Source organism: Pseudomonas sp. PDM03 (assembly GCF_014852385.1).
Taxonomy (GTDB): domain Bacteria; phylum Pseudomonadota; class Gammaproteobacteria; order Pseudomonadales; family Pseudomonadaceae; genus Aquipseudomonas; species Aquipseudomonas migulae.
On the sequence record NZ_JACVBM010000016.1, the window covers coordinates 56,787 to 112,728 of the forward strand.

A 55,942-nucleotide genomic window follows, 5' to 3' on the forward strand; every position below is an offset into this window, starting at 1 on the left:
CACTAACCCGGTGGTGTTCTGCGTGATGAACGGCGGCCTGATCTTCGCCGGCAAGCTGCTCACCCATCTGCAATTCCCGCTGGAAGCGTCCTACCTGCACGCCACCCGTTATCGCAACGAAACCAGCGGCGGCGACCTGTTCTGGAAAGCCAAGCCTGAAGTGTCGTTTATCGACCGTGACGTGCTGATCATCGACGACATCCTCGACGAAGGTCACACCCTGGGCGCGATCATCGACTTCTGCAAACACGCCGGCGCGCGCAAAGTGCACACCGCCGTGCTGATCGACAAGGACCACGACCGCAAGGCTCGTCCGGACCTGAAAGCCGATTTCGTCGGTTTGCCGTGCATCGACCGCTACATCTTCGGTTACGGCATGGACTACAAAGGCTACTGGCGTAACGCCAACGGGATTTTTGCCGTTAAAGGGATGTAAGCACATGGCCGCGCCGAGCTTTCTTGATCAAACCCTGTTCACTGAGTTGGCCGAGAAAGCAGCGGCCAATCCGCGTGGACGCCAGCACCACAACTTTCATCAGATGGAAGACGCTTGCCATCGCATGGCGGTGGGCTTGCAGCCGGGCACGTACATCCCGCCTCATCGGCATCTTGGGGAGAACAAGGCTGAAACATTGCTGGTCCTCAAGGGACGGCTTGGCGTGTTGATCTTCGACGAGTCCGGCGCGGTGATGCGCAAGCAAGTGCTGCAGGCCGGTGGCGACTGCGTCGGCGTGGACCTGCCAACCGGCGTGTTCCATGGCCTGGTGGTGCTGGAAGCCGACAGCCTGATGTTTGAGTGCAAGGCTGGTCCTTATCGTCCTGTGGGCGAAGGTGAGCTGGCTGATTGGGCGCCGCGTGAAGGCGAGCCGGGCGTGGCCGAGTATCAGGCCTGGATGCGCGCACAGTTCGATTGATCCCTGGCCCTTGTAGGAGCGTGGCTTGCCCGCGAAGGCGGTGTGTCAGTCCCTTAGTTATTGACTGACACACCGCCTTCGCGGGCAAGCCTCGCTCCTACAGGGACGGTGTACAGCCATGATAGAGTGCCCGACCCCGCCTTTCGGAGCCCGTCATGAGCCTTTTGATCCGCAGCTGCGCCGCCCTGTTGCTGACCCTCAGCCTGCCGCTGGCCGCCGCGCCGGCGCTGATGCACGGGCAGTTTCTGCCGCCTGACGACCTGACGCTGCGTGATGCCGAACCGGAGCAGCAACAATTGCTGCAGGTCACCGAGTATTCGGTGGTGGTCGGCAGCCAACGGCAGTCCACCCAACAGCCAATCCCGGTAACGTCTCCGCTGTTGATCCGCCTCAAGGGCAAATCCTTGAACAAGGGTGCGACCATCAATCAGGTGCTGGTCAACTTCGATGGCGAAAGCAAAAGCCTGAAAAAGCCGATCTACGACGACAAGAGCAAAACCCTGACGCTGTTTTACCCGATGGCGCAATACCGCGTGGTGATTGACTTGCTGCGCAATGACACTGTGTATTGCCAGTTCCTCAGCTACGCCAACGGTCACGTCTGGGCCGACTTGCACACCGGGACCGTTCGTCCGCGTTGAGCCCGGCGGCCAGTGAGGGGTAAACTGCCCGCCCCGTGAAATGTCTGCGAGCTGGAGTCGGCAATGCGTAAAGATAAGAAACAAGTGATTGGTGACGAGATCGGCGACGAGCAGATCAAGTTGTTTCTCGATTTCGAACCGGTCGACGCCACTTCGCCGTCCCTGCACAAACTGATCAAGGCCTACCGTGGCCTGCGTATCGACGACTTCGAGCGTTTTCTGACGTTCTTCGTCGAGGCGGGATATGACGTGAATGGCAAGGATGAGCACGGCAATGACTTCGTCGCTGTGATCAAGGATCAGCGCAATGCCCCGGATTACATCGAATTGATCGAAAAAGCCCGCGGCTAACACAACATCGCTCTTGTAGGAGCCGGCTTGCTGGCGATGGCATCACCTCGGTCTGTCAGATGCACCGAGGTGATGCCATCGCCAGCAAGCCGGCTCCTACAGGGTCAGATTTGCCAAGGAACCGGCGTACAGCATCAGGTTCGTCGTGAAACAGGCATAAAAAAACGCCCCGCTCTCAATGAGAACGGGGCGTTTTTTATGGGGCCGAATCAAGCGAAGCTTGGTGTCTCGCTGCTTTCTTCAACCAGTTCCAGCGCGATGTTGTTCTGCGCGTTGATCTTGCGATACAGCGCAGCATCGGTTTCCAGAACCTTTTCCCGGGCCGGGAAGATTTCCGCCAGTTTGGCTGCCCACTCGCCGGACGCTTGGGCCGGGAAGCATTTTTCGATCAGTTCCAGCATGATCGAAACGGTCACCGACGCGCCTGGCGAAGCACCCAGCAGGGCAGCAAGGGAACCGTCCTTGGCCGCGACCAGTTCGGTACCGAACTGCAGAACGCCGCCCTTTTTCGGGTCTTTCTTGATGATCTGCACCCGTTGGCCGGCCACTTCCAGGCGCCAGTCTTCGGCTTTCGCTTCAGGGTAGAAGCGACGCAGGGAATCCAGACGCTGCTCCATCGACTGCATCACTTCGCTGACCAGGTACTTGGTCAGGTCCATGTTGTTTTTCGCCACGGCCAGCATCGGGCCGATGTTGCCGGCGCGAACCGACATCGGCAGGTCCATGAAGGAGCCGTGCTTGAGGAACTTGGTGGTGAAACCGGCGTAAGGTCCGAACAGCAGGGACTTCTTGCCATCGACCACGCGAGTGTCCAGGTGCGGCACCGACATCGGTGGCGAACCCACGGCGGCCTGGCTGTACACCTTGGCCTGGTGATGCTTGACCACTTCCGGGTTGTCGCAACGCAGCCACTGGCCGCTGATCGGGAAGCCGCCGAAGCCTTTGCTTTCTTCGATGCCCGAGGCCTGCAACAGCGGCAATGCCGCGCCGCCCGCGCCGAGGAACACGAATTTGGCGTCGACTTCGCGGGTATTGCCGCTGTTGACGTCCTTGATGCTGACGGTCCAGCCGCCGTTGTTGCGCTTCAGGCCGGTCACGCGCTTGCAGTACTTGACCTGGGCATCGGGTGCGCTGGTCAGGTGCTTGAGCAACTGGTTGGTCAGCGCGCCGAAGTTGACGTCGGTGCCATTGATCACACGGGTGGCGGCGAGGGTTTCGCCAGCGTCACGCCCCGGCATCATCAATGGCATCCAGTCGGCCATTTTTGCCTTGTCTTCGGTGTATTCCATGTCCGCGAAGGCGTGGTGCTTGCTCAGCACCTTGAAGCGTTCCTTGAGGAAGGACACGCCGCTGTCGCCCTGGACGAAGCTCAGGTGCGGCACCGGGCTGATGAAGGTCTTGCACGAGCCGAAGGTGCCTTTTTTGGTCAGGTAGGACCAGAACTGCTTCGACACTTCAAACTGAGTGTTGATGTGCACGGCTTTCTTGATGTCGACGGTGCCGTCGGCGGCCTGCGGCGTGTAATTGAGCTCACACAGCCCGGCGTGACCGGTACCGGCGTTGTTCCACGGGTTGGAACTCTCCGCGGCACCGGAATCCATCAGCTCGACGACTTCCAGCTTGATCGCGGGGTCGAGCTCTTTGAGCAGTACAGCGAGGGTGGCACTCATGATGCCGGCCCCAACCAGTACTACGTCGACTGCTTCGTTATGCGCCATTTAACGCGTCTCCAAAATCTGCAGCACCAAATTGTCGGCATGGCTGCCAGGCGTTCCGGGGCGTGTCAGTGATGCCCCAGGTACTCATGGCAGTGTCGCCATGTCCGAATCTTCGCAATTTATCGCAACTTCGACGGACGCTACCGGCCGGGTTTATGAGGTCAATGAACTCATTTCAACGCGCGACTGGCAATTCGACTTATGGTCGAGACATCCGTTTGTGCAACCAAATCCGTAGCGGACAGGCTTCAGGCTCCGGTGTTCGAGGAATACTCGGTCCTGTGTCGTTGGGCTGTTTCAGACGCTAATGGTGCATGTTCAGACGCAAAACTATTCATTTGCTCGCCACACTCTTGTGAAGTTGTGAAAACCCGTTTTTTTCACGCTCTTTTGAAGACGTGAACCTCAAAAAAGGGCTGTCCCAGCCTGGCACCGTGCCCGGATGGATCGCCGCCATGGAATACATGACAGGCAAAACGGGCAAACAGCTCAGTGACCGAGCGTAATGACAGCTCTGCAGATTCGCGAAAAGTGGGGTTTTTGCTCAAGGAACAGCAAGCGCGCCAGCTTCACTCGATCTGTGTGGGCGGCTCTCTGTGGGCGGTGCGGGGTGCCAATACCGAAGCATTGACGATTGCTGCGAGGCCCGATCAGGAGACGTCCTTATAATCGGGGGGAGATTGTATCTAAGAAACGCGGGGAAATGGACGTGTTTAATGACTTTTATTAGGCGTCTGGTCAGGTCGCCAGCAGTTGTTGAGCGCGAGCACGGGGTTGGCGCTGGTTGACACGGGCGCTGGCGGGCAGGGGATGGTGCAGCCAGTTGAGGCGGATTTCTTCGATTTCGACCCAGCCATCGCCCATCGGCTGGAGGCTGCACTGCTTGAATGCCTGGCAATGGCCATTGCGGTCGAGCAGGGCGAAGCAGCGATGCAACGGGCGCGGTGTGAACAGGGAGACGAGAAGGCGCATGGGAAATACCTCGTGGGATTTACCGCATACGTTGTCAGCAAGTCGTGACGCGCCGGTGAAAGGAGGGTGAACGATGTGTGACAGGAACCGCGGTCCACGGGGTTTGTCTGAGATTCTGGTATTCGTTGCATGACGCTAGTTACCCGCAGTGGCGCACCGCTATACTGCCGGCCTGTTTGTGCCTGATTCTGGAGAGAAGAGCATGTTGCAACGCCTGTTGTTCGGTTTGATCACTGTGACCAGTTTGACCCTGGTTGGCTGCGCCCACAGCCCGCAACAACTGAGTCCGGAGCCGAAGCTGACCACTCAGCTGGCACCGGTCGGCCATGGCCAGCCAGTCGTGGTGCGTGTGGTAGACGGTCGTCCGTCGCCAACCCTGGGCACCCGTGGCGGTCTGTATCCGGAGACCAGCGCGATCACGGTGCAGGGCGCGCAGATTCTGCCGAAGCTGCAGGCCCAGGCCGAAGCGGCCGTGCGCTTGCTCGGCTTTACCCCGACCACCAATGCGCCGAATGCTCCGCAACTGACCGTGACCCTGGCCGAGCTGAAGTATCAGTCGCCTAAAGAAGGCATGTACGTGACCGAGGCGACCATCGGCGCGACCTTCCGCTCTGACGTGCAGAACGCCAACCGCCGCTACAGCGGTCGTTACGGTGCATCCCTGGATCAGCGTTTCGGCATGGCGCCGAACCAGGAAACCAACACCAAGCTGGTCAGCGATGTGTTGAGCGATGCGTTGACGCGTCTGTTCAAGGACCCGACCGTGGGTCAGATTCTCGGCGAATAAATTTTCGCTGAAATCAAAAAAAAGCCCGGTGCCAGTGATGGCGCCGGGCTTTTTTGTGCCTGCGCCGCCACTTTGTAGGAGCGAGTGGTGCGGCAGTCCGACTTGCCCGCGAAGACGGTGTGTCAGGCGACATCAATGTTGAATGAGAGGCCGCCTTCGCGGGCAAGTCGGACTGCCGCACCACTCGCTCCTACAGGGGGGCGTTGGTGTCAGGCGGCTTGCGAGTAAAACTCCAGAACACTCACCCCTGTCAGCAAATCAGCCTCCGGCAGATCCGCATGTTGATGCCCCCCCAGCGCGCAATACACCAGCCAATGGCGATCCTGAACGTTGAAGGCAAGGCTGCCGACCAAGGTTTGTTGTTCGTCGCTTTGAGCAATGAGGTAGAGGCGATCCTGGTTTTCAGCGTGCAGCATGACGGTATCCATGTCGGTTTCGGTGGGCCGAGAGATTGGCGCATCCAGATGACGAAGCCGTGACGCAGGGCAGGAATCTGCCAAATGGTGAGTTATTTGTCGTATAGCGGCGGGCAGGAGGGACGGCTTTCGGTAGAATCCGCGCCGCGGCCGTCGATCTGGCTTCCGCCACACCTGTTTTGTCCGAGGTTCGTGATGTCGCTGCATTTGATGACGCTGTTTACTGCCCATCCCGCCAAATTGATCAACCTGCTCGCCTTGCTGCTGGCCTTTCCGGGCAGCTGGCTGTTGCACGCCACGCGTCGTCGCGAACAACGCGCGTTGGCCAGCCTCGAAGCGCAGAGCCAGAGCCGTCGCATCGATGAGCCGATGTTGATGCTGGATGGTGCGACCTTGCGCATGAACCGGTTTTTCTATCGCTTCGGTTTTGCCTGCCTGGGGTTGGCGCTGCTGGTGTCATGGATCAGCACGCGCGTCTGAACACACCGTAACCCCCTGTAGGAGTGAGCCTGCTCGCGATGGACGTCAACGATAACGCGTGCAGTCTGAATAAACGCGGTGTCTGAACGTTTTTCGCGAGCAGGCTCGCTCCTACAGAATGCGTGCCCAGGCCACTGCTAGAGCGCCAACCCGGCCTTCACACGGTACTGATTACGCACCGGCGTAGCGTATTGCAGCACCAGGAACGGACGATGTTCTTCCGGGCAAGCGCCCAGGCGCTGTTGCCATTCTTCCTGGGCTTTTGCCAGTTCGTCGGCAGCAAACACATCAGACGCTTTCGGCACCTGCAACTGCGGGTCGGCATCCTTCCATTGCGCGTAAGCCAGGTAGTGCACCGGGAACAAGCGGTAGCCGCCGAGAATCTGCTTGTCCATCTCGATCGCCAATTGCTTGGTGTCTTCGAACAGCTCGGTGATCGGCGCGGCGAAGTTCACGTGCACTCGCCCCTTGTATCCAGTGATTCCCTTGGCGATGCTCACGTCGTCCTCGCCAGGCGCCTTGGTGTAGGTGCCGGTGGTGGCGCGGATGTAGAGTTCGCGGGCCTTGGCCTGGTCGCACGGGTCGTATTCGTAGCTGATCGACACCGGGGTGACGTTCAACGAGCGGATGACTTCGCCGAATGGCTCGTCCTTGCGGCTCATGTGGAACATCTTGAGGATCGCCGACTCGGTGCGATCATCCCCGTCCTTGGCCCGACCTTCGGCCTGCGCGATCCAGATCGAGGCGCAATCGTTGCGGATCGAGTGGTTGATGTAGGCCGACAGCAGCTGGTACGCCGCCATTTTTTCCCGGCGACCGGTGATCGAACGGTGCACGATGAAGCTCTTGTTCAGGCGCATCAGGTCGCTGACGAAGGGCTTTTGCAGCAGGTTGTCGCCAATCGCGATGCGCGGCGTCGGCAGGCCTGCGTGGTACACGGCATAGTTGACGAAGGCCGGGTCCATCACGATGTCGCGGTGGTTGGCGATGAACAGGTAGGCGCTGCCGGATTTGAATTGCTCGACGCCGGTGTACGTGACACCGTCCGTGGCGCGCTCGATGGTGTGGTCGACGTAATACTCGACTTTGTCCTGCAGCGTGGCCACCGAATCGATGCCGGCGAACTCACGGCGCAGCCGATGAGCTATAAGAGGTTTGAGCATCCAGCCGAAGGCACCGGCAAAACGCGGGAAGCGGAAGTGGGTGAGGATATCTAGAAACGCCTTGTCGCCGAGCAAGCGTGCCAGCACCGCTGGGACTTCGCTGTCGTCGTAAGGTCGGATGGCATCGAATTCGCCCATCATGCTCTCTTGTTAGAAACGGCTAGGGTAAGTAAAGGTTTTGATCGAAAACCAACGGGGCACGGTCTGAAAAGTTAGCCAGACAAAAATAGCCCTGCAAATAGACCGGCGATTATACGCACAAGTCACTTGGGAGACCGCGATGCTGGAAGCTGCAGTGTATGAATGTCCGTATTGTGGTGAAGAGGTCGAGACGACTGTGGATTTGTCGGCGGGCGATCAGACCTATATCGAGGACTGTCAGGTGTGTTGTCGGCCGATAACGTTTGTGTTGCAGGTTCATGAAGAGGAATGGCATCTCGAAGTGTTCAGCGAGAACGAGTGAGGGCATCCATGCAGCGAATCTACGAACCGGAAAACCTGATGGAAGGCGAGTTGTTGCAAAGCATGTTGGCCAGCGAGGGCGTGGAGGCGCATCTGGTCGGCCGCGATTTGCTCGGCGGCACCGGCGAATTGCCGATCTTCGGCCTGCTGGGCTTGTCGGTGGATAACGACCAGGCTGAATACGCCCGGGAGTTGATCACCGCGTACAATGCCGCGCTGCCGATGCCCGGCGATGAACCTGAAAGCTTTCCCGGCACGCTGGTCTGTTAGGCTGACGTTCGTTTTATCAAGAGTCGTGTTGCCCCATGTGTGGACGTTATGCCCTGTTTCGCTGGAATCCCGCCTTCGCGGCCCTGCCTGGCTTCCCCGCCGATCAGCAGGCCCAGTGGAATATTTCCCCCAATGATTCGGTGTTGATGCTGCGTGCCGGCGCCGACGGCGAGCGTGAATTGGCCCGCGCCCGCTGGGGTTTGACGCCACCGTGGCTCACCGATCTGTCCCGCACGCCGGCCCATGCCCGCGCCGAAACCGTGGCCGAGCAACCGATGTTTCGCCAGGCCCTGCGCGAGCGCCGCTGCCTGTTGCCGGCCAACGGTTTTTACGAATGGCGCGGCACGACGCGCAAGCGCCCGTATTGGCTGACGCCGGGGGAGGGCTCGACGCTATTTTTCGCGGCGATCTGGGAGGCGTATCCGGTGCAGGAACAGGTGTGGCTGAGCACGGCCGTGATCACGCAACCGGCGGCGAGTCAGCGTCGGCCGTTGATCCTGGATGCGGCGGGGCAGGAGGCGTGGCTCGATCCCGAGACGCCGTTGCATGTGTTGCAGGGCTTACTGGCCAGTGAACCCGCGGCGTTGCGCGAGCGGGTGTTGGCGAATCTGGTGAATGATCCGAAGTTGAATGGGCCGGAGTGTTTGACCCCCGGCTGATGGGGTGTCCGGGCTGGCCCCATCGCGAGCAGGCTCGCTCCCACAGTTGATCTTCAGTGAACACAAAATTTGTGTGCTACACAGATCCCCTGTGGGAGCGAGCCGGCTCCGGGCGGCGTTCCGACGATAAGGTCCGCAGGACCTTCCGGCGATCCTTAAACCTTGAACTGATTGATCAAACGGCGCTGCTGCTCGGCCAGCTTGGTCAAACCCGCACTCGCCGCGCTTGATTCATCCGCACCGCCCGCCACTTCATTGGCCACTTGCCCAATGTTGATCACGTTCCGGTTGATGTCATCCGCCACCGCACTCTGTTCCTCGGCCGCGCTGGCAATCTGCGTGTTCATGTCGTTGATCACCGACACCGCCTGAGTGATCGCATCCAGCGCTTCGGCCGCTTTCGCCGCATGCTGCACGCTTTCGTCGGTGCGGTTCTGGCTGTCTTCCATCACCCGCACCACATCGCGCGTGCCTTGTTGCAGCTGCTGGATCATGGTCTGGATTTCTTCGGTGGCCTTCTGGGTTTTCTGCGCCAGGTTGCGCACCTCATCGGCCACCACCGCAAAGCCACGGCCCTGCTCGCCGGCGCGTGCCGCTTCAATGGCGGCGTTCAAGGCCAGCAGGTTGGTCTGCTCGGCGATGCCGCGAATGGCGGTGAGGATCGCGTTGATGTTCTCGCTGTCCTTGGCCAGGTTTTGCACCACGCCGACAGCCTTGCCGATTTCCACGGCCAGCACGCCAATCGAGTTCGACGTATCCCGCACGATCTGTTTGCCTTGAGAGGCCGCCTGATCGGCATGGCTGGCCGCTTGCGCCGCCTGGGTCGCGTTGCGCGCCACGTCTTGGGCGGTAGCGGTCATTTCATGCACCGCCGTGGCGACCTGATCGATCTCGACCATTTGTTTCTGCACACCAATATTGGTGCGGATGGCGATATCAGCGGTGTGTTCCGACGAATCGCTGACGCTCTGCACCGACGTCACCACTTGGGTGATCATCGCCTGCAACTTGGCGAGGAAAGTGTTGAAGCCTTTGGCGATCGAGCCCAGTTCGTCGGCGCGATCACTGGTCAGGCGGCGCGTCAGGTCGCCTTCACCTTTGGCAATGTCATCGAGCATGGCCACCATTTGTTTCAGCGGGCGAGCAATGCCGTGGCCCACCAGCCAGATCACCAGCAAACCGACGCCGGCGATCAGCAGACCGACCATGGCCATGCCGAAGGTGTCGGATTTGCGCTGGGTGTTCAGGTCGGCCTGGAGTTTTTGCAGGTCGGCCATCACCGCGTTCAGCGGCAGTTGCAGCATCAGCGTCCAGCGAGCGTCGGTCTGGCCGATGCCGAACGGCAGGTACAACTCGATCCGGCCCTGGGCCTTGTCGACGGTGTAGGTGACTTCGCCGCGCTTCAGATTGGCCATGTTGGCGATCTGCTGGCTGTCGAGGATGTCACTGACCTTCTCGCCGAATTTGCTCGGGTCCTTGGTGTAGGCAACGATCCGGCCATTACCGCCGATCAGCGCCATGACGCCCGAGCCGTTGTACAACTTCTGGTTCGCGCCCAGGAGCATATCCTGGATGAAGTTCACCGAGAGGTCGGCGCCGACGATGCCCTGGAACGCACCGTTGAGCATGATCGGTTCAATAAAGGACGCGAGCATGACGATTTTGTCGCCGACCTTGTAGGGCGCCGGATCGATCACGCAGGATTTTTTGGTTTCTTTCGAGCACAGGTAGTACTCACTGGCGCGCACGCCGGTAGACAGGGTTTTCTGGTCGTCGACGTCCACCAGTTTGTCCAGGCCCAGGCTGCCGTCTTCATTGCGGAACCACCACGGCAGGAAGCGCCCGTTGCTGGCGTCGATACCGACGACCTTGGTGTCGACGTAGGCTGCGTCGTTGTGGTCGAGGGCGTTTTTTTCCCAACCGATGTAGGTGCCGAGAATCTTCGGGTTTTTGGCGACGTTTTCCTTGATCAGGCTGATCAATTGCTCGCGGCTCAGGTTCAGTTGCGGCTGGCCATCGGCGCCTGGTGTGCCGATTAGGGCGTTGACCCGCACCAGTCCGCCGGCAATCAGCAGCGGCGCTTCGAGTTCACGCTGGATCTGGCTGACCTGGGTTTGCGCCAGGGACGTCAGGCGCTGCTCGATGACTTGCTCGAATTGCGCCTGGGTCCGATCCTGAACCATGTCTTGCGTCCGTGCGCCGGAAAACAGCGCGTACAGCACCAGGGCTGCCACGACACTTAATACGATGGCGCCAGCGAGGGCCGCCACGGAAAACTGGATGGACTTGAATTTCATGGGTGCTCCGCACGCAAGAGGACTTCTGCGGTGCTGTATCGGCAGGGGGCTCGAGGGCCATGAGTGAGGTGCGACGAAATGGCTGTTTTGGAGCCGTCGATGTCGCAAATGAATCATTGCCGGCCGTGACTGGCCGTGGCGGGGACGGTTATGTGAATTTTTTCCTACTATTGATGAGAGCTTTGTCCGAAATCCACGTCTGTATGTCTGTTGTATCTGGCGCCGATACAAATCGACGCCTAGGATACGCGGCATGTTTCGAGGGAGTTTTGTGATGAACAAGCGATTGGTTTTGTGTGCTCTGAGCGCGGGTCTGCTGCTCGCGGGTTGTCAGTCGGTCAACACCACCAGCGGTGGTGCCGTGGGCGTGGAGCGCAAGCAGTACATGTTCAGCATGTTGTCCTCGGCCGAGGTCAACCAGATGTACGCCCAGTCTTATCAAAAGACCGTTGGCGAGGCGACCAACAAAGGTGTGCTGGACAAGACCAGCAACGATGCCAAGCGCATCCAGGTGATCGCTGATCGGCTGATCGCCCAGGCGCCGATTTTCCGTCCGGATTCGGCCCAGTGGAAATGGGAAGTCAACCTGATCAAGAGTGACGAGCTCAACGCCAACTGCGGGCCTGGCGGCAAGATCATTTTCTACACCGGGCTGATCGACAGCCTGCAACTGACCGATGATGAAATCGCCGCGATCATGGGCCATGAAATCGCCCACGCCCTGCGTGAGCACGGTCGTGAAGCGATGTCCAAGGCGTACGGCATCGAAATGGCCAAGCAGGGCGCGGGCGCCTTGCTCGGTCTGGGCCAGGACAGCCTGGCTCTGGCGGACACCGTGGCCAACTACGGCATGACGCTGCCCAACAGTCGCGCCAACGAAAACGAAGCGGACCTGATTGGCCTGGAACTGGCGGCCCGCGCCGGTTACAACCCGAACGCCGCGATCACCCTGTGGAACAAGATGAGCAAGGCTTCGGAAGGTTCTCCACCGGAGTTCATGAGCACTCACCCGGCGTCGTCCAGTCGGATTGCTTCGTTGCAGGCGGCGATTCCGAAGGTGATGCCGTTGTACGAGAACGCGCGGAAGTCCTGATGGTTCTGCGGCGTAGCTGCTGACGCATTCGCGGGCAAGTCGGATCGCCGCACCGCTCGCTCCTACAGGTTTTGTGCCGTACACAAATTATGTGATCGCCAAAAAACCTGTGGGAGCGAGCCTGCTCGCGATGAACGATAACGCGGTCTAACGACCTACGACGTTACAGCCACCCACTGCTCTGCATCGCCTTGTACACCGCGACAATCGCCAGGACGAAGAACGCCGACGCCGCCAGTCGACGAATCAGGGTCAATGGCAATTTGTCCGCCGCAAAGTTACCCGCCAAAACCACCGGCACGTTGGCAATCAACATGCCCAGGGTGGTGCCGATAATCACCAGCCACAGTTCCGGGTATTGCGCGGCCAGCATCACGGTCGCGATCTGGGTCTTGTCACCGATTTCCGCGAGGAAGAACGCGATCAATGTCGTCAGGAACGGCCCGAATTTGCGGGCGGTGCTGGCTTCATCGTCATCCATCTTGTCCGGCACCAGTGTCCACAATGCCGTCGCAGCGAAGCTTGCGGCGAGGATCCAGTGCAACACCGCATCCGAGAAGAAACTGCCGACCCAGGCACCTACCGCACCGGCTGCCGCGTGGTTGGCCAGGGTGGCGGCGACGATGCCGGCGATGATTGGCCACGGTTTGCGAAAGCGGGCAGCAAGGATGAGCGCGAGCAGTTGCGTCTTGTCGCCGATTTCGGCCAAGGCAACGATTGCGGTGGGAACGAGAAGTGAATCCAGCATCAGGGTTTTCCTAAGGGGCGGGTCGACACGGCTATGACACGTACAGCCTTCCCGCCCCGGGTAAGGTGTTCGTGTCATAGGTCTTGTCAAACCCTGGCGATCCGTCTGATGCGGACGCTTGGGTCGCATACGCCATGGTCTGAGGACCAAGTATGTTGACGTATGCCGGACGAGCATGGCGCTCGTGGGAGACTACTCCCCTAGGACGGAGCGGATTCTGCCTAGGCAAATCCGATAGGGCAAGTACAAATTGCTAGCCGCGTTTGGCCCGGTAGATTCGGAAACCCTGACCTTCGGCCTTGATCGCACACACGCCGAGGTGCTCTTCGATCAGCGGTTGGTACTTCAGGAAGCTGTTCGCAACCAAGCGAAGTTCGCCACCGTTTTTCAGATGTTTGGCGGCTTTTCGCAACAAGTTCTCGGTGGCGAAGTAATCGGTGTGCACGCCGACATGGAACGGCGGGTTGCTGAGAATTGCACTCAAACCCATCGGTGCGGCATCGATACCGTCACCGGTAATCACGTCTGCTTCCAGACCATTGGCAGCCAGGGTCAAGCGACTGCTGGCGGCGGCAAACGCATCCACGTCGAGCAGCGTGACCTGATTGTGCGGATAACGACGTTTGACCGCCGCGCCCAAAACACCGGCGCCGCAACCGAAGTCCAGCAAGTGGCCGCTTGGCAGTTTATCCAGATGTTCCAGCAACAACGCACTGCCGCGATCCAGCCGGCCGTGGCTGAAAACCCCCGGCAGGCTGATGACTTTCAGTGGACCTTCGGCCAGCGGCAACTCGTAGGTCTGGGCCAGGCTTTCCAGGGATTTGGCTTGCGGCGCATCGGCCACGGTGACCAGCCACAGCTGGCAATGACGCGCACTGTCGAGCTTGCGCGGTTTGCCAAACGGGTTCAGTTGCTTGGCCGCGCCTTCGATGCCACTGCGTTTTTCACCCACCAGGTACAACTCACGTCCGGCCAGGCGCGAGGCGAGGGCGTTGAGGATGTAATCGGTGAGGTCCTTGGATTTGGGCAGAAACACCACGGCGGTGTCGAATTCGCGCTCGGGCGCGGTCACGCCAAAATGGCTGCGCTCGGTGAAACGGGCATCCAGCGCGGCCTGATCGCCGGCGTGCCAGCACCAGCCGTGGGCGTCGGGCAGGCGCCCGAGCAAATCATCGGCGGGCAAACCGGCCAGCAACACCGAACCCTGGAATAACTCGGCCTGACGAAGCAGTACTTCACTGCGCGGATCCATACTCTGCTCCTTGAAAAAAAGTGCCGCAGTTTATCAACTGACGACCCGCAGCGCCTTACCGCTGAAGTATCCCTGCGCGTTTTCGGTTAATTGGCCAACGATCCGCTGCCGCGCCTCGCGACTGCCCCAGGCGTTGTGCGGTGTAACGATCAGGCGTGGAATGTCGGCGGCGAGCAACGGGTTGCCGGCGCTCGGCGGTTCGACGCTCAACACGTCGGTGGCCGCGCCGCCGAGGTGGCCGTTACGCAAGGCGTCGGCCAGCGCCTGTTCATCAATCAGGCCGCCACGGGCGGTGTTCACCACAAAAGCGCCGGGTTTCATCGAGGCCAGTTCGCGGGCACCGATGAAGTGGCGAGTATGTTCGTTGAGCGGGCAGTGCAACGTCAGCGCGTCGATTTGCGGCAGCAGTTCATCCAGGGGCAAACGGTCCGGTCGGGCGGGGCGCCCCGGAATCTGCCCGAGCAGCACGCGCATGCCGAAGGCTTCGGCCAGTCGTGCGACCGCGCCGCCCAGTTCGCCATGACCGAGCAAGCCGAGGGTTTTGCCTTCCAGTTCGACGATCGGATAGTCCAGCAGGCAGAACTGTTTCGCCTGTTGCCAGCGACCTTCACCGACGGCTTTCTGATAATCGGCGAGGCGCGTCGCCAGGTTCAGCAGCAGCATGATCGTGTGCTGCGCCACCGATGGCGTGCCGTAACCCTGGCAGTTGCAGACGGTCACGCCATGGGCGCGGGCGGCGGCGAGATCAACGTTATTGGTGCCGGTGGCGGTGATCAGGATCAGCTTCAGTTCGGGGCTGGCGGCGATGGCGGCGGCGTCGATCAGGATTTTGTTGCTGATGGCGACGGTGGCGCCCTTGAGGCGTTCGATCACTTGATCCTGCGTGGTCTGCGCAAACAGTTGCAAATCATCGAAGCAGGCGCGCAATGGGCTGAGGTCGAGATCGCCGAGGTCCAGCGAGGGATGGTCGAGGAAAACGGCGCGGCGAGAGTTCGTCATCAACTGTACCTTTTGTGCATTGAACTGAAGGCGTAATCTGCCGAGCCTACCAGATGAAACAAATCGTTACGCATCATCGGATAGCACGCTGACCCCTGTGGGAGCGGGACCGGCTTGCCGGCGAAGACGGTGTGTCAGACAAGAGTTTTGTGACTGACACTCCCTCATCGCGAGCAGGGCTCGCTCCCACAGGGATTGCGGACACCTTGAGCGTACTTTTATCGATCTGCCTTTTGAGGAGCCCGCATGTACTGGACAGAGTTCTTGACCGTTGCCCTGATTCACCTGCTGGCCGTCGCCAGCCCCGGCCCGGATTTCGCCGTGGTGGTGCGTGAGAGCGTGACCCACGGTCGTCGCGCCGGCACCTGGACGGCGATGGGTGTCGGTACGGCGATTTTCCTGCACGTCGGTTATTCGCTGCTCGGTATCGGTCTGATCGTGTCCCAGTCGATCGTGCTGTTCAACGCCTTGAAATGGGCGGCTGCCGCGTATCTGCTGTACATCGGTTTCAAGGCCCTGCGCGCGCAACCGGCCAAGCCGGTGACTGACGATCTGCACAAGGAAGCGGGTGAGCGCACCGCTCGCGGCGCCTTCACCTCGGGTTTCGTGACCAACGGTCTGAACCCGAAAGCCACGCTGTTCTTCCTGTCGTTGTTCACCGTGGTGATCAATCCACATACGCCATTGGCGGTGCAGGCCGGTTACGGGGTTTACCTGGCGGCGGCGACGGCTTTCTGGTTCTGCCTGGTGGCGATGCTGTTCAGCCAGCAACGCGTACGTGCCGGTTTCGCCCGCATGGGCCACTGGTTCGACCGGACCATGGGCGCCGTGCTGATCGCCATCGGCGTGAAACTCGCGTTTACCGAGATGCATTGATCGACGAACACCACCCTGTGTAGGAGCCGGCTTGCTGGCGATGGTCTTTAACGATGACGCATCTGTTCTTGGAAGGACGCGGTGCCTGTAAGTCCATCGCCAGCAAGCCGGCTCCTACAGGTCTGGATAGCTGTTAAATGCTGGCGCAACGCTAGCATTTGCTGAATGTTGCAAATCATTCCTTCGGCTGATTTGGTTGTCATGGAAGGGCACTAGAGTGCTTACTTTCAGCCACGACCGTGCAGTCAGAAAAGGGATTCTTATGTTGCAGACTCGCGTTATCCCCCCAGCCGAAGGCGCTTACCAGTATCCGCTGCTGATCAAACGGCTGCTGATGTCCGGCGCGCGCTATGAGAAAACCCGCGAGATCATTTACCGCGATCAATTGCGCTACAGCTATCCGACCCTGATCGAACGGGTCGCACGCCTGGCCAACGTGCTGACGGCGGCCGGCGTCAAGGCCGGCGATACCGTGGCGGTGATGGATTGGGACAGCCATCGTTATCTGGAATGCATGTTTGCCATTCCGATGATCGGCGCGGTGATCCACACCATCAACGTGCGCCTGTCGCCGGAACAGATCCTCTACACCATGAATCACGCCGAGGACCGCTTCGTGCTGGTCAACAGCGAATTCGTCGGGCTGTACAACGCGATTGCCGGGCACCTGACCACCGTCGAGAAAACCCTGCTGCTGACCGACCTGCCGGAAAAAACCGCCGACCTGCCGAGCCTTGTCGGTGAATACGAGCAGTTGCTGGCGGCCGCAAGCACGCAGTACGACTTCCAGGATTTCGACGAAAATTCGGTCGCGACCACCTTCTATACCACCGGCACCACCGGCAATCCCAAAGGCGTGTACTTCACCCATCGGCAACTGGTGCTGCACACCATGGGCGTGTCGACCATCATGGGCGCCATCGACAGCGTGCGGCTGTTGGGCACCAACGACGTGTACATGCCGATCACCCCGATGTTCCATGTGCACGCCTGGGGCTTGCCGTATGTGGCGACCATGCTCGGGCTCAAGCAGGTTTATCCGGGGCGCTACGATCCCGAATACCTGGTGGAGCTGTGGCGCAAGGAAAAGGTCACCTTCTCGCATTGCGTACCGACCATCCTGCAGATGGTTCTCAACGCCAAGGCGGCGCAAGGCACCGACTTCGGCGGCTGGAAAATCGTGATCGGCGGCAGTGCATTGAATCGTGCGTTGTACGAAGCCGCCAAAGCCAAAGGCATTCAGTTGACCGCCGCGTACGGCATGTCGGAAACCGGCCCGCTGGTTTCCTGTGCGCACCTCAACGATGAGCTGATGGCAGGCACCGAAGACGAGCGCACCACGTACCGGATCAAGGCCGGCGTGCCGGGGCCTTTGGTGGAAGCGGCCATTGTCGACACCGACGGTAACTTCCTGCCCGCCGATGGCGAGACCCAGGGTGAATTGGTGCTGCGTGCGCCGTGGCTCACCGAAGGCTATTTCAATGAGCCGCAGAAGGGCGCCGAGCTCTGGGCCGGTGGCTGGCTGCACACCGGGGACGTGGCGACGCTGGACAGCATGGGCGTGATCGACATTCGCGACCGCATCAAGGACGTGATCAAGACCGGCGGCGAGTGGATCTCCTCCCTGGACCTCGAAGACCTGATCAGCCGTCATGCAGCGGTACGCGAAGTAGCAGTGGTGGGCATCGCCGATCCGCAGTGGGGCGAGCGTCCGTTTGCCTTGCTGGTGATCCGCGAAGGCCATGTAATCGGGGCGAAGGAACTCAAGGAACACCTCAAGCCATTTGTGGAACTGGGGCACCTGAGCAAGTGGGCCATCCCGAGCCAGATCGCCCTTGTTACTGAAATTCCCAAGACCAGTGTCGGCAAACTCGACAAGAAGCGGATTCGCCTCGACATCACTGAATGGCAAGCCAACAACAGCACCTTCCTCTCGACGCTTTAAGCGTCTTCCGGCGTGCCCGAAATGGCACGCCAGCCCCACCAAGCAAGCGCTTGGCTTGTGAAATCAGAATTTTCAGCCATCATTCCCGTGCCGACAGGTGTCGGCTTGGCGAAAGGACTGTTCCAGAGTGGCCGGCAGCTGCAAATCACACTTTAGAGGGATCAAGCAGTACTACCTGCTGGCTATAGTCCGCTCAAGGATTTTTAAGAACGGGGCACACGCACAAAACGGGGCGATGCAACTTTGGAGTGAATTCGGAATGCCTTGGCTTCCGGTCAACCACAGCGTTTTTAAAAGTACTCAATGCCATAACAATAATGCACATGGAGTAGCGTCGATGACATCAGTAAACCAGTTCTGGCGCCGGGCAAAACTGCCTCTGGCTGTCAGTCTTGCCTCTTCGCTCGCCGGGCCCGCATTCGGCGTCAGTTTCAACGTTGGTGAAATCGAAGGTCAGTTCGACTCATCCCTGTCGATTGGTGCCAGTTGGTCTACCGAGAGTGCCAACAAGAACCTCATCGGCGTCAACAACGGTGGCCGTGGCCTGTCCCAGACCTCCGATGACGGCCACTTGAACTTCAAGAGCGGGGAAACCTTCTCGAAGATCTTCAAAGGCATCCATGACCTTGAATTGAAGTACGGCGACACCGGCATCTTCGTCCGGGGCAAATACTGGTATGACTTCGAACTCAAAGACGAAGACCGTCCGTTCAAGGACATCAGCGACAACAACCGCAAGGAAGGCGCCAAGTCCTCCGGCGGGCAAATTCTCGACGCCTTCGTCTACCACAACTACTCGGTTGCCGATCAGCCGGGTTCCGTGCGTCTGGGCAAACAAGTGGTCAGCTGGGGCGAGAGTACGTTCATCGGCGGCGGCATCAACTCGATCAACCCGATCGACGTTTCCGCGTTCCGCCGTCCAGGTGCCGAGATCAAGGAAGGCCTGATCCCGGTCAACATGTTCTACGTGTCCCAGAGCCTGACCGAGAACCTTTCCACGGAAGCGTTCTATCAACTGGAATGGGACCAGACCGTTACCGACAACTGCGGTACGTTCTTCTCGCAACCGGACGTGATTTCCGATGGTTGCGATAACAACCTGGCCGTACTGCGGACCCGTAACGGGCTCAACAACTCGTTGGCGGCCGCTCGTTTGCCAGCCGCCTCGCGCAACGCGGTCCTCAACACGCTGGCTGCCAGGGGCGTGAACTGGGGTAACCCGGACGAAGGCGCGATCGTTCGTCGCGGTCCGGATCGCGATGCGCGTGACAGTGGCCAGTTCGGCGTGTCCTTCAAGTACATGTTCGAGCCGCTGGACACCGAATTCGGTGCCTACATGATGAACTACCACAGCCGTGCGCCGATTTTCAGCGGCAAGGGGGCTCCGGCGAGCGCCTATAACGCACAGGCACTGGGTGGCGCTCTGACTGGCGCACTGGTTGGCACTGGCATTCCGCTGGGAACCGCAGCTGGTATCGTGGGTGGCGCGAACGGACTGGCGGCGCAAACCCTGCCATTGGTGGTGGCGGGTAACTCCAGCTACTTCATCGAATACCCGGAAGATATTCGGCTTTATGGCCTGAGCTTCTCCACCACGTTGCCTACCGGCACCGCCTGGAGTGGTGAGTTCAGCTACCGTCCGAACGCACCGGTACAGCTCAACACCACCGACATCCTCTTTTCCGGCCTGACGCCACTGAACCCTAGCGTTTCCGTGCTGCAAGGGCAGCCTGGTGCGGATCAGCATGGCTATCGTCGCAAGGAAGTGTCTCAACTGCAGACAACCTTCACCCACTTCTTCGATCAGGTGATGGGTGCCGAGCGACTGACGTTGGTGGGCGAGGTTGGCTGGACTCACGTCGGCGGCCTGGAAAGCACTTCGAAAGCCCGTTACGGGCGTGACCCGAGCTACGGCCCAGGTCCATTGCCAAACGGTCAGTGCCAGGCATTGAACGCTTCGACCCTGGCAGGCGGTCCGCAAAACAACGTCAACCGCTACTGCGAAAACGATGGCTTCACCACGACTGACTCCTGGGGCTATCGCGCTCGTGCGATCTGGGAATACAACGACGTGATCGCCGGTGTGAACTTCAAGCCGAACATCGCCTGGTCCCATGACGTCGACGGTTACTCGCCTGGCCCTGGCGGCAACTTCGAGGAAGGTCGCAAAGCGGTCAGCCTGGGTCTCGATGCCGAGTACCAGAACACCTACACCGCGTCCCTGGCCTACACCAACTTCTTTGACGGCAAGTACACCACCGTGGATGACCGCGACTTCGTTGCGCTCAGCTTCGGCGTGAACTTCTAAGCACTGCATTTTCAGGACGAACACACCTATGAAAACAACAAAGAGTCTGTTCAACGCTGGAGTTCTGGGGCTAACGCTGCTGGCGACCAGTGTGATGGCAGCGGTCCCTGCGGCCGAAGCGGACAAGCTGGGCAAGAGCCTGACGCCAATGGGCGCCGAGATGGCGGGCAATGCTGACGGTTCGATTCCAGCCTGGAAGCCGATGGCGAAGAACGCCGGCACCGCCGATGCCAAAGGTTTCCTGTCCGACCCGTTCGCCAGTGAAAAACCGCTGTTCACCATCACGGCGCAGAACGTCGATCAGTACAAGGACAAGCTTGCTCCAGGCCAGTACGCGATGTTCAAGCGTTACCCGGAAACCTTCAAGATGCCGGTTTACCCGTCCCATCGCGGCGCGACCGTGCCGGATGACGTGTTCGCTGCCATCAAGAGAAACGCTACCGCCACGGAGCTGGTGTCCGGCGGCAACGGGCTGAAAAACTTCGAGACAGCCGTACCGTTCCCGATTCCAAAGAGCGGCGTTGAGGTTATCTGGAACCACATCACCCGTTATCGCGGTGGCAGCGTGACCCGTCTGGTGACCCAGGCTACCCCGCAGCCGAACGGCTCATACAGCTTGGTGTACTTCCAGGATCAGTTCGTATTCCGCGACAAGATGAAGGATTACGATCCGGCGAACCCGGGCAACATCCTGTTCTACTTCAAACAGGAAGTGACCGCGCCTGCACGTCTGGCCGGTGGTGTGCTGCTGGTGCACGAAACCCTCGATCAGGTGGCGGAACCACGTTCGGCGTGGGTCTACAACGCCGGTCAGCGTCGTGTGCGTCGTGCTCCGCAAGTGTCTTATGACGGGCCGGGTACCGCGGCGGACGGCCTGCGTACCTCCGACAACCTGGACATGTACAACGGTGCACCGGATCGTTACGACTGGAAGCTCGAAGGCAAGAAAGAGATGTACATCGCTTCCGACAGCTACAAGCTCGACGATCCGAAGCTGAAGTACGCCGACATCATCAAGGCCGGTCACATCAACCAGGACCTGGCTCGTTACGAGCTGCGCCGGGTCTGGCATGTGGTTGCAACCCTGAAGGAAGGTCAGCGTCACATCTACGCCAAGCGTGACTTCTACATCGACGAAGATACCTGGCAGGCAGCGGTGATCGATCACTACGACGGTCGTAACCAGCTCTGGCGTGTAGCGGAAGCTCACTCCCAGAACTACTACAACGTTCAAGTGCCTTGGTACACCCTGGAAGCCCTCTACGACCTGCAGTCCGGCCGTTACCTGGCACTGGGCATGAAGAACGAAGAGAAGTCGGCATACAACTTCGGTTTCACTGCCACCACCAGCGACTTCACGCCGGCGGCATTGCGTCAGACCGGGGTTCGTTAACCTGAACTGAACAGAGGCCGCATCCTCGAAAGAAGCCCCGACTGGTTCGGGGCTTTTTTTTGTTCGTAGACTTTTTGTAGCCATTTGTAGCAATAACCTTCATTACCTCTTCGTTTACCGCTAGTCTGCGGACATCTGCAACGCCGCCAACAGCATTTCAAACAAGAGCCGGCCATGACTGATCTGTCCCCACTCCCGGGCCATGCAAGCGTTACCGTCGCAACATTGGACGGGCGTTTTTATCGGCCTCCGCTGCCCGACGGCCATGTGCTGCGGCCTCGTTTATGCGAGCGCCTCAGTGCCGGTCTCGGTGGCCGGCTGCTGCTGGTCAGCGCGCCGGCGGGGTTTGGCAAGAGTTCATTGGCTGTGGAGTTCTGCCAGGGGCTGCCGGCGCATTGGCAAAGTCTCTGGCTGGGGTTGAGTCCGCGGGACAACGATCCAGGCCGTTTTCTGGAGCGATTGCTCGAAGGCCTTCAGGACTTTTTTCCGCAGTTGGGCCGCCAGTCTCTGGGGCTGCTGAAAATGCGTCAGCGGCATCAGCCGTTTGCTTTTGAAGAATGGCTGGACGGCTTGCTCGACGAGTTGGCCGTGCACCTGTTGCCGACAGCGCCATTGCTGCTGGTCCTCGATGACTATCATCTGGCCCAGGGGCCGGTGCTCGATCGTTGCCTGCAGTTTTTCCTCAATCACCTTCCCGACGGCTTGCTGGTGATGGTCACCAGTCGCCAACGTCCGGACTGGCATCTGGCGCGGCTGCGGTTGTCGCGACAATTGCTTGAGTTGCATGAGCAGGATCTGCGCCTGACGCACGACGAAGCCTTGACCCTGCTCGATCGGCACAGCAGTTCGTTGCGTGGCGAAGCACTGGAAAACCTGATCCAGCGCAGTGAAGGCTGGGTTGCCGGCTTGCGTTTCTGGTTGCTGGCGGCCTCCGAAGCCGGTTCCGACGGTGCATTACCCCAGTCCTTGCACGGTGGGGAAGGGCTGATTCGCGATTACCTGCTCGAAGAAGTCATCGATTGCCTGCCCGCCGAGGTGCAGTCGTTCCTTTATGACACGGCCCCTCAAGAGCGTTTTTGCAGCGAGCTGTGCGATGCCGTTCGCGAAGCGCATGACAGCGCCGAGATCCTGCGTTTTCTGCTTGCGCACCAAGTGTTCCTCGTACCACTGGACGAACATGGCCACTGGTACCGCTATCACCATCTGTTTTCCGACCTGCTGCGTACCCGGCCAACCTCACAGGCGATGGTGCCGGCGGCCAGTCTGCATCTGCGCGCGTGTCGCTGGTTCAATGCCCAGGGCCTGCTCGATGAGGCGGTGGAGCAGGCGTTGCGCGCCGGGCATCTGGATGTCGCGGCCAACCTGGTGCAGAACCTTTCGGAAGAGCAATTGCTGGCGGAACAGAATGTCGGCATGTTGCTGCGCTGGAAAATGGACTTGCCCGACAGCCTGCTGATCAGCACGCCACGCTTGATCGTGCTTTACAGCTGGGCCTTGGGGCTGGCCTGTCAGCTCGACGCCGCCGAAGAGTTGGCCAATCATCTGAGCCGTTTCCTGCCGGCCCCCTCGGCCACTGCGCAGAAATCCATGCTGGCGCAATGGCTGGCATTGAGCGGGATCATTGCCCGCGGGCGCGGCAACCGCGAATTGACGCTGCTGTATTGCACCGAAGCGCTGGAAAGCCTGCCATCGAAACGCTACGGCCAGCGCCTGATGTGCCTCTCGACCCTTTCCAACCTGGCCATTGCCGACGGCGACTTGTGGCGCGCCCGTGGCTTGAACCGCGACTCGCTTGAACTGGCGCAACGGGTGGGTAATCCGTTGTTCGAAGCGCTGGCCCATTACGACCGGGCGCGCGTGTTGCAGGCGCGAGGGGAAATCCTGCGCTCGCTGGACGAAGTCCGTCAGGGGCTGCAACGCCTGCAAGGGTTGTCGCCGCAACGGCTGTATGCCGTGCGCGCTCGATTGACCTTGTACGAAGGATTTCTGCTGGCCCTGCGCCTGCAACCACAGACCGCGCGGCTGCGTTTGCAGGCCGGTTTGACTGAGGCCCGCGCCTGTCGCGACATCAGTGTCCTGATCGGCCACTGCGTGATCGCCCGGCTCGAAGGCAGCAGCGGCGAGTTCGCCAAGGCCTTTGCCGAACTCGCCGAAGCCGAACGGTTGATGCACATCTGGGACGTCCCGCCGATTTACTACCTGGCGATGATTACCCTGGTCAAATGCGAACTCTGGCTGGCCCAGGGACGCACCGATCTGGCCGAAGCCTGGCTCGCACGACTGGGCCAGACCTACAACGGCGAAACGCCTGCGGCACCGCCGGAATTCCATCCGCAACTGCCGCTGCATATCGAGTTGCAGCAGGCCTTGCTTGAGGTCATTCAGGCGCAGCCGATGTTGGCCGAAGGGCGATTGAATGCGTTACTCGAGCATGGTCAGCAAACCGGTCGGCAGTTGCTCAGTGTGATGGCGCTGACACAAAAAACCGAACTGCTCCTTGCGCACAACCGCGAGCCTGAAGCCCGGCAGGCCTTCGCTCAGGCCCTTGAAGCGGCCAGTGGCGGCGCGCTTCAGCCTTTTGATGGCTTGTTGACCAAATGCCCTGACTGGCTTCGCGAGCAACTGCAGAACTGCGCGAAAGCGACGGTATCGCAGAGCCTGTCGGAGCGACTCCCCGTTATCGCTGCACGCCTTGCTCCGGAGCCCTCACAAACCTGCGAGCAACTCAGTTCCCGCGAACTGTCGGTTCTGAAACTCATTGCCCAAGGCTGCTCGAACCAGGAAATCAGCGATCAGCTGTTCATTTCCCTGCACACGGTGAAAACCCACGCCAGCCACATCAACAGCAAGCTCGGGGTTGAACGGCGCACGCAGGCGGTGGCGAGGGCCAAGGCATTGGGAGTGTTGGGCTGACGTAGTGTGACGATACACAGGCGGTCAATGGCTGGACGCAATTGTGTGCGAAAATCCCTCGTCCCCGTTTTTATCGAGCATGCCCCGATGTCCCAACAACCGACCCTCATCCGCGAAACCTTCCCCGTAGGCCCGTTGCAGTGCAACTGCACGATCATCGGCGATCCGGTGACGAAGAAGGCCATCGTGGTCGATCCGGGCGGCAATCACGAATTGATCCTCGCACGGCTCGATGCCCTGGGCCTGAAGGTTGTCAGCATCATCCATACCCATGCGCACCTCGATCACTTCCTGGCCTCCGGTCAGTTGAAGGAGAAAACCGGCGCGACCCTGCACTTGCACAAAGAGGATCAGTTCCTCTGGGACAATCTGGAGATGCAATGCCAGATGTTCGGTGTGCCTTACACGCCGGTTCCATCGCCGGATCGCTGGTTGGCCGACGATGAAGAACTCGCCTGCGGTTGCGGCGTGGCGTTGCACACGCCAGGTCATACGCCAGGTTCCATGAGCTTTTGGTTTTCAGAGGCTAAGCTGCTGATTGCCGGTGACACGTTGTTTCGTCGCGGGGTAGGGCGCACGGATTTGTGGGGTGGCGATCAGGCGACCATCGTGCGGTCGATCAAACAGCGCCTGTACACCCTTGATGAAGACGCAACGGTGGTGACCGGTCATGGTCCGGATACGCGTCTGGGTGATGAAATGCGCGACAACCCTTTTGTGCGGGCTTAAGGGGATCGACGGAATTTTCTGCGCCCGAAATGATCCAACGCCCGCAAAGAACCAATGCCTAAGACCCGTTGCATCCCAGAATGCAAAAAGTAGGAGCTCTTCATGTTCACCAAGCAGCGTTTGATTATTGTCGCTACGGCTGTGGCCTTGCTGTCAGGCTGCGCCTCGCCCAACCCATATGACAGCAGCCAGGGGCAGGCCGACGGTGGTTCCACGGGCATGAGCAAAACCGCCAAGTACGGCGGCCTCGGCGCTCTGGCGGGTGCGTTGGCCGGTGCCGCCATCAACCACGATAACCGTGGCAAGGGTGCGCTGATCGGCGCCGCCGTAGTGGGTGCTTCGGCTGCCGGTTACGGTTACTACGCCGACCAGCAAGAGAAAAAGCTGCGCGCCAGCATGGCCAACACCGGTGTTGAAGTGCAGCGTCAGGGCGATCAGATCAAGCTGATCATGCCGGGCAACATCACGTTCGCCACCGATTCGGCGAACATCGCTTCCAGCTTCTATCAGCCACTGAACAACCTGGCCGGTTCGCTCAAAGAGTTCAACCAGAACCAGATCGAAATCGTTGGTTACACCGACAGCACCGGCAGCCGTCAGCACAACATGGACCTGTCCCAGCGTCGTGCGCAGAGCGTGGCGACTTACCTGACGTCCCAAGGTGTCAGTGGTGCCAACCTGTCGGCGCGTGGCGCCGGGCCGGATAACCCGATTGCCAGCAACGGCGACGTCAATGGCCGGGCACAGAACCGTCGCGTCGAGGTCAACCTCAAGGCGATTCCGGGTCAGGAGTACCCACAGCAGTAAACGCAGCCCCTTTACCCACCTGACTGAACCCCAGGCGTAAAAAAAACCGCCCGATCCTAAACAGATCGGGCGGTTTTTTTGTGTCGAAAGTTCTGGCCCCTTCGCGGGCAAGCCCGCTCCCACAGTGACCGAGTCGCTTGATAGGTACGCGATCCCCTGTGGGAGCGGGCATGCTCGCGAAGGGGCCGAGTCGGCACCAAAGGTATTGGATCAGCAACAAAAAAGCCCCCGGACAATCACTCGTCCGAGGGCTTTTGTGTATCGCGCGAAACCTGATTACTTCTTCAGGCCGTAATGCTCATCAAGCATGCCCGGCGCGTTCGGGGCTTTGGGGGCGTAGTCGCGAGGCGGCTCCTGATTGCGCGGTGGCGTCAGGCGTTCCCGTGGGGCCGCTGCCGCGTCGGCGTGCAGCGAAGCCAGCAGGCGTTGGCGGGTTTGCTCGTCCAGGGCCAGGCGGTTGGCACCCTCGGCGAGGTGATCCTGCACTTCCTGATAGCTCTGAGTCAGTTTCTTGACCAGGTTTGCAGTGCTGTTGAAGTGGGTAACCACCTCGTTCTGATAACTGTCAAAACGTTCCTGAATGTCATCCAGCTGACGTTGTGTGCTGCTCGGCGCGGCGTTCGGCACCAGGCGAGCGATCAGGAATCCAATGGCGACACCCACAACCAGGGCAAGAGTCGGCAACAACCAAACTAAGAGCGAGTGTTCCACGAGTCCTTCCTCTATAAACGGCTTTGCTTTACGTTAACGGCTCGAACCTGCGCTGTATACCGCGATTCACTCGCAATACATCGGCACAGACAATTTGCTAGACGAGTCGACCCGATTCGAGGTCACGGAGTTCCTTCCTTGCTTATGCGCGAAACCCCTGTAGTGATTGACGGCCCGGTCGGTCAACTGGAAGCTCTTTACCTGAACAATGAAGCGCCGCGCGGCATCGCGCTGATCTGCCACCCGAACCCGGTGCAGGGCGGCACCATGCTCAACAAAGTGGTCTCGACCCTGCAGCGCACCGCGCGCGATGCCGGTTTGATTACCTTGCGTTTCAACTACCGTGGCGTCGGTGCCAGCGAAGGCACGCACGACATGGGGACCGGAGAAGTCGACGATGCCCAGGCAGCGGCCGCATGGCTGCGTGCCAAACACCCTGATTTGCCGCTGACGTTGTTCGGTTTCTCCTTCGGCGGTTTTGTTGCAGCAAGTCTCGGCGGACGCCTGGAAGCGCAGGGTGAACAGCTCAAGCATTTGTTCATGGTCGCGCCAGCGGTGATGCGCCTCGGCGATCAAGACCCACTGCCGCAGCAGGGCGAGCTGACCCTGATCCAGCCGGAAACCGATGAAGTCATTGACCCGCAAGCTGTCTACGACTGGTCCGAGAAACTCGATCGTCCCCATGAGCTGCTGAAAGTGGCAGAATGCGGACACTTTTTTCATGGCAAGCTGACCGATCTCAAGGATCTGATCCTGCCGCGTCTTTCGAATTGATTGCAGTCTGACAAGCGATTACCCATGACGACTCGTACCCGTATCCTCACCGGCATCACCACCACCGGCACGCCGCACCTGGGCAACTACGCCGGTGCCATCCGCCCGGCGATCCTTGCCAGCCGCGACAGCAATGCCGATTCGTTCTACTTCCTGGCCGACTACCACGCCCTGATCAAATGCGATGACCCGCTGCGCATCCAGCGCTCGCGTCTGGAAATCGCCGCGACCTGGCTGGCCGGTGGCCTGGATGTGGACCGCGTGACGTTCTATCGCCAGTCCGACATCCCGGAAATCCCGGAACTGACCTGGCTGTTGACCTGCGTTGCCGCCAAGGGGCTGCTCAACCGCGCCCACGCCTACAAAGCTTCGGTGGACAAGAACGTCGAAACCGGCGAAGACCCGGATGCCGGTATCACCATGGGCCTGTACAGCTATCCGGTGCTGATGGCCGCGGACATCCTGATGTTCAATGCGCACAAGGTGCCGGTCGGTCGTGACCAGATCCAGCACGTGGAAATGGCCCGGGACATCGGTCAGCGTTTCAACCATCTGTTTGGCCAGGGCAAAGAATTCTTCACCATGCCCGAGGCGCTGATCGAAGAAAGCGTCGCGACGCTGCCCGGCCTCGACGGTCGCAAGATGTCGAAGAGCTACGACAACACCATTCCGTTGTTCAGCAGCGCCAAAGAGATGAAAGACGCGATCTCGCGGATCGTCACTGACTCCCGCGCGCCGGGCGAAGCCAAAGATCCAGACAATTCGCACCTGTTCACGCTGTTCCAGGCCTTTGCCACCCCGGCGCAGGCCGACGAATTCCGCAGCGAATTGTTGCAGGGCCTGGGTTGGGGCGAGGCGAAGAATCGTCTGTTCCAACTGCTCGACAGCGAACTGGGCGAGTCCCGCGAGCGTTATCACCAACTGATCGAACGCCCGGCTGATCTGGAAGACATCCTGCAAATCGGTGCGAAAAAGGCCCGTGCCGTAGCGACGCCTTTCCTTAACGAATTGCGCGAAGCGGTCGGCTTGCGTTCTTTCGTGGCCCAGACGCAAGTCGCGGCGACCACCAAGAAGAAAGCCGCGAAAGCTGCGCGTTTTGTCAGCTTCCGTGAAGACGACGGCAGTTTCCGCTTCCGTCTGCTGGCGGCCGATGGCGAGCAACTGCTGCTGTCGCGCAACTTCGCCGACGGTAAAACCGCTGGTCAGGTGACCAAACAACTGCAAGCGGGCCAGCCTCTGGACGTGCGCAATGAAGACCTGAGCTTCAGCGTCTGGCTGGAAGGCGAGTGCGTGGCCGATAGCCCGGCGTTCGCCGACACGGCGGCCCGTGACGTTGCCATCGACGCTCTGCGGATTGCGCTGACGCCGGTTCAGGAATAATCAACGGCTCGGTCCGACCAAGGGCCGATTGCCATTCCCACGGGCCATCGCTACAGTGACGGCCCGTTTTTGTTGCCTTGCTAACGAATTATGACGCCCCTAGAACGATATCAAGCTGATCTGAAACGCCCGGAATTCTTCCATGACGCCGCGCAGGAAACCGCCGTGCGCCATTTGCAGCGCCTGTACGACGATCTGGTCGCGGCCTCGCAGAACAAACCGGGCCTGCTCGGCAAGCTGTTTGGCAAGAAAGAACAGGCGCCGGTCAAGGGCCTGTATTTCTGGGGCGGCGTAGGCCGGGGCAAGACTTACCTGGTCGACACCTTCTTCGAAGCGCTGCCGTTCAAGGAAAAGACCCGGACTCACTTCCACCGCTTCATGAAGCGTGTGCATGAAGAGATGAAGACCCTCGGCGGCGAGAAAAACCCGCTGACCATCATCGCCAAGCGCTTCTCCGACGAGTCGCGAGTGATCTGTTTCGATGAATTCTTCGTTTCCGACATCACCGACGCGATGATCCTCGGCACACTGATGGAAGAGCTGTTCAAGAACGGCGTGACCCTGGTCGCCACTTCGAACATCGTCCCGGACGGTTTGTACAAGGACGGCTTGCAGCGTGCGCGCTTCCTGCCGGCCATCGCGCTGATCAAGCAGAACACCGAGATCGTCAACGTCGACAGCGGCGTCGATTATCGTCTGCGTCACCTCGAGCAAGCGGAGCTGTTCCACTTCCCGCTCGATGAGGCGTCTCACGAAAGCCTGCGCAAGAGCTTCCGTGCGCTGACGCCGGAATGCACGGCGGCCATCGAGAACGATGTGCTGATCATCGAGAACCGCGAAATCCGTGCCTTGCGCACCTGCGATGACGTGGCCTGGTTTGACTTCCGCGAACTCTGCGACGGCCCGCGCAGCCAGAACGATTACATCGAACTGGGCAAGATCTTCCACGCCGTGCTGCTCAGCGGTGTCGAGCAGATGAGCGTCACCACCGACGACATCGCCCGACGCTTTATCAACATGGTCGACGAGTTCTACGACCGTAACGTGAAGCTGATCATTTCCGCCGAAGTCGAGCTCAAAGACCTCTACACCGGCGGTCGCCTGAATTTCGAATTCCAGCGCACCCTCAGCCGTCTGCTGGAAATGCAATCCCACGAATTCCTGTCCCGGGCTCACAAGCCGTAGGAAATTTCGGAAAATGAAAAAGGCCTGCAATTGCAGGCCTTTTTTGTGCGCCCAAGATCCCATGTAGGAGTGAGCTTGATCGCGATGAACCCGAGGTCGCCGCGGGGCGCCAGATTTTACGCGTCATCGTTGACGACCATCGTCGGAACGCCGCCCGGAGCCGGCTCGCTCCTACAAGGGGCGCTTGTCAGGTGTGTGAAACATGTTTTGCCAGTTCATCTTGCCGATGGCAACCGACCAGCAGCCACAACAGGATTCTGGCTTTGCGCGGACAGAGAAACCCCGCCATCAGAGCGCCCTTGCGCGTCAGGTCGATCTCGCCGCCGTCAAAGCCATAGGTCGAGCGAGCCGTAGCGCCGGAGCCGGTCCGGGTGGCAACGATGACTGGAATCTTCTGCGCGATTGTTTCGATCCGTTCCGCCCAATTCACCGAAACATGCCCCGCGCCGAACCCCGCGATCACCAGCCCGGCGTAGCCCAGCCCCACGATGTTCTCCAGTAACAGACTGTCGGCGGACAGCGACGCTTCCAGCAAGGCAATCCGTTGTGTGGTCTGGACCGGTAAAGGCAGGACATTGCGTGGGACCGGTGGGCGAAGATAACGAACGCTGTCTTCCACCAACAGACCCACGGGCCCCACGATCGGAGAAGAAAACGCCTGCAAGGCCAATGAGTCGGTTTTGCGCACCGCGGATGCCGAATGAATCTGACCGTTCATGACCACCTGGACACCGCGCTGACGGCTGCTTGATGCCAATGCCACCCGACAGGCATCCAGAAGGTTTGCCGGCCCATCCGCTCCGGCCTGAACCGCGGAGCGCATTGCGCCCGTCAGGATCAACGGTGCGTCGTGGTCCCACAGGTAATCGAAGAAGGTGGCGGTTTCTTCCAGGGTGTCGGTGCCCTGAGTGATGACCACGCCTATGGCGCCTTGCTTGATCTGAAAGTTCGCCCAGGACAATACGTTCAGCAGAAACCCGAAATCCAGTGAAGCACTGGGCAGTAGTCCCAGCGTTTCAATCGATACCTCAGCCAGCAACGTCAATTCCGGAATGGATGCCAGCAGCGTTTCACCACTGACGGTCGGAATCACGCCTTCACTGGCGTGTCTGGCTTGCATGCTCACGGTACCGCCAAGTGCGGCGATGGCCAGTTTGGGCAAGTCCATTTGATACCTCGCTTGAGTGTGAAGAGATCGGCGGCACCGCATTCGCGGTGCCGCCGAATGGCGACGCGGGTCAGTTGGCGATCAGGAAGCCGATAAACGGAATGATCAGCAGCGTGCTGATGGCCATGGACAGTACATTACCAATGAAGCCATGCATGTCGGCCGGCAGCCGTTTGGCGATCGCGCACGCCAGAGGCGGTGCAATCAAGGCGCCGAGCAGTGCGCTCATGACGATGACCGGCCAGGTGCCGCCATACGTCAGAACTGCTGCCGGCACCACCGACACCAGCGGGACGTAGGTCGGATACCAACCGAGTGACATCCATTGTCGCCGCCAGATCACAACCCCCACCGCTGATGTCAGGGCCTGTGCGCCGATCAGTTGTGGCAGCAGTGCTGAACCATAAACCGGGCTCAGCGGGTTCAGTGTAAACGCCAATAGTGCGCCAAGAATCAGGCCGAGGCTGGCCCATTCGTTGCCATAGAACGGCGCTTCCGAAAAGTCCGCCAGCACCCGGCGCAGGCTCCAGGTGACGCCGTAGTCAGGCGTTTTGGCGGGGGCGGTTTCGGCTGCAGGCTCGGGCGGTTGGCTGGACGAGGCAGACTTCACCAGACTCGGTACGTAGCGGCACAGCAGGAAGGCCAATACGCTCGCGATCGCCATGCCCGAGACATTGCCAATGACCACAGGCAACGCCAGCGGGTTGCACACGTAATTGACCATCAGCAAGCACATCGGCGTAACGAGTACCGCCCCCAGGATGGCGCCGTTGATCGTGACCTTCCAGCCGCTGCCGAACATCAACACCATCGCTGCCGGCAGTGAAACGAAGGCGGCAAACGTCGGTTGCCAGCTATCGGCCGTCACCGTCCAGCCCCACAGCAGGTTGCTCAACACCAGCCCAAGCAACGAACTGGTCACCAGCCACGGCCACAGTCCGCTGCCGTAGGAGATGGCGAAGCCTTGCCAGGATTTTCCGGTGCGGTTGGCCCAATAGGCCAGGTAGGCGCCCGCCAACAACCCGATTGAGGCGAACTCGTGTTTGTAGAACGCCACTTCGCTGATGTCCCCCAGCACCCAGCGCAACCATGCGCTGGGTTCGGGGAGGTTCGAGAGCAAATGACGATAGTCGGGCCAATGGGCGGCCCAGTCAGAACGGTGGGTGAATGACAACCAGACGATCAGGGCTGCCGTGCCGAGCACCAGGAAGAGGATCGCAGTGTCCAGTGATGATCTCGTAGCGAGACGATCAGACGGTTTTTTTTCAGTGGTGGATTCCATCGGTCATTGCCCCTTGTCAGCGTGGCAGGCAAGGGTGCTGGGTGTACCCGAGCATCTGATCGTAGAGATCGGCTCGACGATCGCGATGCAGATCGTTCAGGTCGTTCCAGATCGGTGCACTGCGAGAGCTGGTCAGGTCGATGTCGGCGAAGAGGATTTCCTGTTGGTCCGCTGAAGCCACTGCTCCGATCGGCCAGCCGTTGGTGCCGGCAATCAACGAGCAACCCAGGTAACGCGCGCCGCGTTCCTCGCCGATTCGGCTGGCGGCAGCGATAAACACATTGTTTACATGCGCGGCCGTCATCGTCAGGTACGACGCCATGCACTTGCCGGCCTCGTCGAACAGCGGTGGTGGTGTCCACACCCAGTTGTTCAGGCTGCAGATGATGTCAGCGCCTTGCTGGGCGAGAATTCGTGGCACTTCCGGAAACCAGATATCCCAGCAGATCAACAAACCGATACGCCCGATTGGAGTATCGAAAACCGGGAAGCCCAAGTCGCCGGGGGTAAACCAGAGTTTTTCCAGGTTCCACAGATGCGCTTTTCGGTACTTGCCGATAAAGCCGTCAGGCCCTACCAGCACGCCGGTGTTGAAAAGGCGCATACCGTCGCGCTCGGCCAGACCGGCCACCAGGTAAACCTTGTGTTGCTGGGCGAAGTCCATCCAGTGTTGCACGCTCGGCCCGTCGGGTACGGACTCTGCATGGGCAAAGGCATCCTGGCGATTGCCGAAGAAATAGCCGGTATTGGAAAGCTCGGGCAGGACGATGAGATTCGCTCCGCCGTTGACTGCTTCCAGGGCTAACTCCAGGCTGCAACGCAGGTTGTCTGCACATTTCTCGGTGCCGACCTGAGGGTCGAATTGCACGACTGCTACACGAACAGGGCTTGTTGGATCGCTCATTGCCGATGACCTCTTTTTTATTGTTATTCACGCGGTTTAATTGCGTCTTTATTAAGTGTTGTAACGGCAAAGGGGCGTAAGTCGGCGGCTTCCGGTAAGGCTGTAGGCCGTTTCCGAAGTTGATTGAAGGAGGGTTGAATCGGTGTGCCAGGTGTGCCAGGTGGGGCAGGGAGGGAGAGCCATGCACGTAGTGCATGGCTCTGGAACGGGGCGATCAGCCTTTCAGTCGGTAATGCGGATAGTCATTCATGGAGAAACCACCATTGAAGGTCGCGGCGGTTTTGTTGCAAATGTGAATGACCGCATCGACAGCCCCTCGAAAGCAGGGCTCCGTCCATCCCGCGTCGACGGAAAACGACTCTCCAGAAAAATACAGACCTGAGACATGAGCATAGTCCCGGTTGTACTTCATCAGGCCCACCGCCTCATAGTAAGTGCCGGGTCGGTATAGCTTGGCGCAACCCAGGGCGTTTTTATCGGTAACCCAGCGTTGGACCACGGCTTGATCAATACCGATGTAAGGAGAAATTTTCTCCTGAATGTTGGCTGAGTTCATGAGGATGCGATCCAGCTCCTTGACGCACTTGGTCACCAGTTCTTTGTCGGCGAACGAGGCGAGCTTGGTGGCGTCATCCTCCCATGTGTAACTCAGGAGGATGCAGTCATAGCTGTAGTTGTCGTTGTAGCGGTAGGTGTAGACATCGTGGATAAAACTGTCGGTGACGATGGCTTGCGGGATTTTGTGGTTTTTTGAAAGAAATGTTTTTTTCAGCGGTGCAAAGACTTTGCAACTGGTCTCCCAGTGCGCTGTTTTATAGGCATTGATCGTCTCGAAAGGCAGCATTTCCTGAGCGAAATTTTCAAGTGTGATTCGAGTTTCGATCAGCCAGGACGGTAAGGTCATGATGACCGAATCAAAGTCGTCGTAATGTTCCCGGGTTTGCTCGGGGCGACTGTGTTTCCAGTTGAAGTAGACGCGTGTTTTCTGGTTCGTCAGTTTTTCAAGTTTCGTAACGGATGAGTCCGTGAGGAAGCCATTGCTTCTTTCGAGGCTGTGCTCATGGACGGATTTTCCGGTTTCATCGATTTTCATGAACAACAGGCATTCGTCCAGAGCGGCGAGGCCGATGTAGCGAGGTCTGTCGAAGCTCAGCCCCATCGAATCATGAACAGCTTCGCTGTGCAGGTAGGGAGATGCCAGGGGATCGCCATTCGTGTCCACCCGGCCATGGATCAATTGCAACTGGCTGCTGAATCCGAAGATGGCAGTGCGTAGCGGATAAAGGCAGCAGACATCGTAAAAGGCTCCCCAGCTACCGTCACCGATGCCGATCGCATAGAAAACCGCAGACTCGTCTGCGGACATTCCCATTCCACCAAAGTCCCCTGGCGAGCCTTCGCTCCAGATTTCCAGTGCTGGCATGCGGACCAGATCTCGGAACGAAACGCTCTCGTATTTTTCGACGATGGCGGCCCACATGGCTTCCCATTCCTGACTGGCATACACCTCTGCAACGTGCCGGGTCATGCGATCGGCAAAGGCTTTCCACTTGGCATAGACCTTTTGCAGTTCTGTGCCCGGTGGGGGTGTCAGACCGTCTTCGTTTTTCCAGATCAACATTTCAGGTGCCGGTCCGGCGCCCATGTTTCCCTCTCTGAGATAGATCCCGGTCGAGGTGACCCACTGGCTTCCGGGGTTGGCGAAGTCTGAAATGGACAGGTCAAACGCCTTCGCGTAGTAAGCCATCAGGGACCTGCCCTCTGTCGGCGGCTCGTCTGCCCGGTTGAAAAAGGGCATGCGCATGGCCCCCATTTCAAAGGGTGTATGACTTTGCGTGGAGCTCCGGCTTCCAGGAATGGTCAGGTGCCTGCCACCAACGCGCCTGGATTGCTCTATGAGGGTGATATGGGTAAAGCCGCAGCGATAGAGTTCTCTGGCGGCAGTCAGTCCGGTTACGCCGGCACCGATAATGCAGATTCTATGAGTGGGGTCGGTTGCTTTGGCTATTCCGTTTTCCTGCTCGACCAACGTTCGATAGTCGAAGCACAGGTCCGGCGGGTTCGGAAAGCGGGCAATCCATTTGCTTTTGGCTGATCGCTTTGTCCGAGTCTCTTTGGCAACGTATGAGGGGTAGTTGTAGCTTGATCCGATAGTCACTGTTGATCTTCCCTGTCAGCACTGATGATGTTTGCAGGGGAAGATGTTGATGCATTGAGCTATTCGGGAATATGAGCAAAGTGGGGCGCGGAGCTGCGCTGAATTCCCTTTGTCGCGTGGGAAAAAGGCCAGGATTGCGGACTTTTTTGCCTGTGCCGAAGAAACCCTGTGGGAGCGAGCCTGCTCGCTCCCACATTGGAATTGTGTGCCTAGCCCTTAAGCCGCTTGCTGAAACTGCTGGCGATACTGGTTCGGCGACAACTCGGTGTGCTGGCGGAACAGCCGCGCGAAGAAGCTCGCATCGTCGTAACCGACTTCATAACTGATGGTCTTGATGCTCTTGCGACTTCCGGACAGCAAGCCCTTTGCCGTTTCAATGCGCAGGCGTTGCAGGTAATGCAGCGGCTTGTCGCCGGTGGCGGTCTGGAAGCGGCGCATGAAGTTGCGGATGCTCATGCCGTGCTCGCGTGCAACGTCCTCGAAGCGGAACTTGTCGGCGAAGTGCTCTTCGAGCCAGTGCTGGATCTGCAGGATGATCACGTCCTGGTGCAGCTTCTGGCCGCCGAAGCCGATGCGTCCCGGCGAGTAGCTGCGCTGCACTTCATAGAGAATGTCGCGGGCCACGGCCTGGGCCACGTTGGCGCCGCAGAAGCGCTCGATCAGGTAGATATAGAGGTCGCACGCGGACGTGGTGCCGCCGGCGCAATAGAGGTTGTCGGCGTCGGTCAGGTGCTTGTCCTGATTGAGGTAAACCCTCGGGAAACGCTCGGCAAACGCGTTGAAGAAGCGCCAGTAAGTGGTCGCTTCCTTGCCATCGAGCAACCCGGCTTCGGCGAGCCAGAACACCCCGGTGGCCTCGCCGCACAGTACCGCGCCGCGCGCATGCTGCTGGCGCAACCACGGCAGGATCTGTGGATAACGTTGGCAAAGGGTTTCGAAATCGTCCCAGAACGCCGGGAGGATGATGACGTCAGCGTTTTCCAGGCCGCCGTCCACCGGCATGATCACGTCGCTGAAGCTGTTGACCGGTTTGCCGTCGGGGCTGACCAGGCGCGTTTCGAACGCCGGTGTCAGGCCCTGGCCCAGTTGTTTGCCGTAACGCAGGCTGGCCAGGTGGAAGAAATCCTTGGCTTGCATGAGGGTGGAAGCGAAAACCCGGTCGATAGCCAGGATGCTGACGCGCCGCAAGGGCGTGGAGACTTGGTTAGACATAATTCAACTTTATTCTTATAGGGGAAAGTGGTCACCAGACGGCTGGATCGTCTTATTTTTTGTCGGATGTGTCCAGTGTCCTGTATCGGAAGCGAGGCTTAGTCTCTGAAGGTCTATTCCTTCTAACAATAACGACAGGTGCCGCATGATCCCCAGAACCTTGTTCAGTTCCGAGCACGAACTTTTTCGCGACAGCGTGCGAACTTTCCTCGAAAAAGAGGCCGTGCCGTTTCATGGGCAATGGGAAAAACAAGGCTATATCGATCGCCAACTCTGGAACAAGGCAGGGGAAGCGGGGATGCTTTGTTCGCACCTGCCGGAAGAGTACGGCGGGCTGGGAGCGGATTTTCTCTACAGTGCGGTGGTGATCGAAGAGGTGGGGCGTCTGGGGCTGACCGGGATCGGTTTTTCCCTGCATTCCGACATCGTCGCGCCGTACATCCTGCATTACGGCAGCGAAGCGCTGAAACACAAATACCTGCCAAAACTGGTGTCCGGCGAGATGGTCACCGCGATTGCCATGACCGAGCCGGGTGCCGGTTCCGACCTGCAAGGGGTGAAAACCACGGCGGTGCTCGATGGCGATGAATATGTGATCAACGGTTCGAAGACGTTCATCACCAACGGCTATCTCGCGGACCTGGTGATTGTCGTGGCCAAGACCGATCCGAAGGCGGGCGCGAAGGGCACCAGCCTGTTTCTGGTCGAGGCCGACACACCGGGTTTTGCCAAGGGCAAGCGCCTGGAAAAAGTCGGCATGAAAGCGCAGGACACCTCGGAGCTGTTCTTCCAGGATGTTCGCGTGCCGAAAGAAAACCTGCTGGGCCAGGCCGGGATGGGCTTCGCGTATCTGATGCAGGAATTGCCGCAAGAGCGTCTGACGGTTGCTGTTGGCGGACTGGCATCGGCTGAGGCTGCGCTGCAATGGACACTGGAATACACCCGCGAGCGCAAGGCGTTCGGCAAGGCGATTGCCGACTTCCAGAACACCCGTTTCAAGCTGGCGGAGATGGCGACCGAGATCCAGATTGGCCGGGTCTTCGTCGATCGCTGCCTGGAGTTGCACCTGCAAGGCAAGCTCGATGTACCGACGGCGGCGATGGCCAAGTATTGGGGCACGGACCTGCAATGCAAGGTGCTCGACGAGTGCGTGCAGTTGCATGGCGGCTACGGGTTCATGTGGGAATACCCGATCGCCCGGGCGTGGGCGGATGCGCGGGTGCAGCGGATTTATGCCGGCACCAACGAAATCATGAAGGAGATTATCGCCAGATCATTGTAGGAGCCGGCTTGCCGGCGATTGAAGCGACGCGGTTTTGGCTGTAACCGCGTTGTCCCAATCGCCAGCAAGCCGGCTCCTACATGTGCGGGTTACGGAGCAGGATTCGGGTGATCCTTGTGGATCGCCTCGATCCCCGCCAGCACTTCATCGGAAAGTTTCAGCTCGAAGCTGGCAATGTTGCTGTCCAGTTGTTCCAGCGTCGTCGCGCCGATGATGTTGCTGGTCACGAACGGCTGCTGCGTCACAAACGCCAAGGCCATTTGCGCCGGGTCCAGACCGTGCTCGCGGGCCAGCGCCACATAACGGCTGCAGGCGGCTTCCGACTGTGGATTGAAATAGCGGCTGAAGCGGCTGTAGAGGCTCAGGCGACCTTTCGGCGGACGCGCGCCACCTTCGTACTTGCCCGACAGAAAACCGAACGCCAGCGGCGAATAGGCCAGCAGGCCGCACTGTTCGCGGATGGCGATTTCCGCCAGGCCGACTTCGAAGCTGCGGTTGAGCAGGTTGTACGGGTTCTGGATCGACACTGCACGCGGCCAGCCACGGGCTTCGGCCAGCGCCAGGAAACGCATGGTGCCCCACGGTGTTTCGTTGGACAGGCCGATGTGACGGATCTTGCCGGCCTTGACCTGTTCGTCCAGCGCTTCGAGGGTGTCCTCCAGCGGGGTCAGGTTCGCTTCGCTCTTGTGTTTGTAGCCCAGTTGACCGAAGAAATTGGTGCTGCGCTCCGGCCAGTGCAATTGATAGAGGTCGATGTAGTCGGTCTGCAGGCGCTTGAGGCTCGCATCCACGGCTTCGGTGATGTGCTGGCGGTTGTGGCGCAGGTTTTTGTCGCGGATGTAGTCGATGGTGTTGCCGGGGCCGGCGATCTTGCTGGCCAGGATCCAGTCGGCGCGATCACCGCGGCTTTTGAAGTAATTGCCGATGTAGCGCTCGGTGGTGGCGTAGGTTTCGGCTTTGGGCGGTACCGGGTACATCTCGGCGGTGTCGATGAAATTGATCCCGGCGCTTTTGGCCCGTTCAATCTGTGCGAAGGCTTCAGCTTCACTGTTTTGCTCGCCCCAGGTCATGGTTCCGAGGCAGATGGCGCTCACGTTCAGATTGGTTCGGCCTAGCTGTCGATAATCCATCAGGTGCTCCTTGGGCAAAACAATCATAAAAGCAGGTTGAAATATTTTTCGCAATCTGCATAATTGCGCACCTCTTTCTGCAGTGGAAGTGATGCGCCGCCGCCGAAGAATCTTGCCGTTGAACGGACGCGCCGACCCGAGCCCCCGAAAGCGTCTGTATCCGGCTGCCTTTGACTTGTCAAAGTACGCACTATTCAGTAAGATCCGCCGTCTAATTTACAGGGCGGCCCCTGAGGCTATAAAGAATGAAAACTTTTACTGCTAAACCGGAAACAGTACAGCGCGACTGGTTTGTCGTCGACGCTGCAGGTCAGACCCTGGGTCGTCTGGCCACCGAAATCGCGAGCCGTCTGCGTGGCAAGCATAAAGCTGAGTACACTCCTCACGTTGACACCGGCGATTACATCGTCGTTATCAATGCCGAGCAGATTCGTGTAACCGGTGCTAAAACCACCGACAAAATCTACTACTCCCACTCCGGTTTCCCGGGCGGCATCAAGTCGATCAACTTCGAAAAGCTGATCGCTAAAGCCCCTGAGCGCGTGATCGAGACCGCGGTCAAAGGCATGCTGCCTAAGAACCCGCTGGGTCGCGACATGTATCGTAAGCTGAAAGTCTATGCGGGCGCTGTACACCCTCATACTGCTCAGCAGCCCCAAGAACTGAAGTTTTAACGGAATAGTTCATTATGTCGGCGACTCAAAATTACGGCACTGGCCGTCGCAAGACCGCAACCGCACGCGTTTTCCTGCGTCCGGGTACTGGTAACATCTCCATCAACAACCGTTCGCTGGATAATTTCTTCGGCCGCGAAACTGCCCGCATGGTAGTTCGTCAGCCGCTGGAATTGACTGAGACTGTCGAGAAGTTCGACATCTACGTCACCGTGATCGGCGGTGGTGTAAGTGGTCAAGCTGGCGCAATCCGCCACGGCATCACTCGCGCTCTGATGGACTACGACGAAACCCTGCGTGGCGCTCTGCGCAAAGCTGGCTTCGTTACCCGCGACGCCCGTGAAGTTGAACGTAAGAAAGTCGGTCTGCGTAAAGCGCGTAAGCGTCCGCAGTACTCGAAGCGTTAATTCGCTTTCTCGTTCAAAAAGAACGCCCAGTTTCCTCACGGAGCTGGGCGTTTTTTTATGGGTGCGATTTATTAAAGAATTGCTCTGTGACAACTTGCCACATCCGCAGAGCCCCTATACTACAAGGCTTGGCAGTGGAGCCCTTCGGTAATTACCTTGTCAGAATTGGGGCTTTTCATTACCATTCGGCAAAATTTTTATAAGTACATAGTTTTACTTAGTAGATGCCTGATTTAACAGGCCACAAAGCTGATGGGAGAGGACTGAATGAGCAATGACGGCGTGAATGCAGGCCGGCGTCGCTTCTTGGTAGCAGCCACATCCGTGGTGGGTGCTGCAGGAGCGGTGGGGGCTGCGGTCCCGTTCGTGGGGTCATGGTTTCCCAGTGCCAAGGCGAAAGCCGCAGGTGCACCGGTGAAAGTGAATGTCAGCAAAATCGAGCCAGGCCAGCAGATGATTGCTGAGTGGCGCGGTCAGCCGGTGTTCATTGTCCGCCGTACCGAGGAAATCCTGGGGAATCTGAAAAAGATCGAGGGCCAGCTGGCTGACCCGACCTCCAAGAACTCGACACAACCGACCTATGTCGACCCGGTAACGCGTTCGATCAAGCCAGAGGTTCTGCTGCTGATCGGTATCTGTACGCACCTGGGTTGCTCGCCGACCTTCCGTCCCGAAGTGGCGCCTGCTGATCTGGGCAAGGACTGGGTAGGTGGCTATTTCTGCCCGTGCCACGGTTCCCACTACGATCTGGCTGGCCGCGTCTACAAGTCGCAACCTGCGCCTTTGAACCTGCCAGTTCCCCCGCATTCCTATGAGACCAATGAGATTATTGTCATTGGCGTCGATACGGAGAAAGCGTGATGAGCAAGTTCATGGATTGGGTTGATGCGCGCTTTCCCGCGACCAAAATGTGGGAAGACCATCTCAGCAAGTACTACGCCCCGAAGAACTTCAACTTCTTCTACTTCTTTGGTTCCCTGGCGCTGCTCGTTCTGGTCAACCAGATCGTTACCGGTGTCTGGCTGACCATGAGCTACACCCCGTCGGCGGAAGAAGCGTTTGCTTCCGTCGAATACATCATGCGCGACGTCGAGTACGGCTCGATCCTGCGTCTGCTGCACTCCACCGGCGCTTCGGCGTTCTTCATCGTGGTTTATCTGCATATGTTCCGTGGCTTGCTCTACGGTTCGTACCAGAAGCCGCGTGAGCTGGTGTGGGTCTTCGGCATGCTGATCTACCTGGCGCTGATGGCGGAAGCCTTCATGGGTTACCTGCTGCCGTGGGGCCAGATGTCCTACTGGGGTGCCCAGGTGATCATCTCGCTGTTCGGTGCGATCCCGGTCATCGGTAACGACCTGACTCAGTGGATCCGTGGTGACTACCTGATTTCCGGTATCACGCTGAACCGCTTCTTTGCCCTGCACGTTGTTGCCCTGCCGATCGTGATTCTCGGTCTGGTGGTGCTGCACGTTCTGGCGCTGCACGAAGTCGGCTCGAACAACCCGGACGGCGTGGACATCAAGAAATACAAAGACGAAAACGGCGTACCGCTGGACGGCATTGCCTTCCACCCGTACTACACCGTGAAAGATATCGTCGGCGTGGTGGTGTTCCTGTTCATCTTCTGCTCGATCGTGTTCTTCTTCCCGGAAATGGGCGGCTACTTCCTCGAGAAGCCGAACTTTGAAGTGGCGAACGCGTTCAAGACCCCAGAGCACATTGCTCCGGTCTGGTACTTCACACCGTTCTACGCGATTCTGCGGGCGGTTCCGGACAAGCTCCTGGGCGTTATCGCCATGGGTGCGGCCATCGCTGTACTGTTCGTCCTGCCATGGCTGGACCGTAGCCCGGTCAAGTCGATGCGCTACAAAGGCTGGTTGAGCAAAATCTGGCTCTGGGTGTTCTGCATCTCGTTCGTGATTCTGGGCGTGCTGGGTGTTCTGGCGCCGACTCCAGGCCGTACGTTGCTGTCGCAGGTGTGTACTTTCCTGTACTTCGCCTACTTCATTCTGATGCCTTTCTACACCAGGCTCGAGAAGACCAAACCGGTTCCGGAAAGGGTGACTGGCTGATGAAAAAGCTATTTGCTGTACTGATTCTTGCTGCTTTGCCTGTACTGTCCTTCGCTGCCGAGCACGGTGGTCCTGAGTTGGAAAAGGTCGACATCGACGTTTCCGACAAGGCCGCCATGCAAGATGGCGCGCGTACATTTGCCAACTACTGCATGGGCTGCCACAGCGCCAAGTTCCAGCGCTACGAGCGTGTTGCCGACGATCTGGGCATTCCTCACGATCTGATGCTGTCGAAGCTGGTGTTCACTGGCGCCAAGATCGGCGACCACATGAGCATCGGCATGCAGCCGGCTGACGCCAAGACCTGGTTCGGTGCTGCACCGCCTGACCTGACCCTGGTAGCTCGTGTTCGCGGTACGGACTGGCTCTACGGCTACCTGAAGTCGTTCTACGAAGATCCGTCGCGTCCTTGGGGCGTGAACAACAAGGTCTTCCCGAACGTGGGCATGCCGAACGTCCTGGTGGGCCTGCAAGGTCGTCAGGTCGTCGGTTGCAAACAGGTCCAGGTCGTCGAAGGCGGCAAGAAGCAATATGATCCGCTGACCGGTACCGCGCTGACTCATGAAGCGTGCGATCAGTTGACCATCGTGCCGAAGAGCGGTGCTCTGACCGAAGAGCAGTTCGATGAGAAGGTCAAGAATCTGGTAACCTTCCTCGCTTACTCGGCTAACCCGGTTAAGCTGCAGCATCAGCGCATTGGTACCTACGTCTTGCTGTACCTGGCGTTCTTCTTCGTATTCGCCTACTTGCTCAAGCGCGAATACTGGAAAGATGTGCACTGATAAAGTTTCAAGCAATTGCTGTTAATCGCGCGCGCCCAAGGGCGTCTCTGAAGGTGTAACGAGTCTGGTTTATCCAGGCGTTACGGGAGACGCCCTCTGGGCGCGCTCGTTTTTCCGCTTCCGATAATTTCAACAAGCGAGGAGGACCGCCATGGGCGTGACCAATCGGTTGGCCTGTTACTCCGACCCCGCCGACCACTATTCCCACCGAGTGCGCATCGTACTTGCAGAGAAGGGTGTCAGCGCCGAGATCATTTACGTGGAAGCTGGCCGCCAGCCGCCTAAACTGATTGAGGTGAACCCTTACGGAAGCCTGCCCACCCTGGTCGATCGTGACCTGGCGTTGTGGGAGTCGACCGTGGTGATGGAATATCTGGATGAGCGTTACCCGCATCCGCCTTTGCTGCCGGTTTATCCAGTGGCGCGTGCCAACAGCCGTTTGCTGATTCATCGTATTCAGCGTGACTGGTGTGGTCTGGTGGATCTGATCCTGGATTCGCGGACCAAGGAAGCTGCCCGTGTCGTCGCTCGTAAAGAGCTGCGCGAAAGCCTGACTGGCGTGTCGCCGTTGTTCGCCGACAAGCCGTTTTTCCTTAGCGAGGAACAAAGTCTGGTGGATTGCTGCCTACTGCCAATACTCTGGCGCTTGCCGATTTTGGGTATTGAACTGCCACGGCCCGCCAAGCCGTTGCTTGATTATATGGAGCGCTCGTTTGCGCGTGAGGCTTTCCAGGCAAGTCTGTCTGGCGTCGAACGCGATATGCGCTAAGGCTTAAGGAGCCGCTATGAACTCCAGTCGACCTTATCTGGTCCGCGCGCTCTACGAGTGGATTGTGGACAACGATTGCACCCCGCACATGCTGGTCAATTCCGAGTATCCGTCGGTGCAGGTGCCTCAGGGTTTTGCCAGTGACGGACAGATTGTCCTGAACGTATCGCCGGCCGCCGTGCGTCATCTGCACATGGACAACGAAGCGGTCAGCTTCGAGGGGCGCTTCGGTGGCGTGCCGCACACCCTGTACGTGCCTATCGCATCGATCCTGGGCATTTACGCCCGGGAGAACGGTCAGGGCATGGTGTTCGATCTGGAATCGCCTATGGAAGACGAGGAAGAGATCGAGCCGGATGATGATCTTCCGCCGCCGGACAGTGAGCCGCCGCGCCCAAGCGGTCGGCCAAGTTTGAAAGTGGTGAAGTAATAAAAAAGGCGATCCGAATGGATCGCCTTTTTTATTACTTGTAGGAGCCAGGCTTGCCGGCGAAGGCGTCCTCGAAATCGCCTTCGCCGGCAAGCCGTGCTCCTACAGGTCGAGGGCGGTCTCTAGATCGCCGCTAGTATCAGTCAATGTACTCAAACAGCTTCACAATCTTCTGCACGCCGGAAACGCCCTGCACCAGATTGGTCGCCTGTGCGGCTTCCTGCTTGGTCAGCAGACCCAGCAAATAGACGATGCCGTTTTCAGTGACAACCTTGATGCGCGATCCCGGGATGTTCGGATCGGTGAGCATCTGGGTCTTGATCTTGGAGGTCAGCCAGGTGTCGTTCTGGCGGGCGAGGAAACCGGAGGGCGGCAGCACCTGCAGTTCGTTGTGCACCGTTTTCACGCGCTGCACGGCGGCAGCGGCCTGTTCGGCCTTGGCCTTGAGGTCGGCGCGTGGCGTTTGCCCGGCGAGCAGTACGACGCCGTTGAAGCTGGTGACGACGATGTGCGAATCGTTGTCCAGGGCTGGATCGGCCTTGGCGATGTTCACGCCGACTTTTGTGTCGATCAGAGAGTCGTCGATCTTGCTGCCTAAGGTGCGTGTGCCGCGATCATCATCGATCGGCGCTTCACGGCTGGCATTCACCACCGAGGTGCAGCCGCTGATGCCGAGGCACAGGGTCAAGGCCAGAAGGCCTAGGCGATTAGGGGTCATTCTTCACTCCCGAACAGTTGGCTGTCGATCAAATCGCAAAGGCAATGGATCGCCAGCAGGTGGACTTCCTGAATACGTGCGGTGACGTTGGCCGGTACGCGAATCTCGACGTCCTCGGGCAATAGCAGCGACGCCATGCCGCCGCCATCGCGGCCCGTCAATGCTACGACAATCATTTCGCGATCATGTGCGGCCTGGATCGCTTGAATAATGTTCGCCGAGTTGCCGCTGGTGGAAATCGCCAGCAGTACGTCGCCCGGCTGGCCGAGTGCGCGGATCTGCTTGGAGAAGATTTCGTTGTAGCTGTAGTCGTTGGCGATCGAGGTGATCGTCGAGCTGTCGGTGGTCAATGCGATGGCCGGCAGGCTCGGACGCTCACGTTCAAAGCGGTTGAGCAGCTCGGACGAGAAATGCTGGGCATCGCCCGCGGAACCGCCGTTGCCGCAGGAGAGCATTTTGCCCTCGTTGAGCAGGGCGTTGACCATCACTTGGCTGGCTTGCTCGATGTGCGGTGCAAGTACGTCCATCGCCATTTGCTTGGTGTCGATACTGGCCTGAAAAAGCTGGCGAATTCGGGATTGCATGTCCATCTGTGTGACCTTAATTAGCGCGGCTACTCGGCACATGAATGTGCAGCCCGCAAAGCAAAGAGCAAAATTGTCGGGTGAAAGTGTCCGGTTCGGGACGCACGCGATCAGCTGTCGAAGGCATTCTGCAGCCAGTTCAACTGATCGAGGCTGCTGTCGATGGCAACCACGTCGAAACGGCAAGGGGAATTGGCCCAACACGACTCGCGCTGAAGAAAATACTGCGCGGCAAAAATCAGTTTCTGCCGTTTGCGCTCATCGATGCTATCGAGCGCGCCACCCCATTGAGTGTTTTTTCTGTAGCGAACTTCAACGAATACTACTGTATCGCCATCAAGCATGACCAGATCAAGCTCGCCGCGTTTACACAACCAGTTCTGCGCCAGCAGGCGCAGACCCTGTTGTTGCAGATGCTCGAGCGCATGGCGCTCGGCATCTTTACCGCTTTGCTGGCGTGACCGGTCAGGCATCAGCGCGGGGTGTCCGGCAGGCGTTGAACCTGGCCGTTGGCGAACTGTGCCCACGGCAACTGGCGCACGACGCGCTGGTTCTGAGTCATGCCCAGGCTACCCGATTGACCTTCGATGCGGCTGTCCGGCAGCGCCTTGAGTTGCCCCAGGCGCGGAGCCAGGCGGTAGGCGTCGACGCCCATCGCATACAAGCGACCCAGGCTGCCGGCGGCTTGTGGCCATTGTGTGGTCACTTGCTTGCGCAGCGGGTCATTGGCGTCCAGCAACCATGGGGTTTCGCAGAAGCGAATGCCGTTCATGTCGTTGTACTGGTTCACGTCGCCGCTGGCGCTGAATACGTGGGAGGTGGCGTAAACCGGCACATCGCCTGCGTATTGGAAGTTCAGGGTCGGTTTGATCTGCTGGGCTTGCTGAGGTGTGGCGGCCAGGAAGATGAACTCGATGTCCTGGCGACGCGAAGGCTGGGCGGCAACCTGCGAACCGACGGTGCTTTGCAGGCTCTTGGCGCGGCCTTCGCTCTGGCGCAGCTGGAACATGTCGGCAATCTGCTGGGCCAGTTGCACCGGCTGATCAACGCGCTCGGTGGCAACGATGCTGCCGCCGTTTGCCTGCCAGTCCTGGCTGAACGCTCGGAGTACGCGGTCGCCCCATTCACCTTTCGGCACCATGATCGCGGCGCGATGCAGGCCATCGGCGCGAGCGCGACGGGACACTTCGCGGGCTTCGTCTTCAGCGGCAAGACCGAACTGGAACAACTGGGCCGGGCCTTGTTCGCCTTCGCTGTAGTTCAGCGCCAGGGTCGTGATCGGCAGCTGTGGGCGAGTGCTGAGCTGTTTGACCAGTGGTTTTTCCAGCGGACCGACGACCAGTTGCACGCCATCGGCCTGAGCCTTGCGATAGAACTCGTCAAGGGAAGTCAGGCGCGAGCTGTCATAGAACTCGATGGCAGGCGGCTTCTGGCCGGCCTGTTGAGCCTGGTAGTGCGCTGCCATGAAACCTTCGCGAAGCGCTTTGCCGACCGATGCCAGCGGGCCGTCTTGCGGCAGCAGCAGGGCGATCTTGCTCAGAGGCTGGCTAGCCAGTTCCTTGAGTTTGGTCAGTGACAGCGGCAACTGAATGGCGGCCGGGTGTTTAGGGTTCTGGGCACGCCAGTTGTCGATCGCAGCTTGTTGCTGCTCAAGCGTGCCGGCCGTTTTAACCGCCAGCGCCAGGCCCATCCAGCCACCGAGGTCGTCCTTGGTGGTTGGCTGCAATTGGTCGGTTGGCAGTGAAGCGATCAGGGTCCAGATCGCTTCGTGGTTTTTGCCTGCCGCTTCACCGCTCAACATCGGCGCGATGAAAATACGCTCCCGTGCGGCGGCGAGGGTCTGGCCATCGGCCTCAAGGGCGCGAGCGTGCACGGTGCCGGTGCGAACCTGTTGTTCCTCCGGCAATTCACCCAGGCGTTGCAGGCTTGGATGGCTCAAAGCGGTCAGCGCCGCTTTCGGCTGATTGCGGGTCATGGCCAGTTCAGCCGCCAGCGTGTTGGCGAAGACCTGTTGGCCTGGCTTGAGTTGCTCGACCGGCACTTGTTGCAGGATTTGCGCGGACTGGCCGGCATTGCCCTGGCGATAAGCGAGGTCGGCCGCGCTCAGGCGAAACAGCGCGGCTTGTTCCGGCGTTTTGCTTTTGGCGGCCTGATCGAGCAGTTGCTCGATACTGGCATCCGGGGTCCGTGGAAGTTCGCCAAGGCTGGAAGAGGGCGAGCTGGCGCAAGCCGCCAGCAAGGCAGCGAGGCAGAGGGCAGTGAACAGCCGCAGGCAAGCGATCATGTAGTGTTCCTGATACTCGATCAAATAAGCGTGGAATTGTACCCAAGCACTGGCCGGGGCGCGATGCTACTGGCGTGAATCGATCAATTTAGCTCGTACAAATGTTGCAGCACTGCACCGTAGCCTGAAAAACCCGGGGTTGCTTGCGCGTATCGCAATCGTCGCTACGCGCTACAATGGCGGCTTTTACCGATCATGAGGTGTGCGCTTTGACTGCTCCAGGTGCTTTGAATTCCGCTGCTGGCTCGCTTTATGTGGTGGCGACGCCCATCGGCAACCTGGACGACATCAGTGCGCGCGCGCTGAAGATCCTGCGCGAAGTGGCATTGATCGCTGCCGAAGACACCCGTCACTCCCAGCGTTTGATGCAGCATTTCGGCATCCCCACGCCGCTGGCGGCTTGCCACGAACACAACGAGCGGGATGAAGGTAGCCGCTTTATTACCCGCCTGCTCGCCGGTGACGATGTGGCGCTGATCTCCGACGCCGGGACGCCGCTGATCTCCGATCCGGGTTATCACCTGGTGCGTCAGGCCCGTGCGGCCGGAATCAATGTCGTGCCGGTCCCGGGGGCTTGTGCATTGATTGCGGCGCTGTCGGCGGCGGGTTTGCCGTCGGACCGTTTTATCTTCGAAGGCTTCCTGCCGGCCAAGGCGGTTGGTCGTCGGGCTCGCCTGGAGCTGGTAAAGGAAGAGCCGCGCACGCTGATTTTCTACGAGGCCCCGCACCGGATCCTGGAATGCCTGCAAGACATGGAGCTGGTCTTCGGTGGCGAGCGTCTGGCGTTGCTGGCGCGCGAACTGACCAAAACCTTCGAAACCCTGAAAGGCCTGCCATTGGCCGAGCTGCGTGAGTTTGTCGAGTCGGACAGCAATCAGCAGCGCGGTGAGTGTGTGGTGTTGGTGGCGGGCTGGTCCGCCCCCGAGACGGAAGATGCCGTCAGCAGTGAAGCCATGCGCATCCTCAATCTGTTGCTCGAAGAAATGCCACTCAAGCGGGCCGCAGCATTGGCCGCGCAAATTACCGGCGAACGCAAGAATGTCCTGTATCAGGTCGCGCTGGATAAGCAGAAGGGCGAGTAAAACCCGACGTGCAGGCGCGGCTGATGGCGTTTAACGCTTGTTCTTCGGCCGCTCTGCCGTTAACCTTCGCGGCGGAGAGTCGATCGGACAGTCGCTGCCCTCTATGAAAATTAGGGGGGGGAGGAAAGTCCGGGCTCCATAGGGCGAAGTGCCAGGTAATGCCTGGGAGGCGTGAGCCTACGGAAAGTGCCACAGAAAATAACCGCCTAAGCGCTTCGGCGCCGGTAAGGGTGAAAAGGTGCGGTAAGAGCGCACCGCACGTCTGGCAACAGTTCGTGGCTAGGTAAACCCCACTTGGAGCAAGACCAAATAGGGTCCCAAGGCGTGGCCCGCGCTGGGACCGGGTAGGTTGCTAAAGATGTCCAGTGATGGCCATCGTAGACGAATGACTGTTCAAGACAGAACCCGGCTTACAGATCGACTCTCCACCTTTTTCCCTCCCTGTTTGAATCGTTGAGCAGGGCGCTCGTAATGGCAATTTCCCTCCTGCACAATCAATCGCATAACCTCTTTTGTAATACCGAAAAAATCTTACTCTTAACAAACTACTTTAACTTCTGAACGCAGCCTTCTGTGCTGATTCAAGTTATCGAGCAAATTCATCCGCCAGATTGCCGTTACCCCTCCCAATACGCTCCTAAATCTCAGTTCTGTAAGGGTTTTCCTTTAATCCGCGCCTTGACGGTGCGGTGGCCGCATTCCTATAGTGTGCGCAAGTGGTGGAAAGTGGCATGAAGTGGGTTTTTTGAACGCAAAACGCTAATATTTGGAGAAACGCTGACGTGTTTCGCGGAGCTAACGCTATCAGTCTCGACGCAAAGGGCCGTCTCGCCATGCCGAGCCGGTACCGTGACGAGCTCGTTTCGCGTAGTTCCGGTCAGCTGATCGTCACAATTGATGCCGTTGATCCGTGTTTGTGTGTTTACCCCCTCGATGAGTGGGAAATTATTGAAACCAAACTGCGCGCACTGCCTTCGCTTCGCGAAGAGAACCGCCGCCTGCAACGTTTACTGATTGGTAATGCCGTCGACCTCGAGCTCGATGGCAGTGGTCGTTTCCTGGTTCCGCCGCGTCTTCGTGAATATGCCCGGCTGGATAAGCGCGCGATGCTGGTAGGCCAACTGAACAAGTTCCAATTGTGGGACGAGGATGCCTGGGATGCGGTTTCTGCCGCTGACCTGGCTGCTATTCAACAACCGGGCGCCATGCCTGATGAACTGCGTGATTTGATCCTGTGACTATTGATAGCGGCTTTAACCACATCACCGTACTGCTTGACGAAGCCGTCGAGGCTCTCGCCGTACGTCCTGATGGCTGCTATCTGGACGGCACGTTCGGGCGCGGCGGACACAGCCGGTTGATCCTCAGCCAGCTTGGTCCCGAGGGTCGGTTGCTGGGATTCGACAAGGATCCTCAAGCGATTGCCACCGGGCAGACGCTAGCGGCCGAAGACGGCCGCTTTGTCGTTGTGCAGCGCAGCTTTGCCGAACTCGGTTCGGAAGTCGCCGAACGCGGTCTGGTCGGCAAGGTCAGCGGCGTTCTGCTTGACCTGGGCGTGTCTTCGCCACAGCTCGACGACCCTGAGCGCGGTTTCAGTTTCCTCAATGATGGCCCGCTGGACATGCGCATGGACCCGTCCCGCGGGATCAGCGCTGCCGAGTTCGTCAACACCGCGCCGGTGGAAGAAATCGCCCGTGTGTTCAAGGAATACGGCGAAGAACGTTTCTCCGGCCGCATGGCCCGTGCCGTGGCCGAGCGTCGTGACATCAAGCCGTTTGAACGCACCGGCGATCTGGCTGAAGTCCTGAAAGTCGCCAACCCGGCATGGGAAAAGGGCAAGAACCCTGCGACCCGTGCATTCCAGGGCCTGCGTATTCACGTCAACAACGAACTGGGCGATCTGGAAGCCGGCCTTGAAGCTGCGCTGGAATCCCTGGAAATCGGTGGCCGCCTGGTGGTCATCAGTTTTCACTCGCTGGAAGACCGCATCGTCAAACTGTTCATGCGCAAGCTGGTGAAAGGCGAAGCCGACAACCTGCCGCGCAACCTGCCGGTACGTCACGTCGCGTTCGAACCGAAAATCAAAATCCATGGCAAAGCGCAGTCCGCCTCCGAGGCCGAACTCAAAGCCAACCCACGTTCCCGTAGCGCCGTCATGCGCGTGGCGGAGAAGCTGCGGTGAGCAAGCTTTTCGCCAAGCCACTTCCCGGCGGAAGCTTTTTCATGCTGCTGCTGTTTGTTGGCGTGCTCGTGTCGGCCATCGGCGTGTCGTACAGCGCCCACTGGAACCGTCAGCTGTTGAACTCGCTGTACAACGAGTTGAGCGTGCGCGACAAGGCGCAGGCGGAATGGGGCCGGTTGATTCTCGAGCAGAGCACCTGGACGGCGCACAGCCGCATCGAAGTCCTGGCCACCGAGCAACTGAAGATGCACATTCCTGGCGCCGCTGACGTGCAGATGGTGGCGCCATGATGAAACTCGAAGGCGCACTCTTTCCATGGCGGTTTCGCCTGGTGGTGGGTTTGCTCGGCGTCATGGTCGCGGCAATTTGCTGGCGCATCATTGACCTGCAAGTGGTCGACCGTGCCTTCCTGAAAGGCCAGGGCGACGCGCGCAGCGTTCGTCACATTCCGATTCCGGCTCACCGTGGTCTGATCACCGACCGTAACGGCGAGCCTTTGGCTGTCAGTACCCCGGTCACCACGCTGTGGGCCAACGCCAAGGAAATGCAAACGGCCAAAGAGAAGTGGCCGGCATTGGCGGCCGCGTTGGGTCAGGATCCGAAAGCCCTCGCCGAACGTCTCGAAGCTCAGGCCAATAAAGAATTTATCTATCTGGTGCGCGGGCTGACGCCTGAGCAAGGCCAGTCCGTGCTCGACCTGAAAGTGCCGGGCGTCTACGGCATCGAGGAATTCCGCCGTTTCTACCCGGCCGGTGAAGTGACTGCTCATATGGTCGGCTTTACCGACATTGATGACCACGGTCGTGAAGGTGTCGAGCTGGCCTATGATGAATGGCTCGCCGGTGTCCCTGGCAAGCGGCAGGTCATCAAGGATCGGCGCGGTCGACTTATCAAAGATGTTCAGGTGACCAAAAACGCCAAGGCCGGTAAGCCCTTGGCGTTGTCCATTGACCTGCGTCTGCAATACCTGGCCAACCGCGAGCTGCGCAACGCGATCATCGAGAACGGCGCGAAAGCCGGCAGCCTGGTGATCATGGACGTGAAGACCGGCGAGATCCTCGCCATGGTCAACCAGCCGACCTACAACCCGAACAACCGTCGCAACCTGCAACCGGCGATGATGCGTAACCGCGCAATGATCGACGTGTTCGAACCGGGTTCGACCATGAAAGCGATCTCCATGAGTGCCGCGATCGAAACCGGCCGCTGGAAACCGACCGACACCGTCGAGGTTTACCCGGGCAGCTTGCAGATTGGCAAGTACACCATCAAGGACGTATCCAAGACTGAAGGTCCGGTACTTGACCTGACCGGCATTCTGATCAACTCCAGTAACGTCGGCATGAGCAAGGTCGCGTTCGATATCGGCGGCGAAACCATTTTCCGGCTGGCGCAGAAAGTCGGCCTCGGCCAGGACACCGGCCTCGGTTTCCCGGGCGAGCGCGTGGGCAACCTGCCGAACTACCGCGAATGGCGCAAGGCGGAAACCGCCACGCTGTCCTATGGCTACGGTATTTCCGTGACCGCGATCCAGTTGGTCCACGCCTTCTCGGCACTGGCCAACAACGGTCGCCTCGCGCCACTGACCCTGATCAAGACCGACAAGGCGCCGCAAACCACGCAAGTGCTGCCGGAAGCTGTCGCCAAGACCATGCAAACCATGCTGCAACAAGTGATCGAAGCACCGCGCGGTGTATTCCGTGCGCAAGTGCCGGCGTATCACGTCGGCGGCAAGTCCGGTACGGCGCGTAAAACGTCGGTCGGCACTAAAGGCTATGCCGAGAATTCCTACCGCTCGCTGTTCGCAGGCTTCGGCCCGATGAGCGATCCGCGATACGCCATCGTAGTGGTGATCGATGAACCGACCAAAGCTGGCTATTTCGGTGGCCTGGTATCGGCGCCGGTGTTCAGCAAAGTGATGTCCGGGACCCTGCGCCTGATGAACGTCACGCCGGACAACCTGCCGCCGGTGCAACAAGCCAACGCAACACCGGTCGTTCCGCTGAAAGCCAATGGAGGGCGCGGCTGATGTCTCTGAGCCTGAACAAGATTTTCGCCCACGCTGGCCGCGATCTGTTGATCCGCGAACTGACACTGGACAGCCGCAATGTGCGGGCTGGCGATCTGTTTCTTGCCGTTCCTGGCGGCAAGTTCGACGGTCGCGCGCACATTGCCGACGCCTTGCAGCGCGGTGCTGCAGCCGTGGCGTATGAAGTCGAAGGCGCCACCGTGCTGCCGATCACCGACGTGCCGCTGATTCCGGTCAAAGGTCTGGCGGCGCAGCTGTCCGATATCGCCGGGCGTTTCTACGGTGAACCGAGCCGCCACCTGAACCTGGTCGGCGTGACCGGCACCAACGGCAAAACCAGCGTGACCCAATTGGTTGCGCAAGCACTGGATTTGCTCGGCCAGCATTGCGGCATTGTCGGGACCCTGGGCACTGGTTTCTACGGCGCGCTGGAAAGCGGCCTGCACACCACGCCGAACCCGATCGCCGTGCAAGCGACCCTCGCTGACCTGAAAAAGGCCGGCGCCAAAGCCGTGGCCATGGAAGTGTCTTCCCATGGTCTGGATCAGGGCCGCGTAACGGCATTGGCGTTTGATGTGGCGGTGATGACCAATCTGTCCCGCGATCATCTGGATTACCACGGCACCATGCAGGCCTACGGCGAAGCCAAGGCCAAGCTGTTCGACTGGAACGATCTGAAATGCCGGGTGGTGAACCTCGACGACGATTTCGGCCGGCAACTGGCTGCTGAAAAACGTGAGTCGCGCTTGATCACCTATAGCTTGCTCGACAGCAGCGCCTACCTGTTTTGCCGCGAAGCGCAGTTCGATGACGAAGGCGTGCGCGCCACGTTGGTCACGCCGCAAGGCGAGCATCATTTGCGCAGCACCTTGCTCGGTCGCTTCAACCTGAGCAACGTCCTGGCAGCGGTCGGCGCCTTGCTCGGTCTCGACTACGCGCTGGACGAAATCCTCAACGTCCTGCCGAAACTCGAAGGCCCGGCGGGCCGCATGCAGCGCCTGGGCGGCGGTAATCAGCCGCTGGTAGTGGTCGATTACGCCCACACCCCGGATGCGCTGGAAAAAGTATTGATGGCCCTGCGTCCGCATGCCAAAGGCCGCTTGTTGTGCCTGTTCGGCTGCGGCGGTGATCGCGATCGCGGCAAGCGCCCGCTGATGGCCGAAGTGGTCGAGCGTCTTGCCGACGGCGTGCTGGTCACCGATGACAATCCGCGCACCGAAGACCCTGCAGTAATTTTCGATGACATCCGCGCCGGTTTCACCAACGTGGATAAGGTGACGTTCGTCGCCGGTCGTGGTCAGGCCATTGCGCAATTGATCGCCAGTGCTTCGGTGCATGACGTGATTGTCCTGGCCGGTAAAGGTCACGAGGACTATCAGGAAATCAACGGCCAGCGTCATGACTTCTCTGATCTGGTCGAGGCTGATCACGCACTGACCGCGTGGGAGGTGGCTCATGCTTAAACACTTGAAACTGAGCGAACTGACCAGCGCGCTGAATGGCCGCATGATCATCGCCGATGCCACGTTCGATGGCGTCAGCATCGACAGCCGTGCGATCAAGCCGGGCCAACTGTTTATTGCCTTGACCGGCCCGCGTTTCGACGGCCATGACTACCTGAACGACGTGGCGAACAAAGGCGCGGTGGCTGCCCTGGTCGAGCGCGAAGTGCCCGACAGTGGGCTGCCGCAATTGCTGGTCAAGGACGCCCGTCAGGCCCTTGGGCAACTGGGTGCGATGAACCGTGCTGCGTTTACTCACCCGGTCGCCGCCATCACCGGCTCCAGCGGCAAGACCACGGTCAAGGAAATGCTCGCGAGCATCCTGCGCACTCGCGGTCCGGTGTTGGCGACCCGTGGCAACCTGAACAATGACCTCGGCGTGCCGCTGACCTTGCTTGAACTCGCGCCGGAACATACCGCCGCCGTGATCGAGCTGGGTGCTTCGCGGCTCGGCGAAATTGCCTACACCGTCGGCATGACCAAGCCCCACGTGGCTGTGCTCAACAACGCCGGAACCGCCCACGTTGGCGAGTTCGGCGGGCCGGAAAAAATCGTGGAAGCCAAGGGCGAGATAATTGAAGGGCTGGCGGCCGATGGCATCGCCGTGCTCAATCTCGACGACAAGGCCTTCGACATCTGGAAGACCCGCGCCGCCGGTCGCAAAGTGCTGACCTTTGCCCTGAGCAACGTCAGCGCCGACTTCTACGCCAGCGATCTGGACCGCGACGCTCGCGGCTGCCCGGCGTTCAATCTGCACAGTCCTGACGGTGTGGAGCGCGTTCAACTGAACCTGCTCGGCACCCATAACGTCGCCAATGCCATGGCCGCCGCCGCTGCCGCGCACGCCTTGGGCGTGTCGCTGTTTGGCATCGCCACCGGCCTCGGCGCGGTGCAGCCGGTCAAGGGCCGCACCGTCGCGCAACTGGCCAGCAATGGCATGCGCGTGATCGATGACACTTACAACGCGAACCCCACCTCGATGTGCGCGGCCGTTGATATACTCGCCGGCTTTTCCGGCCGCACCGTTCTGGTGCTCGGTGATATCGGC

Annotated in this window: 54 protein-coding genes, 1 other RNA gene, 1 pseudogene and 1 riboswitch (2 of these 57 only partly in view); of the genes and pseudogenes, 36 read left to right on the forward strand and 20 right to left on the reverse strand. The window is 59.4% G+C overall.

The window, feature by feature from the left end; genetic code table 11:
* The 4 genes from IB254_RS20835 to IB254_RS20850 form a co-directional block, all read left to right on the forward strand.
* On the forward strand, positions 1 to 436 hold the 3' portion of the coding sequence (locus IB254_RS20835; protein ID WP_008025895.1) for a hypoxanthine-guanine phosphoribosyltransferase. 122 nt of this gene lie to the left of the window's left edge; the window shows 436 of its 558 coding nt (coding positions 123-558); its start codon lies beyond the left edge, outside the window; its stop codon occupies positions 434 to 436.
* A 4-nt stretch (positions 437 to 440) separates the two neighbouring features.
* Positions 441 to 914, forward strand: a complete 474-nt coding sequence (locus tag IB254_RS20840; protein WP_192419189.1) for a WbuC family cupin fold metalloprotein — start codon at positions 441 to 443, stop codon at positions 912 to 914.
* A 155-nt stretch (positions 915 to 1,069) separates the two neighbouring features.
* On the forward strand, positions 1,070 to 1,555 hold the full coding sequence (locus IB254_RS20845; RefSeq protein ID WP_192419191.1) for a hypothetical protein: 486 nt from the start codon (positions 1,070 to 1,072) through the stop codon (positions 1,553 to 1,555).
* A 63-nt stretch (positions 1,556 to 1,618) separates the two neighbouring features.
* Complete coding sequence (locus IB254_RS20850) at positions 1,619 to 1,906, forward strand: PA4642 family protein (protein ID WP_192419193.1); 288 nt, start codon at positions 1,619 to 1,621, stop codon at positions 1,904 to 1,906.
* A gap of 209 nt (positions 1,907 to 2,115) precedes the next feature.
* Here IB254_RS20850 and mqo read toward each other — a convergent pair whose 3' ends face one another.
* Both mqo and IB254_RS20860 read right to left on the reverse strand, forming a co-directional pair.
* Complete coding sequence (gene mqo, locus IB254_RS20855; protein ID WP_008025902.1) at positions 2,116 to 3,624, reverse strand: malate dehydrogenase (quinone); 1,509 nt, start codon at positions 3,622 to 3,624, stop codon at positions 2,116 to 2,118.
* A 738-nt stretch (positions 3,625 to 4,362) separates the two neighbouring features.
* A complete protein-coding gene (locus IB254_RS20860) occupies positions 4,363 to 4,596 on the reverse strand; it encodes a hypothetical protein (RefSeq protein ID WP_008025904.1) in 234 nt (77 codons plus the stop codon).
* A 202-nt stretch (positions 4,597 to 4,798) separates the two neighbouring features.
* Here IB254_RS20860 and IB254_RS20865 point away from each other — a divergent pair, with 202 nt between their 5' ends.
* Positions 4,799 to 5,383 (forward strand): YajG family lipoprotein, encoded by a 585-nt coding sequence (locus IB254_RS20865; protein WP_192419195.1) that lies wholly within the window; start codon positions 4,799 to 4,801, stop codon positions 5,381 to 5,383.
* 209 nt (positions 5,384 to 5,592) lie between these two features.
* Here the strand turns inward: IB254_RS20865 and IB254_RS20870 are convergent, their stop codons facing one another.
* Positions 5,593 to 5,799, reverse strand: coding sequence for a hypothetical protein (locus IB254_RS20870; protein ID WP_008025908.1), 207 nt, complete (start codon positions 5,797 to 5,799; stop codon positions 5,593 to 5,595).
* A gap of 195 nt (positions 5,800 to 5,994) precedes the next feature.
* On the opposite strand from IB254_RS20870, the gene IB254_RS20875 reads away from it, so the two are divergent.
* Complete coding sequence (locus IB254_RS20875; RefSeq protein WP_008037240.1) at positions 5,995 to 6,279, forward strand: hypothetical protein; 285 nt, start codon at positions 5,995 to 5,997, stop codon at positions 6,277 to 6,279.
* Between the two features lie 137 nt (positions 6,280 to 6,416).
* Here IB254_RS20875 and IB254_RS20880 read toward each other — a convergent pair whose 3' ends face one another.
* The gene (locus tag IB254_RS20880) at positions 6,417 to 7,583 is read right to left on the reverse strand and encodes a 1-acyl-sn-glycerol-3-phosphate acyltransferase (RefSeq protein WP_192419197.1); all 1,167 of its coding nucleotides are present in this window, start codon (positions 7,581 to 7,583) and stop codon (positions 6,417 to 6,419) included.
* A gap of 139 nt (positions 7,584 to 7,722) precedes the next feature.
* On the opposite strand from IB254_RS20880, the gene IB254_RS20885 reads away from it, so the two are divergent.
* From IB254_RS20885 to IB254_RS20895, 3 genes are read left to right on the forward strand one after another with little or no spacing between them, the layout of a single operon-like run.
* Positions 7,723 to 7,905 carry a CPXCG motif-containing cysteine-rich protein gene (locus IB254_RS20885; protein ID WP_192419199.1) on the forward strand — a complete coding sequence of 61 codons (183 nt, stop codon included), beginning with the start codon at positions 7,723 to 7,725 and terminating at the stop codon, positions 7,903 to 7,905.
* Between the two features lie 8 nt (positions 7,906 to 7,913).
* A complete protein-coding gene (locus IB254_RS20890; protein ID WP_008025915.1) occupies positions 7,914 to 8,174 on the forward strand; it encodes a putative signal transducing protein in 261 nt (86 codons plus the stop codon).
* Between the two features lie 35 nt (positions 8,175 to 8,209).
* The gene (locus tag IB254_RS20895; protein ID WP_008037251.1) at positions 8,210 to 8,833 is read left to right on the forward strand and encodes an SOS response-associated peptidase; all 624 of its coding nucleotides are present in this window, start codon (positions 8,210 to 8,212) and stop codon (positions 8,831 to 8,833) included.
* A gap of 155 nt (positions 8,834 to 8,988) precedes the next feature.
* On the opposite strand, the gene IB254_RS29960 is transcribed toward IB254_RS20895, so the two are convergent.
* Both IB254_RS29960 and IB254_RS29965 read right to left on the reverse strand, forming a co-directional pair.
* Complete coding sequence (locus IB254_RS29960; protein WP_411736649.1) at positions 8,989 to 9,831, reverse strand: methyl-accepting chemotaxis protein; 843 nt, start codon at positions 9,829 to 9,831, stop codon at positions 8,989 to 8,991.
* A gap of 12 nt (positions 9,832 to 9,843) precedes the next feature.
* Positions 9,844 to 11,385 (reverse strand): annotated as a pseudogene (locus IB254_RS29965) (HAMP domain-containing protein); the annotation flags it as partial.
* A gap of 19 nt (positions 11,386 to 11,404) precedes the next feature.
* On the opposite strand from IB254_RS29965, the gene IB254_RS20905 reads away from it, so the two are divergent.
* Positions 11,405 to 12,223 carry a M48 family metallopeptidase gene (locus IB254_RS20905; protein ID WP_192419210.1) on the forward strand — a complete coding sequence of 273 codons (819 nt, stop codon included), beginning with the start codon at positions 11,405 to 11,407 and terminating at the stop codon, positions 12,221 to 12,223.
* 163 nt (positions 12,224 to 12,386) lie between these two features.
* Here IB254_RS20905 and IB254_RS20910 read toward each other — a convergent pair whose 3' ends face one another.
* The 3 genes from IB254_RS20910 to IB254_RS20920 form a co-directional block, all read right to left on the reverse strand.
* Positions 12,387 to 12,971: a TMEM165/GDT1 family protein gene (locus IB254_RS20910; RefSeq protein ID WP_008037256.1), complete on the reverse strand. Its 585-nt coding sequence runs from the start codon at positions 12,969 to 12,971 to the stop codon at positions 12,387 to 12,389.
* Between the two features lie 89 nt (positions 12,972 to 13,060).
* Positions 13,061 to 13,184: riboswitch (yybP-ykoY riboswitch) on the reverse strand.
* A gap of 40 nt (positions 13,185 to 13,224) precedes the next feature.
* Positions 13,225 to 14,223 carry a class I SAM-dependent methyltransferase gene (locus tag IB254_RS20915; protein WP_008025924.1) on the reverse strand — a complete coding sequence of 333 codons (999 nt, stop codon included), beginning with the start codon at positions 14,221 to 14,223 and terminating at the stop codon, positions 13,225 to 13,227.
* A 33-nt stretch (positions 14,224 to 14,256) separates the two neighbouring features.
* Positions 14,257 to 15,222 (reverse strand): 2-hydroxyacid dehydrogenase, encoded by a 966-nt coding sequence (locus IB254_RS20920; RefSeq protein ID WP_192419212.1) that lies wholly within the window; start codon positions 15,220 to 15,222, stop codon positions 14,257 to 14,259.
* Positions 15,223 to 15,468: 246 nt separating this feature from the next.
* Between IB254_RS20920 and IB254_RS20925 the strand changes: the two genes are divergently transcribed.
* From IB254_RS20925 to IB254_RS20955, 7 genes are all read left to right on the forward strand, one after another.
* Positions 15,469 to 16,098 (forward strand): LysE family translocator, encoded by a 630-nt coding sequence (locus IB254_RS20925; protein ID WP_008025927.1) that lies wholly within the window; start codon positions 15,469 to 15,471, stop codon positions 16,096 to 16,098.
* 262 nt (positions 16,099 to 16,360) lie between these two features.
* Complete coding sequence (locus IB254_RS20930; RefSeq protein WP_192419214.1) at positions 16,361 to 18,043, forward strand: fatty acid--CoA ligase; 1,683 nt, start codon at positions 16,361 to 16,363, stop codon at positions 18,041 to 18,043.
* A gap of 337 nt (positions 18,044 to 18,380) precedes the next feature.
* Complete coding sequence (locus IB254_RS20935) at positions 18,381 to 20,351, forward strand: DUF1302 domain-containing protein (protein WP_008037261.1); 1,971 nt, start codon at positions 18,381 to 18,383, stop codon at positions 20,349 to 20,351.
* A 28-nt stretch (positions 20,352 to 20,379) separates the two neighbouring features.
* Entirely contained in the window at positions 20,380 to 21,744 is a 1,365-nt protein-coding gene (locus IB254_RS20940; protein ID WP_008037263.1) for a DUF1329 domain-containing protein, read from the forward strand.
* Between the two features lie 174 nt (positions 21,745 to 21,918).
* On the forward strand, positions 21,919 to 24,657 hold the full coding sequence (locus tag IB254_RS20945; protein WP_192419216.1) for a LuxR C-terminal-related transcriptional regulator: 2,739 nt from the start codon (positions 21,919 to 21,921) through the stop codon (positions 24,655 to 24,657).
* An 87-nt stretch (positions 24,658 to 24,744) separates the two neighbouring features.
* Positions 24,745 to 25,386 carry an MBL fold metallo-hydrolase gene (locus IB254_RS20950; RefSeq protein WP_008025937.1) on the forward strand — a complete coding sequence of 214 codons (642 nt, stop codon included), beginning with the start codon at positions 24,745 to 24,747 and terminating at the stop codon, positions 25,384 to 25,386.
* 102 nt (positions 25,387 to 25,488) lie between these two features.
* Complete coding sequence (locus IB254_RS20955) at positions 25,489 to 26,193, forward strand: OmpA family protein (protein WP_008037276.1); 705 nt, start codon at positions 25,489 to 25,491, stop codon at positions 26,191 to 26,193.
* A gap of 276 nt (positions 26,194 to 26,469) precedes the next feature.
* Here IB254_RS20955 and IB254_RS20960 read toward each other — a convergent pair whose 3' ends face one another.
* Positions 26,470 to 26,904 (reverse strand): YhcB family protein, encoded by a 435-nt coding sequence (locus IB254_RS20960; protein WP_008025941.1) that lies wholly within the window; start codon positions 26,902 to 26,904, stop codon positions 26,470 to 26,472.
* Positions 26,905 to 27,048: 144 nt separating this feature from the next.
* Between IB254_RS20960 and IB254_RS20965 the strand changes: the two genes are divergently transcribed.
* The 3 genes from IB254_RS20965 (at position 27,049) to zapE (ending at position 30,243) form a co-directional block, all read left to right on the forward strand.
* Positions 27,049 to 27,678, forward strand: a complete 630-nt coding sequence (locus IB254_RS20965; RefSeq protein ID WP_192419218.1) for an alpha/beta hydrolase — start codon at positions 27,049 to 27,051, stop codon at positions 27,676 to 27,678.
* Positions 27,679 to 27,702: 24 nt separating this feature from the next.
* Positions 27,703 to 29,058, forward strand: a complete 1,356-nt coding sequence (locus tag IB254_RS20970; protein ID WP_192419219.1) for a tryptophan--tRNA ligase — start codon at positions 27,703 to 27,705, stop codon at positions 29,056 to 29,058.
* Positions 29,059 to 29,148: 90 nt separating this feature from the next.
* A complete protein-coding gene (gene zapE / locus IB254_RS20975) occupies positions 29,149 to 30,243 on the forward strand; it encodes a cell division protein ZapE (protein WP_008025947.1) in 1,095 nt (364 codons plus the stop codon).
* Positions 30,244 to 30,430: 187 nt separating this feature from the next.
* Here the strand turns inward: zapE and IB254_RS20980 are convergent, their stop codons facing one another.
* From IB254_RS20980 to IB254_RS21000, 5 genes are all read right to left on the reverse strand, one after another.
* The gene (locus tag IB254_RS20980; RefSeq protein ID WP_192419221.1) at positions 30,431 to 31,411 is read right to left on the reverse strand and encodes an asparaginase; all 981 of its coding nucleotides are present in this window, start codon (positions 31,409 to 31,411) and stop codon (positions 30,431 to 30,433) included.
* A 70-nt stretch (positions 31,412 to 31,481) separates the two neighbouring features.
* Entirely contained in the window at positions 31,482 to 32,693 is a 1,212-nt protein-coding gene (locus IB254_RS20985) for a hypothetical protein (protein WP_192419223.1), read from the reverse strand.
* Positions 32,694 to 32,709: 16 nt separating this feature from the next.
* Complete coding sequence (locus tag IB254_RS20990) at positions 32,710 to 33,597, reverse strand: nitrilase family protein (RefSeq protein WP_192419225.1); 888 nt, start codon at positions 33,595 to 33,597, stop codon at positions 32,710 to 32,712.
* Between the two features lie 214 nt (positions 33,598 to 33,811).
* Complete coding sequence (locus IB254_RS20995) at positions 33,812 to 35,755, reverse strand: flavin monoamine oxidase family protein (RefSeq protein WP_192419228.1); 1,944 nt, start codon at positions 35,753 to 35,755, stop codon at positions 33,812 to 33,814.
* Positions 35,756 to 35,971: 216 nt separating this feature from the next.
* Positions 35,972 to 36,868, reverse strand: a complete 897-nt coding sequence (locus IB254_RS21000; protein WP_177318159.1) for a GlxA family transcriptional regulator — start codon at positions 36,866 to 36,868, stop codon at positions 35,972 to 35,974.
* Positions 36,869 to 37,112: 244 nt separating this feature from the next.
* Between IB254_RS21000 and IB254_RS21005 the strand changes: the two genes are divergently transcribed.
* Positions 37,113 to 38,249, forward strand: coding sequence for an acyl-CoA dehydrogenase family protein (locus tag IB254_RS21005; RefSeq protein ID WP_192228963.1), 1,137 nt, complete (start codon positions 37,113 to 37,115; stop codon positions 38,247 to 38,249).
* 89 nt (positions 38,250 to 38,338) lie between these two features.
* Here IB254_RS21005 and IB254_RS21010 read toward each other — a convergent pair whose 3' ends face one another.
* Positions 38,339 to 39,379 (reverse strand): NADP(H)-dependent aldo-keto reductase, encoded by a 1,041-nt coding sequence (locus tag IB254_RS21010; RefSeq protein ID WP_008025952.1) that lies wholly within the window; start codon positions 39,377 to 39,379, stop codon positions 38,339 to 38,341.
* Positions 39,380 to 39,624: 245 nt separating this feature from the next.
* Here IB254_RS21010 and rplM point away from each other — a divergent pair, with 245 nt between their 5' ends.
* The 7 genes from rplM to IB254_RS21045 all read left to right on the forward strand — a co-directional run bounded on the left by rplM (position 39,625) and on the right by IB254_RS21045 (position 44,513).
* On the forward strand, positions 39,625 to 40,053 hold the full coding sequence (rplM, locus tag IB254_RS21015; RefSeq protein WP_007905295.1) for a 50S ribosomal protein L13: 429 nt from the start codon (positions 39,625 to 39,627) through the stop codon (positions 40,051 to 40,053).
* A 14-nt stretch (positions 40,054 to 40,067) separates the two neighbouring features.
* Positions 40,068 to 40,460: a 30S ribosomal protein S9 gene (gene rpsI / locus IB254_RS21020; protein WP_003205364.1), complete on the forward strand. Its 393-nt coding sequence runs from the start codon at positions 40,068 to 40,070 to the stop codon at positions 40,458 to 40,460.
* A gap of 267 nt (positions 40,461 to 40,727) precedes the next feature.
* Positions 40,728 to 41,321: a ubiquinol-cytochrome c reductase iron-sulfur subunit gene (petA, locus tag IB254_RS21025; protein WP_008025954.1), complete on the forward strand. Its 594-nt coding sequence runs from the start codon at positions 40,728 to 40,730 to the stop codon at positions 41,319 to 41,321.
* Positions 41,321 to 42,532, forward strand: coding sequence for a cytochrome b (locus tag IB254_RS21030; protein WP_007943720.1), 1,212 nt, complete (start codon positions 41,321 to 41,323; stop codon positions 42,530 to 42,532). Before petA ends, IB254_RS21030 begins: the two co-directional genes overlap by 1 nt.
* Positions 42,532 to 43,314 carry a cytochrome c1 gene (locus IB254_RS21035; protein WP_192419229.1) on the forward strand — a complete coding sequence of 261 codons (783 nt, stop codon included), beginning with the start codon at positions 42,532 to 42,534 and terminating at the stop codon, positions 43,312 to 43,314. Before IB254_RS21030 ends, IB254_RS21035 begins: the two co-directional genes overlap by 1 nt.
* A 151-nt stretch (positions 43,315 to 43,465) precedes the next feature.
* On the forward strand, positions 43,466 to 44,083 hold the full coding sequence (locus IB254_RS21040) for a glutathione S-transferase N-terminal domain-containing protein (RefSeq protein ID WP_007905304.1): 618 nt from the start codon (positions 43,466 to 43,468) through the stop codon (positions 44,081 to 44,083).
* Between the two features lie 16 nt (positions 44,084 to 44,099).
* A complete protein-coding gene (locus tag IB254_RS21045) occupies positions 44,100 to 44,513 on the forward strand; it encodes a ClpXP protease specificity-enhancing factor (protein WP_008037283.1) in 414 nt (137 codons plus the stop codon).
* Positions 44,514 to 44,652: 139 nt separating this feature from the next.
* Here the strand turns inward: IB254_RS21045 and IB254_RS21050 are convergent, their stop codons facing one another.
* The 4 genes from IB254_RS21050 to IB254_RS21065 all read right to left on the reverse strand — a co-directional run bounded on the left by IB254_RS21050 (position 44,653) and on the right by IB254_RS21065 (position 48,099).
* Positions 44,653 to 45,231: a BON domain-containing protein gene (locus IB254_RS21050; protein ID WP_008025960.1), complete on the reverse strand. Its 579-nt coding sequence runs from the start codon at positions 45,229 to 45,231 to the stop codon at positions 44,653 to 44,655.
* Positions 45,228 to 45,821, reverse strand: coding sequence for a phosphoheptose isomerase (locus IB254_RS21055; RefSeq protein ID WP_008025961.1), 594 nt, complete (start codon positions 45,819 to 45,821; stop codon positions 45,228 to 45,230). Before IB254_RS21055 ends, IB254_RS21050 begins: the two co-directional genes overlap by 4 nt.
* A gap of 104 nt (positions 45,822 to 45,925) precedes the next feature.
* Positions 45,926 to 46,288: a YraN family protein gene (locus IB254_RS21060; RefSeq protein WP_192419231.1), complete on the reverse strand. Its 363-nt coding sequence runs from the start codon at positions 46,286 to 46,288 to the stop codon at positions 45,926 to 45,928.
* Positions 46,288 to 48,099 carry a penicillin-binding protein activator gene (locus IB254_RS21065; protein WP_192419232.1) on the reverse strand — a complete coding sequence of 604 codons (1,812 nt, stop codon included), beginning with the start codon at positions 48,097 to 48,099 and terminating at the stop codon, positions 46,288 to 46,290. The genes IB254_RS21060 and IB254_RS21065 overlap by 1 nt, the downstream gene beginning before the upstream one ends.
* A 176-nt stretch (positions 48,100 to 48,275) precedes the next feature.
* On the opposite strand from IB254_RS21065, the gene rsmI reads away from it, so the two are divergent.
* The 8 genes from rsmI to IB254_RS21105 all read left to right on the forward strand — a co-directional run.
* Positions 48,276 to 49,181 (forward strand): 16S rRNA (cytidine(1402)-2'-O)-methyltransferase, encoded by a 906-nt coding sequence (gene rsmI, locus IB254_RS21070; protein ID WP_162130705.1) that lies wholly within the window; start codon positions 48,276 to 48,278, stop codon positions 49,179 to 49,181.
* A gap of 75 nt (positions 49,182 to 49,256) precedes the next feature.
* An RNA gene (gene rnpB, locus IB254_RS21075) (RNase P RNA component class A) lies at positions 49,257 to 49,610 on the forward strand.
* 353 nt (positions 49,611 to 49,963) lie between these two features.
* Entirely contained in the window at positions 49,964 to 50,419 is a 456-nt protein-coding gene (gene mraZ / locus IB254_RS21080; protein ID WP_008025967.1) for a division/cell wall cluster transcriptional repressor MraZ, read from the forward strand.
* Entirely contained in the window at positions 50,416 to 51,363 is a 948-nt protein-coding gene (gene rsmH / locus IB254_RS21085) for a 16S rRNA (cytosine(1402)-N(4))-methyltransferase RsmH (protein WP_412548230.1), read from the forward strand. The genes mraZ and rsmH overlap by 4 nt, the downstream gene beginning before the upstream one ends.
* Complete coding sequence (ftsL, locus tag IB254_RS21090; RefSeq protein ID WP_032828607.1) at positions 51,360 to 51,653, forward strand: cell division protein FtsL; 294 nt, start codon at positions 51,360 to 51,362, stop codon at positions 51,651 to 51,653. Before rsmH ends, ftsL begins: the two co-directional genes overlap by 4 nt.
* Positions 51,653 to 53,392, forward strand: coding sequence for a peptidoglycan D,D-transpeptidase FtsI family protein (locus IB254_RS21095; RefSeq protein WP_177318160.1), 1,740 nt, complete (start codon positions 51,653 to 51,655; stop codon positions 53,390 to 53,392). The genes ftsL and IB254_RS21095 overlap by 1 nt, the downstream gene beginning before the upstream one ends.
* Positions 53,392 to 54,855 (forward strand): UDP-N-acetylmuramoyl-L-alanyl-D-glutamate--2,6-diaminopimelate ligase, encoded by a 1,464-nt coding sequence (locus IB254_RS21100; RefSeq protein ID WP_192419233.1) that lies wholly within the window; start codon positions 53,392 to 53,394, stop codon positions 54,853 to 54,855. The genes IB254_RS21095 and IB254_RS21100 overlap by 1 nt, the downstream gene beginning before the upstream one ends.
* Positions 54,848 to 55,942, forward strand: the 5' portion of a protein-coding gene (locus IB254_RS21105; protein WP_192419234.1) for a UDP-N-acetylmuramoyl-tripeptide--D-alanyl-D-alanine ligase. The gene runs 273 nt beyond the window's last position; 1,095 of the gene's 1,368 nt are visible here — the first part of the coding sequence; it begins with the start codon at positions 54,848 to 54,850; its stop codon lies beyond the right edge, outside the window. The genes IB254_RS21100 and IB254_RS21105 overlap by 8 nt, the downstream gene beginning before the upstream one ends.

Bases quoted from the DNA above. Each gene is read 5' to 3' on its own strand.
- IB254_RS20980 (WP_192419221.1), bottom strand. From the start codon at position 31,411: ATGGACTTGCCCAAACTGGCCATCGCCGCACTTGGCGGTACCGTGAGC.
- IB254_RS20875 (WP_008037240.1), top strand. From the start codon at position 5,995: ATGTCGCTGCATTTGATGACGCTGTTTACTGCCCATCCCGCCAAATTG.
- IB254_RS20970 (WP_192419219.1), top strand. From the start codon at position 27,703: ATGACGACTCGTACCCGTATCCTCACCGGCATCACCACCACCGGCACG.
- IB254_RS21055 (WP_008025961.1), bottom strand. From the start codon at position 45,821: ATGGACATGCAATCCCGAATTCGCCAGCTTTTTCAGGCCAGTATCGAC.
- IB254_RS20920 (WP_192419212.1), bottom strand. From the start codon at position 15,222: ATGACGAACTCTCGCCGCGCCGTTTTCCTCGACCATCCCTCGCTGGAC.
- IB254_RS29960 (WP_411736649.1), bottom strand. From the start codon at position 9,831: ATGATCACCCAAGTGGTGACGTCGGTGCAGAGCGTCAGCGATTCGTCG.
- IB254_RS20965 (WP_192419218.1), top strand. From the start codon at position 27,049: ATGCGCGAAACCCCTGTAGTGATTGACGGCCCGGTCGGTCAACTGGAA.
- IB254_RS20865 (WP_192419195.1), top strand. From the start codon at position 4,799: ATGTTGCAACGCCTGTTGTTCGGTTTGATCACTGTGACCAGTTTGACC.
- IB254_RS20955 (WP_008037276.1), top strand. From the start codon at position 25,489: ATGTTCACCAAGCAGCGTTTGATTATTGTCGCTACGGCTGTGGCCTTG.
- IB254_RS20885 (WP_192419199.1), top strand. From the start codon at position 7,723: ATGCTGGAAGCTGCAGTGTATGAATGTCCGTATTGTGGTGAAGAGGTC.
- mqo (WP_008025902.1), bottom strand. From the start codon at position 3,624: ATGGCGCATAACGAAGCAGTCGACGTAGTACTGGTTGGGGCCGGCATC.
- IB254_RS20940 (WP_008037263.1), top strand. From the start codon at position 20,380: ATGAAAACAACAAAGAGTCTGTTCAACGCTGGAGTTCTGGGGCTAACG.
- IB254_RS20985 (WP_192419223.1), bottom strand. From the start codon at position 32,693: ATGGAATCCACCACTGAAAAAAAACCGTCTGATCGTCTCGCTACGAGA.
- IB254_RS20935 (WP_008037261.1), top strand. From the start codon at position 18,381: ATGACATCAGTAAACCAGTTCTGGCGCCGGGCAAAACTGCCTCTGGCT.
- IB254_RS21030 (WP_007943720.1), top strand. From the start codon at position 41,321: ATGAGCAAGTTCATGGATTGGGTTGATGCGCGCTTTCCCGCGACCAAA.
- IB254_RS20880 (WP_192419197.1), bottom strand. From the start codon at position 7,583: ATGATGGGCGAATTCGATGCCATCCGACCTTACGACGACAGCGAAGTC.
- IB254_RS20910 (WP_008037256.1), bottom strand. From the start codon at position 12,971: ATGCTGGATTCACTTCTCGTTCCCACCGCAATCGTTGCCTTGGCCGAA.
- IB254_RS21040 (WP_007905304.1), top strand. From the start codon at position 43,466: ATGGGCGTGACCAATCGGTTGGCCTGTTACTCCGACCCCGCCGACCAC.
- IB254_RS20860 (WP_008025904.1), bottom strand. From the start codon at position 4,596: ATGCGCCTTCTCGTCTCCCTGTTCACACCGCGCCCGTTGCATCGCTGC.
- IB254_RS20925 (WP_008025927.1), top strand. From the start codon at position 15,469: ATGTACTGGACAGAGTTCTTGACCGTTGCCCTGATTCACCTGCTGGCC.
- rplM (WP_007905295.1), top strand. From the start codon at position 39,625: ATGAAAACTTTTACTGCTAAACCGGAAACAGTACAGCGCGACTGGTTT.
- IB254_RS20850 (WP_192419193.1), top strand. From the start codon at position 1,619: ATGCGTAAAGATAAGAAACAAGTGATTGGTGACGAGATCGGCGACGAG.
- IB254_RS20945 (WP_192419216.1), top strand. From the start codon at position 21,919: ATGACTGATCTGTCCCCACTCCCGGGCCATGCAAGCGTTACCGTCGCA.
- IB254_RS21005 (WP_192228963.1), top strand. From the start codon at position 37,113: ATGATCCCCAGAACCTTGTTCAGTTCCGAGCACGAACTTTTTCGCGAC.
- IB254_RS20990 (WP_192419225.1), bottom strand. From the start codon at position 33,597: ATGAGCGATCCAACAAGCCCTGTTCGTGTAGCAGTCGTGCAATTCGAC.
- IB254_RS21035 (WP_192419229.1), top strand. From the start codon at position 42,532: ATGAAAAAGCTATTTGCTGTACTGATTCTTGCTGCTTTGCCTGTACTG.
- rpsI (WP_003205364.1), top strand. From the start codon at position 40,068: ATGTCGGCGACTCAAAATTACGGCACTGGCCGTCGCAAGACCGCAACC.
- rsmI (WP_162130705.1), top strand. From the start codon at position 48,276: ATGGCGGCTTTTACCGATCATGAGGTGTGCGCTTTGACTGCTCCAGGT.
- IB254_RS21050 (WP_008025960.1), bottom strand. From the start codon at position 45,231: ATGACCCCTAATCGCCTAGGCCTTCTGGCCTTGACCCTGTGCCTCGGC.
- IB254_RS20870 (WP_008025908.1), bottom strand. From the start codon at position 5,799: ATGCTGCACGCTGAAAACCAGGATCGCCTCTACCTCATTGCTCAAAGC.
- IB254_RS21095 (WP_177318160.1), top strand. From the start codon at position 51,653: ATGAAACTCGAAGGCGCACTCTTTCCATGGCGGTTTCGCCTGGTGGTG.
- IB254_RS20890 (WP_008025915.1), top strand. From the start codon at position 7,914: ATGCAGCGAATCTACGAACCGGAAAACCTGATGGAAGGCGAGTTGTTG.
- IB254_RS20895 (WP_008037251.1), top strand. From the start codon at position 8,210: ATGTGTGGACGTTATGCCCTGTTTCGCTGGAATCCCGCCTTCGCGGCC.
- IB254_RS21060 (WP_192419231.1), bottom strand. From the start codon at position 46,288: ATGCCTGACCGGTCACGCCAGCAAAGCGGTAAAGATGCCGAGCGCCAT.
- IB254_RS20950 (WP_008025937.1), top strand. From the start codon at position 24,745: ATGTCCCAACAACCGACCCTCATCCGCGAAACCTTCCCCGTAGGCCCG.
- IB254_RS20915 (WP_008025924.1), bottom strand. From the start codon at position 14,223: ATGGATCCGCGCAGTGAAGTACTGCTTCGTCAGGCCGAGTTATTCCAG.
- IB254_RS20845 (WP_192419191.1), top strand. From the start codon at position 1,070: ATGAGCCTTTTGATCCGCAGCTGCGCCGCCCTGTTGCTGACCCTCAGC.
- IB254_RS20905 (WP_192419210.1), top strand. From the start codon at position 11,405: ATGAACAAGCGATTGGTTTTGTGTGCTCTGAGCGCGGGTCTGCTGCTC.
- zapE (WP_008025947.1), top strand. From the start codon at position 29,149: ATGACGCCCCTAGAACGATATCAAGCTGATCTGAAACGCCCGGAATTC.
- IB254_RS21065 (WP_192419232.1), bottom strand. From the start codon at position 48,099: ATGATCGCTTGCCTGCGGCTGTTCACTGCCCTCTGCCTCGCTGCCTTG.
- IB254_RS21100 (WP_192419233.1), top strand. From the start codon at position 53,392: ATGTCTCTGAGCCTGAACAAGATTTTCGCCCACGCTGGCCGCGATCTG.
- IB254_RS20840 (WP_192419189.1), top strand. From the start codon at position 441: ATGGCCGCGCCGAGCTTTCTTGATCAAACCCTGTTCACTGAGTTGGCC.
- IB254_RS21010 (WP_008025952.1), bottom strand. From the start codon at position 39,379: ATGGATTATCGACAGCTAGGCCGAACCAATCTGAACGTGAGCGCCATC.
- petA (WP_008025954.1), top strand. From the start codon at position 40,728: ATGAGCAATGACGGCGTGAATGCAGGCCGGCGTCGCTTCTTGGTAGCA.
- IB254_RS21045 (WP_008037283.1), top strand. From the start codon at position 44,100: ATGAACTCCAGTCGACCTTATCTGGTCCGCGCGCTCTACGAGTGGATT.
- IB254_RS20930 (WP_192419214.1), top strand. From the start codon at position 16,361: ATGTTGCAGACTCGCGTTATCCCCCCAGCCGAAGGCGCTTACCAGTAT.